The 57,671-nt window shown below is 62.8% G+C and carries 51 protein-coding genes and 1 pseudogene (1 of these 52 cut by a window edge); 24 read left to right on the top strand and 28 right to left on the bottom strand.

What is annotated here, in order from left to right; translation table 11 throughout:
* From ATN38_RS30595 to ATN38_RS30570, 6 genes are all read left to right on the top strand, one after another.
* Window positions 1-145 carry the 3' portion of a (2Fe-2S)-binding protein gene (locus ATN38_RS30595; RefSeq protein WP_003946048.1) on the top strand. The gene continues 500 nt to the left of window position 1, outside the view, so the window shows 145 of its 645 coding nt (coding positions 501-645); its start codon lies off the left edge, out of view; it ends in the stop codon at window positions 143-145.
* Complete coding sequence (cutA, locus tag ATN38_RS30590; protein ID WP_007735488.1) at window positions 142-2,664, top strand: aerobic carbon-monoxide dehydrogenase large subunit; 2,523 nt, start codon at window positions 142-144, stop codon at window positions 2,662-2,664. The genes ATN38_RS30595 and cutA overlap by 4 nt, the downstream gene beginning before the upstream one ends.
* Window positions 2,661-3,332 carry a carbon monoxide dehydrogenase subunit G gene (locus tag ATN38_RS30585; protein ID WP_197942199.1) on the top strand — a complete coding sequence of 224 codons (672 nt, stop codon included), beginning with the start codon at window positions 2,661-2,663 and terminating at the stop codon, window positions 3,330-3,332. The genes cutA and ATN38_RS30585 overlap by 4 nt, the downstream gene beginning before the upstream one ends.
* A gap of 281 nt (window positions 3,333-3,613) precedes the next feature.
* Window positions 3,614-5,713 (top strand): hydantoinase/oxoprolinase family protein, encoded by a 2,100-nt coding sequence (locus ATN38_RS30580; RefSeq protein WP_003946077.1) that lies wholly within the window; start codon window positions 3,614-3,616, stop codon window positions 5,711-5,713.
* Window positions 5,713-7,656: a hydantoinase B/oxoprolinase family protein gene (locus ATN38_RS30575; RefSeq protein ID WP_007735492.1), complete on the top strand. Its 1,944-nt coding sequence runs from the start codon at window positions 5,713-5,715 to the stop codon at window positions 7,654-7,656. The genes ATN38_RS30580 and ATN38_RS30575 overlap by 1 nt, the downstream gene beginning before the upstream one ends.
* 14 nt (window positions 7,657-7,670) lie before the next feature.
* On the top strand, window positions 7,671-8,504 hold the full coding sequence (locus tag ATN38_RS30570) for an NmrA family NAD(P)-binding protein (protein WP_030537953.1): 834 nt from the start codon (window positions 7,671-7,673) through the stop codon (window positions 8,502-8,504).
* 6 nt (window positions 8,505-8,510) lie between these two features.
* Here ATN38_RS30570 and ATN38_RS30565 read toward each other — a convergent pair whose 3' ends face one another.
* The 5 genes from ATN38_RS30565 to ATN38_RS30545 are packed head-to-tail and all read right to left on the bottom strand — an operon-like array spanning window position 8,511 to window position 12,935.
* Window positions 8,511-9,521 carry a YdcF family protein gene (locus tag ATN38_RS30565; protein WP_218749316.1) on the bottom strand — a complete coding sequence of 337 codons (1,011 nt, stop codon included), beginning with the start codon at window positions 9,519-9,521 and terminating at the stop codon, window positions 8,511-8,513.
* A gap of 22 nt (window positions 9,522-9,543) precedes the next feature.
* Window positions 9,544-10,353, bottom strand: coding sequence for an ABC transporter ATP-binding protein (locus ATN38_RS30560; protein ID WP_075834991.1), 810 nt, complete (start codon window positions 10,351-10,353; stop codon window positions 9,544-9,546).
* Entirely contained in the window at window positions 10,353-11,135 is a 783-nt protein-coding gene (locus ATN38_RS30555) for an ABC transporter permease (protein WP_218959922.1), read from the bottom strand. The genes ATN38_RS30560 and ATN38_RS30555 overlap by 1 nt, the downstream gene beginning before the upstream one ends.
* A gap of 2 nt (window positions 11,136-11,137) precedes the next feature.
* Entirely contained in the window at window positions 11,138-11,920 is a 783-nt protein-coding gene (locus tag ATN38_RS30550; protein ID WP_218749315.1) for an ABC transporter permease, read from the bottom strand.
* A gap of 10 nt (window positions 11,921-11,930) precedes the next feature.
* Complete coding sequence (locus tag ATN38_RS30545) at window positions 11,931-12,935, bottom strand: ABC transporter substrate-binding protein (RefSeq protein ID WP_218749314.1); 1,005 nt, start codon at window positions 12,933-12,935, stop codon at window positions 11,931-11,933.
* A 195-nt stretch (window positions 12,936-13,130) separates the two neighbouring features.
* Here ATN38_RS30545 and ATN38_RS30540 point away from each other — a divergent pair, with 195 nt between their 5' ends.
* The 3 genes from ATN38_RS30540 to ATN38_RS30530 are packed head-to-tail and all read left to right on the top strand — an operon-like array spanning window position 13,131 to window position 15,151.
* Complete coding sequence (locus ATN38_RS30540; protein ID WP_007735498.1) at window positions 13,131-13,907, top strand: IclR family transcriptional regulator; 777 nt, start codon at window positions 13,131-13,133, stop codon at window positions 13,905-13,907.
* A 2-nt stretch (window positions 13,908-13,909) separates the two neighbouring features.
* Complete coding sequence (locus ATN38_RS30535; protein WP_050656903.1) at window positions 13,910-14,722, top strand: alpha/beta fold hydrolase; 813 nt, start codon at window positions 13,910-13,912, stop codon at window positions 14,720-14,722.
* A gap of 42 nt (window positions 14,723-14,764) precedes the next feature.
* Window positions 14,765-15,151: a RidA family protein gene (locus tag ATN38_RS30530; RefSeq protein ID WP_050656904.1), complete on the top strand. Its 387-nt coding sequence runs from the start codon at window positions 14,765-14,767 to the stop codon at window positions 15,149-15,151.
* A 13-nt stretch (window positions 15,152-15,164) separates the two neighbouring features.
* Here the strand turns inward: ATN38_RS30530 and ATN38_RS30525 are convergent, their stop codons facing one another.
* From ATN38_RS30525 to ATN38_RS30485, 9 genes are all read right to left on the bottom strand, one after another.
* Window positions 15,165-16,415 carry a reverse transcriptase family protein gene (locus ATN38_RS30525; RefSeq protein ID WP_007735500.1) on the bottom strand — a complete coding sequence of 417 codons (1,251 nt, stop codon included), beginning with the start codon at window positions 16,413-16,415 and terminating at the stop codon, window positions 15,165-15,167.
* 240 nt (window positions 16,416-16,655) lie between these two features.
* Window positions 16,656-17,597 (bottom strand): ABC transporter substrate-binding protein, encoded by a 942-nt coding sequence (locus ATN38_RS30520; protein WP_003946000.1) that lies wholly within the window; start codon window positions 17,595-17,597, stop codon window positions 16,656-16,658.
* A 41-nt stretch (window positions 17,598-17,638) separates the two neighbouring features.
* Window positions 17,639-18,346: a class II aldolase/adducin family protein gene (locus ATN38_RS30515; protein ID WP_065456452.1), complete on the bottom strand. Its 708-nt coding sequence runs from the start codon at window positions 18,344-18,346 to the stop codon at window positions 17,639-17,641.
* Window positions 18,343-19,497: an LLM class flavin-dependent oxidoreductase gene (locus ATN38_RS30510; RefSeq protein ID WP_007735501.1), complete on the bottom strand. Its 1,155-nt coding sequence runs from the start codon at window positions 19,495-19,497 to the stop codon at window positions 18,343-18,345. The genes ATN38_RS30515 and ATN38_RS30510 overlap by 4 nt, the downstream gene beginning before the upstream one ends.
* A complete protein-coding gene (locus ATN38_RS30505; RefSeq protein WP_218749313.1) occupies window positions 19,494-20,603 on the bottom strand; it encodes an LLM class flavin-dependent oxidoreductase in 1,110 nt (369 codons plus the stop codon). The genes ATN38_RS30510 and ATN38_RS30505 overlap by 4 nt, the downstream gene beginning before the upstream one ends.
* Window positions 20,600-21,640 (bottom strand): ABC transporter substrate-binding protein, encoded by a 1,041-nt coding sequence (locus tag ATN38_RS30500; protein WP_218749312.1) that lies wholly within the window; start codon window positions 21,638-21,640, stop codon window positions 20,600-20,602. The genes ATN38_RS30505 and ATN38_RS30500 overlap by 4 nt, the downstream gene beginning before the upstream one ends.
* Complete coding sequence (locus ATN38_RS30495; protein WP_030537943.1) at window positions 21,624-22,466, bottom strand: ABC transporter ATP-binding protein; 843 nt, start codon at window positions 22,464-22,466, stop codon at window positions 21,624-21,626. The genes ATN38_RS30500 and ATN38_RS30495 overlap by 17 nt, the downstream gene beginning before the upstream one ends.
* Window positions 22,463-23,320: an ABC transporter permease gene (locus ATN38_RS30490; protein ID WP_003946011.1), complete on the bottom strand. Its 858-nt coding sequence runs from the start codon at window positions 23,318-23,320 to the stop codon at window positions 22,463-22,465. The genes ATN38_RS30495 and ATN38_RS30490 overlap by 4 nt, the downstream gene beginning before the upstream one ends.
* A 4-nt stretch (window positions 23,321-23,324) precedes the next feature.
* Window positions 23,325-24,377 carry an NrtA/SsuA/CpmA family ABC transporter substrate-binding protein gene (locus ATN38_RS30485; RefSeq protein ID WP_218749311.1) on the bottom strand — a complete coding sequence of 351 codons (1,053 nt, stop codon included), beginning with the start codon at window positions 24,375-24,377 and terminating at the stop codon, window positions 23,325-23,327.
* A gap of 247 nt (window positions 24,378-24,624) precedes the next feature.
* Between ATN38_RS30485 and ATN38_RS30480 the strand changes: the two genes are divergently transcribed.
* From ATN38_RS30480 to ATN38_RS30465, 4 genes are all read left to right on the top strand, one after another.
* Entirely contained in the window at window positions 24,625-25,374 is a 750-nt protein-coding gene (locus ATN38_RS30480; protein ID WP_030537941.1) for an IclR family transcriptional regulator, read from the top strand.
* 118 nt (window positions 25,375-25,492) lie between these two features.
* Complete coding sequence (locus tag ATN38_RS30475) at window positions 25,493-25,963, top strand: NfeD family protein (RefSeq protein ID WP_007735511.1); 471 nt, start codon at window positions 25,493-25,495, stop codon at window positions 25,961-25,963.
* Window positions 25,960-26,775, top strand: coding sequence for a slipin family protein (locus tag ATN38_RS30470; RefSeq protein ID WP_003946040.1), 816 nt, complete (start codon window positions 25,960-25,962; stop codon window positions 26,773-26,775). The genes ATN38_RS30475 and ATN38_RS30470 overlap by 4 nt, the downstream gene beginning before the upstream one ends.
* 59 nt (window positions 26,776-26,834) lie before the next feature.
* Window positions 26,835-28,073, top strand: a complete 1,239-nt coding sequence (locus tag ATN38_RS30465) for an HNH endonuclease signature motif containing protein (protein WP_218749310.1) — start codon at window positions 26,835-26,837, stop codon at window positions 28,071-28,073.
* 65 nt (window positions 28,074-28,138) lie between these two features.
* Here ATN38_RS30465 and ATN38_RS30460 read toward each other — a convergent pair whose 3' ends face one another.
* Window positions 28,139-28,846 carry a pyridoxamine 5'-phosphate oxidase family protein gene (locus tag ATN38_RS30460; protein WP_007735513.1) on the bottom strand — a complete coding sequence of 236 codons (708 nt, stop codon included), beginning with the start codon at window positions 28,844-28,846 and terminating at the stop codon, window positions 28,139-28,141.
* Window positions 28,847-28,943: 97 nt separating this feature from the next.
* On the opposite strand from ATN38_RS30460, the gene ATN38_RS30455 reads away from it, so the two are divergent.
* Window positions 28,944-30,329 (top strand): PLP-dependent aminotransferase family protein, encoded by a 1,386-nt coding sequence (locus ATN38_RS30455; RefSeq protein ID WP_218749309.1) that lies wholly within the window; start codon window positions 28,944-28,946, stop codon window positions 30,327-30,329.
* 59 nt (window positions 30,330-30,388) lie between these two features.
* A complete protein-coding gene (locus ATN38_RS30450) occupies window positions 30,389-32,506 on the top strand; it encodes an NAD(P)/FAD-dependent oxidoreductase (RefSeq protein WP_042448054.1) in 2,118 nt (705 codons plus the stop codon).
* 8 nt (window positions 32,507-32,514) lie between these two features.
* On the opposite strand, the gene ATN38_RS30445 is transcribed toward ATN38_RS30450, so the two are convergent.
* From ATN38_RS30445 to ATN38_RS30420, 6 genes are all read right to left on the bottom strand, one after another.
* On the bottom strand, window positions 32,515-33,573 hold the full coding sequence (locus tag ATN38_RS30445) for an isopenicillin N synthase family oxygenase (RefSeq protein WP_230793187.1): 1,059 nt from the start codon (window positions 33,571-33,573) through the stop codon (window positions 32,515-32,517).
* A 143-nt stretch (window positions 33,574-33,716) separates the two neighbouring features.
* Window positions 33,717-34,820, bottom strand: a complete 1,104-nt coding sequence (locus ATN38_RS30440) for an inositol-3-phosphate synthase (protein ID WP_003945979.1) — start codon at window positions 34,818-34,820, stop codon at window positions 33,717-33,719.
* Window positions 34,813-35,376 (bottom strand): PadR family transcriptional regulator, encoded by a 564-nt coding sequence (locus ATN38_RS30435; RefSeq protein ID WP_003946014.1) that lies wholly within the window; start codon window positions 35,374-35,376, stop codon window positions 34,813-34,815. Before ATN38_RS30435 ends, ATN38_RS30440 begins: the two co-directional genes overlap by 8 nt.
* Window positions 35,377-35,492: 116 nt before the next feature.
* Complete coding sequence (locus tag ATN38_RS30430; protein ID WP_218749304.1) at window positions 35,493-36,263, bottom strand: DUF1707 domain-containing protein; 771 nt, start codon at window positions 36,261-36,263, stop codon at window positions 35,493-35,495.
* Window positions 36,264-36,272: 9 nt separating this feature from the next.
* Window positions 36,273-37,094, bottom strand: coding sequence for a DUF1707 domain-containing protein (locus ATN38_RS30425; protein ID WP_050656990.1), 822 nt, complete (start codon window positions 37,092-37,094; stop codon window positions 36,273-36,275).
* 9 nt (window positions 37,095-37,103) lie between these two features.
* Window positions 37,104-37,943, bottom strand: coding sequence for a DUF1707 domain-containing protein (locus tag ATN38_RS30420; protein WP_007735521.1), 840 nt, complete (start codon window positions 37,941-37,943; stop codon window positions 37,104-37,106).
* Between the two features lie 128 nt (window positions 37,944-38,071).
* On the opposite strand from ATN38_RS30420, the gene ATN38_RS30415 reads away from it, so the two are divergent.
* From ATN38_RS30415 to ATN38_RS30405, 3 genes are all read left to right on the top strand, one after another.
* A complete protein-coding gene (locus ATN38_RS30415; RefSeq protein ID WP_042448217.1) occupies window positions 38,072-38,491 on the top strand; it encodes a DUF5318 family protein in 420 nt (139 codons plus the stop codon).
* 586 nt (window positions 38,492-39,077) lie between these two features.
* Complete coding sequence (locus tag ATN38_RS30410; protein WP_007735524.1) at window positions 39,078-41,225, top strand: transglycosylase domain-containing protein; 2,148 nt, start codon at window positions 39,078-39,080, stop codon at window positions 41,223-41,225.
* 39 nt (window positions 41,226-41,264) lie between these two features.
* Window positions 41,265-42,842, top strand: coding sequence for a glycosyltransferase family 87 protein (locus ATN38_RS30405; protein WP_064073503.1), 1,578 nt, complete (start codon window positions 41,265-41,267; stop codon window positions 42,840-42,842).
* A gap of 2 nt (window positions 42,843-42,844) precedes the next feature.
* On the opposite strand, the gene ATN38_RS30400 is transcribed toward ATN38_RS30405, so the two are convergent.
* Window positions 42,845-43,144 carry a LuxR C-terminal-related transcriptional regulator gene (locus tag ATN38_RS30400; protein WP_003941253.1) on the bottom strand — a complete coding sequence of 100 codons (300 nt, stop codon included), beginning with the start codon at window positions 43,142-43,144 and terminating at the stop codon, window positions 42,845-42,847.
* Between the two features lie 186 nt (window positions 43,145-43,330).
* Between ATN38_RS30400 and ATN38_RS30395 the strand changes: the two genes are divergently transcribed.
* Entirely contained in the window at window positions 43,331-47,173 is a 3,843-nt protein-coding gene (locus tag ATN38_RS30395) for a helix-turn-helix domain-containing protein (RefSeq protein ID WP_065351642.1), read from the top strand.
* 6 nt (window positions 47,174-47,179) lie between these two features.
* Here ATN38_RS30395 and ATN38_RS30390 read toward each other — a convergent pair whose 3' ends face one another.
* From ATN38_RS30390 to ATN38_RS30380, 3 genes are read right to left on the bottom strand one after another with little or no spacing between them, the layout of a single operon-like run.
* Window positions 47,180-47,959: a DUF4190 domain-containing protein gene (locus ATN38_RS30390; protein ID WP_030537127.1), complete on the bottom strand. Its 780-nt coding sequence runs from the start codon at window positions 47,957-47,959 to the stop codon at window positions 47,180-47,182.
* Between the two features lie 45 nt (window positions 47,960-48,004).
* Entirely contained in the window at window positions 48,005-48,589 is a 585-nt protein-coding gene (locus ATN38_RS30385; RefSeq protein ID WP_007735529.1) for a GNAT family N-acetyltransferase, read from the bottom strand.
* Window positions 48,589-49,944 (bottom strand): glycosyltransferase family 87 protein, encoded by a 1,356-nt coding sequence (locus ATN38_RS30380; RefSeq protein WP_003941247.1) that lies wholly within the window; start codon window positions 49,942-49,944, stop codon window positions 48,589-48,591. Before ATN38_RS30380 ends, ATN38_RS30385 begins: the two co-directional genes overlap by 1 nt.
* 210 nt (window positions 49,945-50,154) lie before the next feature.
* Here ATN38_RS30380 and rpsF point away from each other — a divergent pair, with 210 nt between their 5' ends.
* From rpsF to dnaB, 5 genes are all read left to right on the top strand, one after another.
* Complete coding sequence (gene rpsF, locus ATN38_RS30375) at window positions 50,155-50,442, top strand: 30S ribosomal protein S6 (protein ID WP_003941237.1); 288 nt, start codon at window positions 50,155-50,157, stop codon at window positions 50,440-50,442.
* A gap of 64 nt (window positions 50,443-50,506) precedes the next feature.
* Window positions 50,507-51,031, top strand: a complete 525-nt coding sequence (locus ATN38_RS30370; RefSeq protein ID WP_003941248.1) for a single-stranded DNA-binding protein — start codon at window positions 50,507-50,509, stop codon at window positions 51,029-51,031.
* Between the two features lie 39 nt (window positions 51,032-51,070).
* Window positions 51,071-51,313, top strand: coding sequence for a 30S ribosomal protein S18 (rpsR, locus tag ATN38_RS30365; protein WP_003941245.1), 243 nt, complete (start codon window positions 51,071-51,073; stop codon window positions 51,311-51,313).
* Between the two features lie 18 nt (window positions 51,314-51,331).
* Window positions 51,332-51,787 (top strand): 50S ribosomal protein L9, encoded by a 456-nt coding sequence (rplI, locus tag ATN38_RS30360; protein WP_007735531.1) that lies wholly within the window; start codon window positions 51,332-51,334, stop codon window positions 51,785-51,787.
* Window positions 51,788-52,295: 508 nt separating this feature from the next.
* Window positions 52,296-54,953 carry a replicative DNA helicase gene (gene dnaB, locus ATN38_RS30355; RefSeq protein ID WP_065351641.1) on the top strand — a complete coding sequence of 886 codons (2,658 nt, stop codon included), beginning with the start codon at window positions 52,296-52,298 and terminating at the stop codon, window positions 54,951-54,953.
* A 98-nt stretch (window positions 54,954-55,051) separates the two neighbouring features.
* Here dnaB and ATN38_RS30350 read toward each other — a convergent pair whose 3' ends face one another.
* The 3 genes and pseudogenes from ATN38_RS30350 to ATN38_RS30340 all read right to left on the bottom strand — a co-directional run.
* Window positions 55,052-55,402 carry a hypothetical protein gene (locus tag ATN38_RS30350; protein WP_039973505.1) on the bottom strand — a complete coding sequence of 117 codons (351 nt, stop codon included), beginning with the start codon at window positions 55,400-55,402 and terminating at the stop codon, window positions 55,052-55,054.
* Between the two features lie 164 nt (window positions 55,403-55,566).
* On the bottom strand, window positions 55,567-56,028 hold the full coding sequence (locus ATN38_RS30345) for an Hsp20/alpha crystallin family protein (RefSeq protein ID WP_218749303.1): 462 nt from the start codon (window positions 56,026-56,028) through the stop codon (window positions 55,567-55,569).
* A 1,254-nt stretch (window positions 56,029-57,282) separates the two neighbouring features.
* Window positions 57,283-57,671: pseudogene (locus tag ATN38_RS30340) on the bottom strand (DUF1931 family protein); the annotation flags it as partial.

Genomic DNA, 57,671 nt, shown 5'->3' with positions numbered 1-57,671 from the left:
GTCGGTTCTGCGCGCAGCCGAGATCAAGCGTGAACGGGCCGGGCAGTTCCCGCTCGGAATCGACGACGCGTCCACTCGGGAGGCGTTGGATCGCAAGGTGCGGGGAACAACGAATCCTGTCGGAGGACGGGCGGGTAAGGCATGAGTACTCCGGTCAAACCAGCAAAGCGCAACGGGGCGAAGCACCCCGCTTCCGATCATTCGACGGCCGATCATTCGGTTGCCGACGACGGCAAGTTCTTCGGTAAACCGATTCCGCGCGAGGAAGATACGCGTCTGCTCAGCGGTCAGGGGCGATACCTCGACGATCTGGGCCACAACGCGCTGATCGCGGCATTCGTCAGGTCGCCGCACGCTCATGCGCGAATCATCGACATCGACATCGACCAGGCGCTGGAAGTGCCTGGTGTGCATGCCATCTACACCTACGAAGATCTCCTGGCCGACACGCCGGAAATGGCGGAGAACCTGCCACTGCTCATTCCGCATCCGGGAATCATCGCTCCGCGCAACGGGTATCCCCTCGCGAAGGACGAGGTGAAGCATGTCGGCGAAGCCATCGCCATGGTGGTCGCCGACAACCGGTACATCGCCGAGGACGCTTGCGCGAAGATCGACGTCACCTACGAGGCGCTGAAGCCTGTAGTGGGGATCGACGTCGCTCGCACCGCCGCGAACGCCGTCCACGCAGACGTTCCGGACAACGTCGCCGCTCACCTGCAGCACGGGTTCGGAGATCTGGATGACGAACTGGCCGCCGCGCCGCACCGACTGACGCTGGATCTCGAAATCGAGCGTTCGGCTTCCATGCCGATGGAGGGCAAGGGCGTCTACGCACGTTGGGACGGTGACGAGAACACCCTCACGTTCTGGACCTCCACCCAGACGTCCACGTCCGCCCGCGCCGCAATCGCCGCGCGATTGGGGATGGCACTGAACAAGGTTCACTGCATCGCTCCTGACGTCGGCGGCGGATTCGGCGTCAAGATCGTTCACCCGTGGCCCGAAGAAGTCATGATCACGTGGGCCGCTCGACGCCTCGGCCAGGCCGGTATCTCCTGCGAGGTGAAGTGGGTCGAGGATCGCCGTGAGCACTTCATCTCGAGCGCACACGAGCGCGGGCAGATCCAGAAGGTCGACATCGGATTCGACGACGAGGGTCGTCTGTTGGCGTTCGACTTCACGTTCTGGCACGACAACGGTGCCTACCTGCCGTACGGGATCATCGTCATGATCAACACCGCGACGCAGGTTCTCGGGCCGTACAAGCCGAAGTCGTTCCGGGTCAACGCCTATTCGCTGTACACCAACACCGTGATCGTGACCCCGTACCGCGGCGCCGGACGTCCGCAGGCCGTGTTCGCGATGGAGCGATCCATGGACGCCATCGCCAAGTACCTGAAAAAGGACAAGATCGCGGTGCGGGAGGCGAACTTCATTCGCCCCGAGGACATGCCGTACGACTTCGGCCTGATGTTCCAGGACGGACGCCCGTTGATCTACGACACGGGCGACTACCAGGCGGGCATCGACAAGCTCAAGAAGCTCATCGACTGGGACGGATTTCCCGAGTACCAGAGGAAGGCTCGCGCCGAAGGTCGGTCGGTCGGCATCGGTATCGGCGCGTACGTCGAGGGAACCGGACCCGGACCCTACGAGGGTGCGCACGTCGTGGTCGAGACGTCCGGAAAGGTCAAGGCCGCAACAGGCTTGACGACGCAAGGCCAAGGCCATCAGACCGCGTTCGCCCAGATCGTTGCGGACGACCTCGGAGTCAAGGTCTCCGACGTCGAGATCGTCACGGGTGACACCCGCCGGTTCGGTTATGCCGTCGGCACTTTCGCCTCGCGTGGTGCGGTCATGTCGGGTTCGGCCTTCCATGTCGCGGCGCAGATGGTCGCGGAGAAGGCGAAGAAGATCGCGTCCGGAATCCTGGATCTGCCGGAAACCGAACTGGAACTCCGGGAAGGCCACGTGTGCAAGATCGGCACCGAAGCCGGAGTGGAGGGTACGTCCGTACCGCTGAGTGTTGTTGCCGTGCTGTCGAACCCGCTACGATATGCGTTCGACCGTGAGTCGAAGCTGGCCACCGGTTTCGCCAAGACCGACACGGACATGTCGAAGCCGCCGATTCCCGAGGGTGAGCAGCCCGGTCTGGAAGCAACCGGCTACTACTCGCCGCCCAGTTCCACCTTCGCTTCGGGAGTGCACGCGGCGATCGTCGAAACCGATCCCGTGACAGCCGAGATCACGGTCCGTCGTTACGTTGTCATCCACGACTGCGGAAACGTGATCAACCCCCGCATCGTCGAAGGTCAGGTCATGGGCGCCGTCGCGCAAGGTATCGGCGGCGCACTCTACGAGCGGATCGTCTACGACGAGCACGGGCAGATGCTCAACGCGTCGTACATGGACTTCTTGATGCCGTTCGTCACCGAGATGCCGGATTCGCTCGAGATGGATCACACCGTCACGCCGTCGGGACTCAACCCACTCGGAATGAAGGGTGCCGGTGAGGCGGGTGTGATCCCCACCAGCGCCGTCATCGCGGCTGCCATCGAGGACGCCGAAGGAATCTCGATCACGTCCATGCCCATTTCACCGTCCGAACTGTTCGAACTTCGACTCGCACACGCGGGTTCGTCATCAGAGGAGAATGCATGAGAATCGCCGGCACCGCGCAGCTGACGGCACCTCGCGAAGAGGTCTACGACAAGCTCCAGGACGGTCGTGTACTGGCCGCGACCATTCCCGGTGTGCAGTCGCTCGAGCAGCTCACGGACAATCACTACAAGCTCTCCATCATGGCGGGGGTCGCGTCGATCAAGGGCGTCTACGACGGCGAAGTTGTTCTGTCGCAACAGAATCGGCCAAGTTCGTTTGTCATGACGGCTTCGGGGGCGGGTGCTCCCGGCACGGTGAAGGCGGACGTCACGGTCACCTTGACGGAGAACGAGGGTGGCACGCTGCTTTCGTATGACGCCGACGCCGTGGTCGGCGGGATGGTCGGCGGCGTCGGGCAGCGCATGATCACCGGTGTAGCCAAGAAGATGGCCGGGGTGTTCTTCAAGAGCATCGACGGCGTCATTGCCAACGGCATCCCCGAGAAGGTCACTGCCGCCGTGGCGGCGGCGGTACCGGCAGTGGCGGTCGAAGGCGCGCCGGTAGTTTCCGGAGCTGTCGCGGCACCGGCGGTTCTCCCGGCCGCTGCACCGACAGCGGGCGGCACAGATGCTCGCACGGTGATGGTCAGCGCCGTCGTCGGCGCAGCCATTGCTTTGTCAGGTGTTGCTATAGGCGGATTCCTGGCGCGTTCTGGTTGTCGCGAGTAGTTCACTCAGGTGTCAACAGCTGATTTGCGATGAGGGAAACGCCCCGAACCGGCCAGGTTCGGGGCGTTTTTCACGTCCGCGTAACCCACGGGGGCGCCGGCGAAGATCCGCTCGTGATCGTGCGCCGAACCTTGGTCCCCCGATTCGGCGAATTGTGACAAAGAATCCGCTCTTCCGAACCTGTGGAATAGCTCTACACGTCAGGTACGAGCCACTTACCGGCTAGGCCGCAACCGTCGATCGGTACCAGACGAGACGAGCCAAAGATCTCAGGAGGAAGCGTGGAACCCAGGAAGATTCGGGTCGGTATCGATACCGGCGGAACGTTCACCGACATCGTGGCAGTGGACGACGAAACCGGCGCCATCGTCACCACCAAGACCCCGTCCACCCCGGCGGACCCCGCCGAGGGCTTTCTCGCCGGTATCGAGAAGGTACTCGCCAAGCTCGGTGAGAGTGGCGACTCGATCGGTGCGGTCAGCCACGGTACGACCGTAGCGACGAACAAGCTGCTCGAAGGCAAGGTCGAGAACCTCGGCTTCATCACCACTGAGGGCTACGAGCACGTTCTCGAAATCGCTCGTCAGTCGGTGCCGGACGGTTACGGCAACTCGTACTTCTGGGTCAAGCCCGAACGCATCGTCCCCGCCGATCGTGTACGCACCGTCGGTGGACGCCTTTCCTTCGACGGCAGCGAGATTCGTCCGCTCGACGAAGAGAGCGTTCGCAGCGCAGCGCAGTTCTTCAAGGACCGCGGGATCCGGACCATCGGCGTCTGCCTCATGCACTCGTACGCCGATCCGACGCACGAGGAGCGCGTACGCGACATCCTCTTCGAAGTTTTCCCCGATGCGACGGTGAGCATCTCGAGCCAGGTGCTGCGTGAGTACCGCGAATACGAGCGGTCCATCACCACACTCGTGGACGCCGCGGTAAAGCCGAACATCCGCAACTACGTGAACAACATCGCGAATCGTCTGCGTGAGTTCTCGACCACCGACGGTGAACCCCGCGACATCCCGTTCTACGTCATGAAGTCCAACGGCGGTGTCCTGTCGGCCAAAGAGGTTGTTCACCAGCCTATTACCACAGTCCTGTCGGGACCGGCCGCCGGAGCCCTCGGTGCTGCGCTGATCGCCGACGCCGCCGGCGTCGAGCAGGTGTTGACCTGTGACGGCGGCGGAACGTCGACGGATGTCACCGTCGTGGTTCGCGGCGAGCCCGCGCTGACCACCGAAGGGCGAGTGGGCAACTACCCGTCGAAGATCCCGATGATCGACGTCGTGACCGTCGGCGCCGGTGGTGGGTCGATCGCGTGGATGACGCCGGAACACACCCTCCGAGTCGGCCCTCAGTCGGCCGGCGCCGATCCCGGACCGTTGTGCTACGGCAAGGGCGGCAGCGAACCGACCATCACCGACGCGCACGTCCTGCTCGGTCGCATCCCACCCCACCTGCTCGGTGGCGAGATTCCTCTCGACACGGAATTGGCACGCAAGGGCCTCGAAGAGCTTGCAACACAGCTCAGTCTGGGCTTCGAGGAGTGCGCGGTCGGCGTCCTCGAGGTCTCGGCGTGGAACCAGGCCAACGCCCTGCGTCAGATCACCGTCAAGCGTGGCCTCGACGTTCGCGACTTCACCCTCGTGACGTTCGGCGGCTCCGGCTCGCTGCTCGCCTGCCGTCTCGTCGACATCCTGGGTCTGAAAGACGTTCTCGTCCCGCTCAATCCGGGTAACGTCTCCGCGTTCGGTCTGCTGACGGTCGATGTCCGCAACGACTACGTCCAGACGCATGTCAGTCGTCACGACCGGTTGAAGGCTGAAGACCTGCAGAGCCAGTTCGACGCGCTGGCCGGCGAAGCCGAGATTGCGCTTGCCGAAGAGGGTTTCGACGAGACGCAGCGCAAGTACTCTCGTACTGCGGATCTGCGCTACCTCGGTCAGGCATTCGAGGTGCGCGTCCCGGTGGCGGAAGGTACCGTCACGGCGCAGATCATGGACGACGCGGCCGAGGCGTTCCACCAGGCGCACCGCGAACTGTACGGCTACGACTTCCGGGGAGACCCGTCGCAGCACGTGGAATGGGTCAACCTGCGCGTGAGTGGCATCGGCCCGATCAAGCGTCCGACGCTCAAGGAGATCCCGGCCGGCACCGGCGCCGACACCGCTCGAACCGGTTCGCGTCAATCGTATTTCGACAGCTGGGTCGAAACGGCCACCTACGATCGCACACTGCTCGGTGCGGGTGACGTCATCGAAGGACCGGCCGTGATCGAGGAGTTCAGCTCGACTGTCCCGATCCATCCCGGATTCTCGGCACGTATCGACACCTTCGGGAACATTCGTATCTCGAAGTCTTCCGACTCGAACGGAGTGAAGTGATGACCGCCATTCTCGATGCTGCTGCTGCCACCGCGGCCAAGCCGTACCGACTCACCGCTACCGACGGCGCGTCACCTGACCCGATTCTGGTCGAGATCGTCGCCGGTTACCTTGCCAGCGTGGAAATGGAGGTGGAGACCTCCATTTCGCGCACCTCGCGCTCACCGATGATCCGTGACGCTCACGACTTCCGTGCCGGTATTCACGACCGGAACCTCCGCAAGCTCACGGGCCGTTCGTATTCCGCCCTGGTTCATCCGATCGCCCGGGACTTCCCACTCGAGACGATGAAGCCGGGAGACGTGTACTTCCACAACGACGTCTACCTGTCCGAAGGTGGCATCGGCCATCTCCCCGACCTGTGCGTCACGGTGCCTGTCTTCGCCCGCGTCACTCCCGATGCCGAGCCGAAGGTTGTTGCGTTCGTTCAGGCGTTCGGTCACCACGACGACATCGGCGGTTGCTGCCCCGGCTCCATGCCGTCCGGCGCCACCACGGTGTACGAAGAGGGACTGATGGTTCCGCCGATCAAACTGTGGGACCAGGGAGTTCCCAACGAGGCGGCACTGCGCATCATGACGCGTAACTCCCGCATGCCGGACGCCCTCGCAGCTGACCTCGACGCCGAGTGCTCGGCGTGCCTGATGGGTGCGCGTCGACTCACCGAACTGTTCGAGCGCTACGGCGTCGACACCGTCGAGTCGTGCTTCGACGCGATGATGGACGCGACCACCGAGACGTACCGTCGCGAGATCCTCAGCAAGATCCCGGTCGGTGAGTACACGTGGGAGGACTACGCCGAGCACGACGGCGTCGACGAACCGATGCTCCACATCCAGCGCATCACGCTCACGAAGACGCGACCGGAGGACGAGGGCGGCGAGCGACTCATCCTGGACTTCAACGGAACCGGACCGCAGGCAAAGGGCCCGATCAACCACTGTGGTGACTACGCGGACGGAAACTTCCTCATCAAGTGGTTGGCCCCGATTCTGCGTAACCTCGCGGACACCCCGGAGCGCATGGCCGAACTGGATGTCAACGAGGGCGTCGTACCGCTGATCGAGATGAAGTTCCCCGAGAAGGGAACACTGATCACCCCGATCTTCCCCGCCCCCACCAACGCGCGCACGTTTGTCATCCTCCGTCTGCTCGGAGTGCTGGCCGGCGTCGTCGCCAAGGCTGTGGACGGCAACATGCCCGCCGATCAGGAGACCATCAGGTACACCGGCGTTTACGGTGAGGACTTCGAGGGTCACTCGTACCTCATGCGTGAGGTGCTCGGCGGCGGTTCGGGCGGACGCTACTACGCCGACGGTGAGGACACGATTCACGTCGTTCCCGATTCGCGGAACCTGCCGACCGAATTCACCGAGAGCCGTTTCCCCTTCATCGTCGAAAAGCTCGGTCTGGCCATGGATTCCGGTGGAGCCGGACGCTACCGGGGCGGCCTGGGATACGAGAAGCACATCCGCATGCTCAAGGATGCTCACTTCATGTCCATCGCGGACCGTTCGATCCTCGCCTGCTGGGGAGTCAAGGGCGGCAAGGCCGGTCGGCCGTTCTCCGTCGTCCTGGATCCGGGTGGACCGAACGAGCGTGAGTTCGACGCGCTGACCGATGCCGAGCCGATCAAGGCCGGCGAGGTCGTACGGATTCGCACCACCGGTGGTGGCGGTTGGGGAGATCCACTGGAGCGCCCGACCGAAGAGGTCTTGCGAGACATTCAGTGGCGCAAGGTTTCCGTAGAGGGTGCACGCGACGACTACGGCGTTGTCGTCGTGATCGAGGGTGACGAGCCGACCGTCGACGAGGCTGCTACCACGGAGCTACGGGATCAGTTGCGCTCGGAACGCGGTGAGAACGAACCCTTCTTCGATCGGGGTCCGGGCTACGCGCAGCTTTCCGGTGGCGCCACCTCAGCGGTCTACGACTACGTCTAGGACGGAAAACTCTCATGGAGAACGGAATTGCTCGCGGCGCCGACATCGCGGTGATCGGCGCCGCGGGTAAGACCGGTGAGGCAGTCGTCGCTGCACTGCCGCCGAGCGTGACAGTTCGGCGACTGGTGCGAAAGGCGCGTGTCGACGGGGACTTCGAGGTAGAACTGGAAACCGGAAGCGGACTGCGCAAGGCGCTCGCCGGGTGCCGAGGCGTGTACTTCATTGCCCCGAACGTCCATCCCGACGAGCCCGCACTGCTTCGCAATGCGCTGACGGCAGCGGCATCGGCGGGAGTGGAGCACTTTGTCTATCACTCCGTCGCGTGGCCGTTCAGCCCGTCCATGCCGCATCACCTGGACAAAGCCAGGTGTGAGGACGAGCTGCATCGTTCACCCTTGAAATGGACTGTGCTGCAACCGTGTGCGTACGCGCAGAATTTCGAGGCGGTACTCACTGGTCGGTCTGACACCATCGTCCTGCCGTACAGCGCGGAAACGAAGTTCTCGTTCGTGAGTCTGGCGGACGTGGCGGCTGTTGCCGCGGTCGTACTGAGCGAGGGCTCGGGTGAACATCACGGAGCGACGTACGAGGTGGGCGGCCCGCAAGCTCTGAGCGTCATGGAGGTGGCACAGATGGTGGAAAAGCAGACGTCACGGACCGTCGCGATAGATCAGATCAGCGTGGATCAATGGCGCGAACAGATCGGCAGCAGCCTTGACGTCAACGCCAGCTCGCGTCTGGCGGCGATGTTCGAGTTCTACAACCACCATGATTTTCTTGCCGGCAGCGCGGCCGTCGAACTGCTTCTGGGTCGCCGACCGATGGGCGTCGAGAGCCTGATTCGCTGAATCCGGCTACGAAATGCCTCCGACCGCCCAGACCACCAGTGGGGGCAGGGCGGCCAGGATCAGGCAGACCGTTCCGTTGAGCCACTTGTGCTCCACCGTGACGGCGGCGAACTCGCGCAGAATGGCGCTCGGCAGGTAGTACCGGGCGGTGTGGGAACCGATGACTTCCGCATCCAGATCGAGGCTTCGGGCAAACGTCGCGGTTCGGAGGATGTGGAAGTTGCTGGTGACCAGCACCATTCGAGGCTTCGTGGTGTTGGCACGGAGAAGGTCCCTGGTGTACTCGAGGTTCTCGAGCGTGGTGGTCGAGCGGTCCTCGAGAATCACGCTCTCGCGCGGTATCCCGTGATCGACGAGGTAGACGCACATTGCCTCCGCCTCGCTGACCACCTCGTCCGAACCCTTCCCGCCGCTCACGACCAACAGTGGTGAACGTCCTTCGCGGACCTCGGCGCGAAAGACGTCGGCCGCCTTGTCCAGACGGCTGGCAAGCAGGGGCGTCACGTCGGCGCCCGAAAGCCCGGCGCCGTGAACCACTATCGCGTCCATCCCGGGCTGGTACTTCTGGCGTCCGTAGACGTAGGAGTAGAGCAGAAAGCTCGTGAACAGAAACCCCAGGTACGACGCGACCAGGCTGAACGAACCGAGAACGACTGCGAGCCAATATCTCTGCGTCAGCAGCGCTGATGCGAGCAACACGTAGGGAACGAGCAGGCCGAGTCCGGCGACGAGTGAGAGCAGATTCGCGACGCTGAATCCCTCGCGCCGCAGCATAGTGATTCCGTTGACGATCAGGAATCCTGCAAGCAGGAGCACCAGCAACGGCGAGAGCAGAGCGATCGTCGCGATGACGAACGACGGGACCTCGGTGCCTGGCGCACCCGACTGCAACATCCACAGACCGGTGAAGATCAGTCCGAGAAGTAGATAGACGCCGTTGCTCAGCCTCCGTCGATCCTGCCTGAACCGGTAGCCGCAGAATCCGAGCAGCGCGAGGCCGATGAGGAGAAGGATCACGGAGCCAGCCTAGGCGAGGCGCTTACGACACGGGCGCCACCACCTTCGACTGCTGGATCGCGGACAGGACCCTGGTACGGCACTCGATGAACAGTGGGTCTGCCTTGGTGGTCAGTTGATCTCGAGCTCCGGTCAACGGGACGTCGACGATGTCCTGCATCAATGCCGGAGTTCCGCCGAGGACGACCACTCGATCGGACAGGTACACCGATTCGTCGACGTCGTGGGTGACGAGGAGGACGGTGATGCCAAGATCACGCTGAAGCGTCAGCAGCAGGTCTTCGAGTTCCGCGCGGGTCTGCGCATCGACCGACGCGAAGGGTTCGTCCATGAGGAGTACCTGCGGCCGATAGGCGAGAGCGCGAGCTATCGCCACTCTCTGCTGCATTCCGCCGGACAACTGCCAGGGGTAGGAACGCGCAGCACCGCCTAGACCGACAACGGCAAGTGCATCGCTAACCCTCTCGTTCTGAACCTTCCGCGCCAGACCGTTGCCCCGTAGCGGCAGGCGAACGTTCTCGCCCACTCGAAGCCACGGCATCAGTGTGCGTCCGTAGTCCTGTGACACGAGAGCCAGCGTGGCCGGCGGTGCATCGATCGCGATCCCGGCGATGCGGACCTCACCGGTGGTCGGCTTCTGCAGACCGGCGATGCAACGAATCAGCGTGCTCTTGCCGATGCCGGAATGGCCGACGATGCAGACGATTTCTCCGGGTGCAATGGACAGATCGATGCCGCGGAGCACTTCGCGGCCGGTGGGACCGCCGTAGGTCACCCCGAGGCCGCTCAGTTCGACTGCGGGTATCGATGCCGCAGATTCTGTGGATGACATCAGTTTCCTTTCACTGCGAGAGCGTCGTGGGTCCGCGGCTGCCATCTGAGCAACCATCGTTCGATCACGCCGTATCCGAGGTTGAGCACGTATCCGATGATTCCCAGCAGGAGAATTCCGGACCACATGTCGGCGATCGCGAAGGTCTGTTGCGCGACGATCACGAAGTGACCGATTCCTGCAGTGGAGACGTACATTTCGCTTCCGACCATGATGACGACACCGATCGCGAGACTGGTGCGGATACCGACTGTTATCTGCGGCATCGCTCCGGGGAGGAGTACCTGCGTCACCAGGAGGGGTGTACGGATCCGGTAGCTGCGCGCCACCAATCGGATACTCGGGTCGATGGAGCGAATGCCGTCGAGGGTGTTGAGGAGTATCGGCCAGACCGCGCCGAAGGCGATGGCGGCAACGTTACCCGTCGAACCGGTTCCGAAAACGATGAAAAGAGCGGGTAATACGGCCAGCGCCGGAATAGCGCGGAAGAACTGGAGAAACGGATCGGCAATGTCGGCAGCCAGCGGGAACAGTGCCAGCAGGAGACCGGCTCCGACGCCGACCACCAGTGCCACGGCGAGACCGAAGGCAAGGTTGGTCAAGCTCGGTACGACATCGTGGGCGAATCCCGGACCGAACCAGTTGTCCACAAACGCTTTCCAGATACGCGACAGCGGCGGGAAGTAAGGCGACTTGCTCGACTCCGAACCGAAGTACCATACGACGACGATCAAGATCGGCAGCCACAACTCCCACGCGAGGAGTCGAAGTCCTGACATCATCTTCACGTCGTCATCCTCCTCGGGATGTAATGCCAGGCAAGTAAACGATTCTCGATCGCCATCACGGCGAAGGCGAGCAGCATTCCGAGTAGTCCGGCGACGATGATCAGTGCGAACATTCGATCGGGGACGGATTGGCTCAGCAGGATCTCCTTACCGAGTCCCGGCACGCCGGCGATCAATTCTGCACCGATGGTCAGCAGCAAGCTCAGTGTTGCCGAGATGCGAATCCCGGTGAAGATGTAGGGCATCGATGCCGGTGCGACGACGAGAGCGAGCCTGCGCCACAGTGGAAGTCGGAAGGATCGTGCGGTGGCCACCAGTTCCGGGTCGACGTTGCGCACACCGTGAATCGTCTGGAGCAGAATCGGCCACACACTTACTGCCACGATCAGTGCCACCGCCATCCGTTGCGTCGGGCCCATGATCAGCAGAAAGAGCGGAATGATTGCGAGCGGCGGAACGGTTCGGCAGAAGTCGATGACGAAGCGGGAGGAGACCGTCAGGAACGGGTGCGCGGCGAGCAGCAGCCCTGCCGGGATTCCGATCACCAGGCACAGTGCCAATCCGATCGCCGTGGTGGTCACCGTTTGTCCCAGTGATGTCCACAACGAGGACGTGCCGAGTTCGTTCACAAAGGCCACTGCCACGTCGCTGAACTTCGGAATACCTTGGACGTCCTCGTCGCCGAGCATTCCGAAGATCTGCCAGGCGGCTGCCAACGCGAAGAGCGTCAGCAGCCGACCGAGCAGAACCTGCCTGCGGCGAGTCTGCAGGGTTGTCAAGGCGGACAACTCAGTTGGCCGGGGTCAGCAGGGATTCGGCCTCGACCGAATCCGTCGGTACCCCGTACTTGACCAGCAGTTCGATCTCCGTGCCGAGAGCACCCGGTTCCACTACTGCGACGAACTGAGGATTCTTGCTGTTGGCCAGCATTTCTAGCGGAATCTTGGCTTGTGTCGAGAGTGCAGCCTTGACCGCGCCCGGATTCTGATTGGCGTAGTCAACTGATTTGGCAAGCGCGGTAAGGAATTTCGCGAGTGAGTCAGGGTTCGCATTGACAAACGATTCCGAAGCGACCAGCGAGGTCCCTGGCACACCGGGCGCGGCCAAGGGGAAGGGGTGGCCGAGGATCTTCAGCCCCGAGTCGGTTGCTTTACTCAGGAACGGATCGATGAGGAACGCCGCGTCGGCCCCGCCGGTGGAAACCAGGTCGCCGAGGTTGGGCATGGGCGCCTGAATGAACGAGACCTTGTTCGCTGCTCCGCCGGATTTCTCCACCGCGGCAGAGATGACTGCTTCGCTGACGGACTTCAAACCGCTGATCGCGACGGTCTTGCCTTCGAGGTCACGGAAGCCGCTGATGGAACTGTCCTTGGCGACCACGAGACCGGACTGGTCGACGCTGTCATTTGCGGCAAAATTCGTGAGCCCGCCGACAATGGTGACGGGCATGTTCTGGCTCCGTGCCTGAATTGCGGCAGCGGCAGTCGTGGCTGCCATATCTGCATTTCCGCTGAGCAACAACGGAATTTGAGCCGAGGAACTAGCGCCGCCCTCCACGAGTTGGATGTCGAGTCCCTCATCGGTGAAGTACCCCTGCTCCATGCCGAGCCAAATCGGTGCGAAGTCCGCGATCGGCTGAGGTGCGATTCGAATCGTGGTGGTCTGGGTGCCCCCGTCGTCGGAGGCCGTGGCGTCGCTCGAACAGCCTGTCAGTGCCAATGCCGCGGTCGCGACCGCGGCTAGGGCAACAACTCTGAACCGTGGTGTCGACCGAAGGGTAAGTCCAACCGTCATGTCCGAAAACCTCTCGCTGGGAAAGATATGACTTCCTTGCCGGTAATCCGGTGGGAAGGTGAAGAAGCTCAAAGAATTCCGTACGCCGGAATGATTGTTGTGACTATAGTAATTTCCTAGGCGAATGCCAAGGGTTTTCCAAGAACACGAGATTTCGGATCGCCGGGTACATCCACGGCACCGGGAGGGGATCGGATGACGAAGGGTTCTGCGTCCGCCGTCGACAAAGCGCTGGATCTACTCGAGGCCATCGCGCGCTCGACCACGCCGATGAAGCTCAGCGAACTGGCAGAAGAAGTCGGGATGCTCCGCCCGACTGCGCACCGAGTGCTCGGAGAACTCGCGAACCGTGGTTGGGTCTTCCGCTACGACGGTCGCTATCTCCCCGGCCCGGCTGCACTGCAGGTTTCCCACGAAGCGGCAGCGCATTCGTTGGCGGCCTTGTGCGATCCGACCATGCGGGTGCTGTCCGAGAGCACGGACATGATGGTGAATCTGCAGGTTCTCGAGAGCGGCGGGACGCGGATCATCGCGGCGCTGCGTCCCGAGAGACTCAAGATGATCACTCGGATGCTCGGGGATCTGCTTCCGCCGCACCGGTTCGCGGGTCCGCTCGCGTTGGTGGCGGCACTCGAGGACAACACCCGGGCGCCCTACCTGGCGATGGTGGAGAAAAGCGGCTATCCGCTGGAAGGACCCACCGGCTTTCTCGCCGACATCGCCGAGACGCAGAAAACCGGATTCGCCGTTGTCCACAAACGATCTCAGGACATCATCGGTTCGGTCTCGCGTGCAGTGTCTTCCCGCAAGGGGTCTCCGCTCTGTGCGTTGACGGTGATCGGTTTCGATACCGACTTCGATGCGAAGACGACGCGAATGGTCGAAGAACACCTGCTGCGGGCCACCGATGAAGTGCAGCAACTCCTCACTGACCACACTTCGGGCAAGCGCCCGTCCGACACAGGAGAATAAGGATGATTTCACGGACCGAGGGCTTCATCACCGTCGCAGACGGCGAACGGGTCTGGTACGAGACTGCCGGCGAGGGCCCGGATCTGATTCTCACGCACGGTCTCGGCGGAAATGCGGCCGTCTGGTACCAGCAGGTGCCCTATTTCGCTCAGCACTATCGGGTGATCAGCTGGGATCAGCGAGGATTCGGCCGCTCTACCAACGAGAACGGCAACCACGGCCCGGTAGCGGCAGTCTCTGATCTGATCGAAATCATGGACCTGTTGGCGGTTGATCGAGCGCACGTGGTCGGCCAGTCGATGGGCGGTTGGGCCGCATTGGGGACCGCGATCGCTGTTCCGGACCGGGTGGAGTCGGTAGTCCTGGCCTGCACGACCGGCGGCATTCCCGTCGGATTCGGTCCGGACAGCGCACCTCCCCTCACCGCAGCACCCGTCACCGCGCGGCCCCTGGGGGAGCATCCCGCTGTGGGCGGACGGTTGCCGAGCTTGGACATGGCGAGGGCATACCTGTACCAAGCTCTCGGCACCTTCGGTCATCGCCCACCTGACACCGAGTTCTTCCGAATTCTCAAGGCCCACAACTACTCGCCGAGCGATCTTGCCGCGGTGACGGCGCCGGTTCTGCTGATCGCGGGTGAGCTGGACGATTTGATGACACCCGAGCGGATTCGCAGCGCCGCCGAGTTCCTGCCCCACGCCGAAGTGGTCGAACTTGCCGACCGCGGCCACTCCCCCTATTTCGAGGACCCACACGCGTGGAACGAGTTGGTGGCGCACTTCCTGGCCGATGTTCGTGCGCGCCCAGTGCGCTGAAACGCCAACTCGTCACGCATATTCCAACTCCGAGGAGATCTAATGGATTCATCTCAGACCGTCGAGTTCATCCCACCCGCTTTCGATACGCCGTTCTCCACCGGAGTGCGCGTCGGAGACGTTCTGTATCTGTCGGGTCAGATCGGCATGCTCCCGGACGGGACTTTGGCCGACGGCTTCGAAGCGCAGGCTCGTCAGACCATGGAGAACATCGTGGCTTCGTTGATCGCTTACGGTTCCGGCGTCGAAGCAATCTTCAAATGTACTGTCATGCTTGACGACATGTCTCGTTGGCAGGAGTTCAACAAGGTCTACCTCGAGTACTTCCCGGCGTCGAGACTGCCGGCCCGCAGTGCGTTCGGAACAGACGGACTGGCACTGGGTGCGCACATGGAGGTCGAATGCATGGCCTACACCCCGCGGTTCTGACTGCTCGCGGGCACTAACCGTCCCAATCCACACGTTCAGCCAGGCGCAGCAATGTGCGTCGGCGTGTCGTGCTGGTTTCGCCGATGTGCGCGATCCGGCCGTAGATGTGGGCGCGGAAGTTCTCCACGCCATCCCGATTCTGTTCCTGCGCAGAAGTAGTGGCGGCATTGTGCAGCAGGGCGCGCAAGCGATCGTAGTCGTCGCGCGGATACGAGGGTTGGTCGTTGATCACCAGCCCGGTGAGGTGTTGGCGTCGATGAGGGCGCATCACCTTGGTCTTTCGTGGATGGATGGCAAACCCTTCGTCTCTGGCGATCTGCTCGACCGTCCAGAGGAGGGTGCCGACGTCGGCTACTTCGATTCCGGAGAACGCGAGGTCGTCGGCGTATCGGGTGTAGGTGAGCCAGTTCGCTTGTGCGAGTCCACTCAAGCGGATGTCGAGTTTGCGTGCGACGAGATTCGCCAGTGCAGGAGAAGTGGGTGCGCCTTGCGGAAGATGCGCGGTGCGTAGCTGTGATGCCTGTGCATACGGTAGGCCGCGCAGGGTATCGGCAGGCGTTGCAACAGTGCACAATCCGGTGAGAACGCCTGCCACTGCGGGTGGATAGCCGAGGGCGGCGAAGACGGCATGAACGCGGCTGCCGCTGATCGAAGGGAAGAACTGCGCGAGGTCCGCGCCGATCACGATTTCCGACTGTGCGTGCGGCGCTGCAAAAGTCAGAGGGCTTCGACCACGGACAAATCCGTGTGCCGCGTCGTGCGGGGGCACCAGGTCGAGGATGCGGCGCAGGATCTTCCGCTGAATTTCGCGCAATCGGGGTTTCGGTACCTCGAGGAGGCGAGCGCCGGCCTTCTTGCTGATCTGCATCGGCCGGTAGTGGCGTAGCGGTCGGGGTTTCGTGCGGAGCCATTCCCCTCGGTCGGCGAACCACTCGAGTTCGGAGATCGTCAGATCCAGTGAACGAGCCAGGTCCACACTGGTGTTGTAGCGGGGAACGTCGAACCGCCACACCGAGGTTTCATTGGTGTCCAGTGAGAGAGGAACAGGCCGCAGGCGAGGTAGTTCGCGAAGCAATCGATACAGAGTCTGCGGTTCGAACGGTGGAGCGGGCATGAGGTCGAGAACGCGCACGGCCAGGAGCGTCGGGGAAACGCCGAAGACGGTTCCGAATGCCTCCTCGAGGCCGCTGAGGGTCCACGGAGCGTCAGCGGCCGCAACGGCCAGACGACGCGCCAACTCGGGATCGAGCTCGAAGTCACGCATGATTCGACTCCGGGATGCGACGGGGCGGGGTGACCAAATCCTTTGTCCGGTGCGGCGGCAAGCACGCGGAGCGTGCCGAACGCCGGTGGACGCAGTATCCAATTCTTCTGGCCGACCCAGGGGTTACCCCTGAGACTGGTCGCGTGGACCAACTCTCACCCACGCGCCGCCGCATTCCTTCACAATGGCAGACCGTTCGGTATCTGTCACGTGTGAAGCGGATCTGTCAGGAGTGGGTCCTCAGATCGACGAACGATCCGAACCGACGAACTCGCTGATCCACGGCACGACTGCTTCGCGGACGGTGACCGCTTTCGGCAGTAGTCCGTTGCTCAGCAGGAGATCGGCCGCGCGCTGCTGCTCGTCCAGGAACTCGTCGGTGACAGGGTTGACGCCGAAAGGACGTCCGCGCAGTGCAGCTTCCCAGGCATCGAGGCTCGCGGACCCGCCACGCTTCTCGACGTCGTCGACGAAGACCTGGGCGGCTTCGCGGGGGTTGGCTTCGATCCAGGCGTCGGATTCCTGCAGGGCCTCGATGATCGCCTGGAGGGCCTCCGGGTTGGTATCCGCGAAATCGCGCCGGGTGAACCACAGTGAGGGGTGGCTGAAGAGTCCGTCGGTGGCGATCAGCGTGCGCAGTTCGTGGTTCGCTTCGATGTCCGTCAGCCCCGGGTACGCGCCAACCCAGGCATCGATGGTGCCGTCGACGAGGTCCGCTCCACCACCGCGTACGTCGGTGTCGACAGGGACGATGTCGGACCAGGTCAGCCCCGCCTGATCCAGGGCGAACAACAGAAGTGTGGTCTGCCACGATCCGTGCGCGATGCCGACGCGCTTGCCGCGCAGGTCCTCAACCGTGTTGATCTCGGACTCTGCCTTGACTACCAGGCGCCCGTTCTCCACACGTGGGCCGGAGATTCCGATGTAGACGAGATCGCGGCCCTGAGCCAATCCGGTGACGGGCGGCGTGAATCCGGTTCCGATCACGTCGTATCCGCCCTCCTCGAACAGCCAGTCCGAGTGCAGGGTCGGCAAGGCGTTTTCCGGGTTCACTGCAGGCTTGGCGGGAAGCTCACGCAGGTCCACCCACTCGACATCGGGGAGACGGCGTTCGAGGATTCCGGTGTGGCGCAGTACGAACAGCGAATTGTTGTGTGGGAAGTATCCGACGCGAACGGTCATGAGATCTACGGTTTCCTGTTCTGAATCAGTGATGGGGGTGGCTAGATGAGGCCGCGTCGACGCGCCTCGTCGGCGAGTCCGCTACGGCCCCACTGCACGACGAGGTTGGATGGATCGAATTCAACCGAACCGCCGAGGGATTCGGCGATCGCCTGGAACTGTGCGCCCTCCTCGAGGAGGACGACGAACTTCGCGAGGTCGAGCAACCCGCTGCGGCCGATGACGTTGACCCCGCCGTTGGCTTCGAAGATCGCCACCAGATCGGGATCGTGTTCGAGACGCTCGAGAATGAAATCGCCTGCAGAACGGGACCGATCGATGTGCGGCGGAATCTCTCGGGAGAGCGTCAGCCTCTGCGAAGCCGCATAGCGGATGGGTAGCGTCCGATGTGTCTGTGCCCAACCGCCGAGCCACGGTGTGTGGATGTGGACAACGCTGGTGATTTCCGGATGTTGACGGAAGACCGATGCGTAGCCGGTGACAAATCCGGCAGATCCGTTGCCGGACAGCACCTCTCCATCGAAGGTGGCGACAACCGGTGACACCGACGGATCGTTCGCCCACGGTCCCGGATCGTTCAGGGCGACCGCGATTTCGGTGCCGGGTACTCGTTCGACGAAGTTGACGGTCCCGTTGGCTGCAACGGTTCCGGTCTTGCGGAAGACGTCGAATGCTTTGTCTGCTGCTTTGCGAGCTTCTTCGACGAATGCTGCGGTATCGGTGTCGAGTCGAGTTTCGGTGGTGGTCATCGAGTCTCCAGTCCAGAAGGTGTGATCGGGGTGCGCTGCAGGAGGGGAAGAACTTCTTCGCCGACGCGGTATGCCTCTTCGAGATGCGGGTTACCGGCGAGGATGAAGGCGTCGACGCCCAGTTCGCGCAGCTCGTCGAGTCTTTCGGCGACCTGCTCGTAACTGCCGACCAGTCCGAACGCCGGTCCGCCGCGGATGAGGCTGAAGCCGCACCACACGTTGGGTTGCACTTCCAGATCTCGGTAGCCGGTGATGTGTTCGGGTACCCAGCCTTTGATGCGGGCGGCGCCCACCGAGTCACCCTGGGCTGCACGGTCGGCGGCCCCCTTGTCGACGAAGGCCCAGCCTTTCTCGATCTCGGCCCACGCGGCTTCTTCGGTGTGCCGGGCTACGACGTCGATGCGTACGGCGAATTTCGGCGTGCGTCCCAGTTTGGCCGAGTTCTCCCGCACCCCGTCGATCTTGGCTCTGAGATCGGCGTACGGCTCCAGCCAGGAAAGGTAGTAATCGGAGTGCAGTCCGGCGGCGGCGACGGCTGCGGCCGAAGATCCGGAGAAGTACACCTCGGGAAACGGTTGGCCGGCCAGTCCGGTTGGCAGTGCGGCGCCGTGGGTCTGGAAGAAGCGACCGTCGAAGTCGAAAGGTTCACCGTCCCACACACCCTTGAGGACATCGAGGAATTCGGATGTCCTGGTGTAGCGATCGTCGTGGTCGACCTTGTCGCCCCACCACAGCTGAGGCGCTCCACCTCCGCCGCTGATGATGTTGTAGACCAGACGTCCACCGGTTGCGCGCTGCAGACTGGCCGACATTCGCGCTGCCTGTACCGGGTGAAGGAACCCCGGTTGGAACGCGACCATGAAACGGTATGTGGTGGTCTCGGCGGCCAACGCTGCTGCGGTCGCCCACGGATCCTCGGTCATCGGGAAAGACGGCAGAAGTCCACCGAGGAACCCTGCGGACTCGGAAGCCTTTGCCACCGCTGCCATGTGGTCGATGTAGCTGTATCCGTCCAATTCGCCGCCGCGGATCGCGGGAGCAATGTTGCCCGGCCCGTATCCACCGGCATCGCCGCGGTTGTAGCGACGCGGAGTACGCAGCGACGCGTGGTCGCCTTCCATCCCGATCCGCCAATAGAAATCGATGCTCATGCGGTGGCCTTCTCTTCTGTGGTGGCCTTCTCTTCCTTGCGGATCCGACCCTCGGGATCGACCAGGTGCAGGAGATGCTCGCCCGCCCGGTGCAGCTCTTCGATGTGTGGCCGACCGGACAGGACGAAACCGTCCACGCCGAGATCGCGATACGACGACAATCGCTGCGCCACTTCCTCGTAGCTTCCGACGAGGCCGATACTGTGCTCGTAGCCGATGCGGTCGAATCCGGACCACAGGATGCCGCCCCGATCGATCTCGAGTGCCGCGGAATCGGATTCTCTCAGTTGCCGTTCGACGCGAGCCCAGGCTTCGTCCGCTGTTTCCCTCGCGATGATCGGGATGCGCAGGACCTTCTCGACGGTCCTGCCGAGTTCGGATGCTCGGTCGTTGAGGGTGGTGATCCGTGTCGACAACTCGTCGCCGGCAAGGGTGAACTGATGGACATCGGCATGGTGGGCCGAGAGTTCCAGAGCTTCCGGCGAGTCCCCGGTCAGATGTACTCGGGGAAAACGGAGTCCCGACAAGATGCCTCGGAATCCGCCGCCGAGTACGTCGTAGTATTCGCCGTCGAAGTCGTAACCCGTGCCGCCGAATCCGCCAGGGAGAATCTGCTCCTCGTTCCATACGCCACGGGCCACGGTCAGGAACTCCGCGGCGCGCGCGTAGCGGTCGGCTCCTCGAACCACGTCGCCGCGAGCAGCGGCGTCTTCGGGGTCCGTCTCTACCTTCACTCGCCATTCGAGACGACCTGCCGACAGGCGCTGAAGTGTCGCCGACATTTTGGCGGCGTAGACGGGGGTGCCGAAAGTGGGGTGAAACTCCACGACCACTCGCGAATGACGCGTCTGACGTAGGGCGGCGGCAGCAACGATCCAGGATTCTTCGCCATTCGGATCGTACGGTGCAACAACGCCGTCGACGCCCGACAGTTCGGCGGCGAGAACGATCTGTGCCAATTCGTCGAAGGGCCCGAAGTTTCCGGGACGAACATCGGTCGCGACGGTAGTCGGTCGCTGCGGCCCGAAGCCGCCGCGACTGTTCAGTGCGGCCACCGCCCGGCGTCCGTCACCGCGAGACGGTAGCTCCCAGTAGACGTCCGTCATTCTGCTGTGCCCTTCTGCGCAACGAGGTTGCGTGCCTGTTCCAGTGGTTCGTGCGCCACCCAGGACTGCAGGTCGAAGTCGGCGGCAAGGAAGCCGTGCGCATACAGGAATTGTTTCTGCACGCCGAGCAGGTCCACACGCTCGTCAGACAGGCTCAAATGCAGTCCGGTGTGGAAGTTCTCGCCGTACGCTGCCACCACACCTTCGGGCCCCGACTGTGTTTCGGTCTGCAGAACGGCTCGGACCTCGTCGATGTTGGCTGCGGCCCAGTCCGCCGCTCTCAGGCTCTCGGCGAGGAAACCCACGACGATGTCCGGGCGTTGTTCGAGTAGGTCGGCATGAACTGTGATCGGTCGTGGGGTGCCGTTGTTGACGCGATCACGTAGCGATGCAGTGGAATCGAGATCGACGGCCACGGCGAGGCCATGTTCGCGGGCAACTTCCTGGGCGCGGGCACCCTTGACGTAGATGGCGTCGACGTCGCCGCGTAGCAGGGATTCGACGCCCCACGTCGTGTTGCGGGTGGACGAGGCGGTGCGGACCTCGGGGGCTGCCGTCGTCGCAACCTCGACGAGAGTGACGTCGGCAAAACTCAACTCGCCGAGTCGAAGTGCGGAGGCGAAGCCGTGCAGGGCCATGGCACGGGGGCAGCTCCTGGCCTGATCTGCCGCCCAGGCCGGGATGCCGATCCGAGCGCCTGCCAGAAGACCGGCTTCTCGGATGTCGGAGTCTCCGCGCACCAGGATTGCCTGGGCCTCGTCGATCCAGGTGAGCCCGATGAGCCTCGTCGGAGAACCACTGGCACGCGCGGCCAGTGCGGGGACGTTGCCGCCTTCGCGAATGAGTCCGGAGAGGTGGTGATCGAAATGGCGCACTGCCAATTCCGGTCCGGCATCTTGCAGTACGCCGAAACGCACTCCGGATTCGTTTGCCGTCCGGTCGAGCCAACCGAGACTGTTGGCGAGGCCGCTGGCGGTGGGAACGGGGCAGCGGGTGTACCAGAGTGTGTCGATTGCGGAATCAGCGATCAATGTCATGACTGTCCTGTCCGTCGGGGAAGGTGCGACCGACGCCGAGTTCCTTCAGGAAACTCGCTCGGTAGCGCAGAGATTCGGGATCGTTCCGATCGCGGGGGCGTGGCAGGTCGATGTCGACGTCCACGGCAAACCCGCCCTTGTCGAGGATGAGCACACGGTCGGCAAGTCGTACGGCTTCGTCGACGTCGTGCGTGACGAGCAGTACTGCCGGACGGTGGCGGGCGACCAGATCGCCTACCAGGTCTTGCATTTGGAGCCGTGTCAGAGCGTCGAGGGCTGCGAACGGTTCGTCGAGTAGCAGCAGTTCAGGTTCACGGACGAGAGCGCGCGCCAATGCGACGCGTTGGGCCTCGCCGCCGGAGAGGGTGGCCGGCCAGGCGCGGTGCTTGTCCGCGAGGTTGACCTCGGCGAGTGCGTTGCGTGCATTGTCGGTCACCTGACGTGACCGTTTCTGTCCGACTGTGACATTGGCCAGAACTCGCTTCGACGGTATCAATCGCGGTTCCTGGTAGACGACCGTGCGGTCGCGTGGGACCAGCACATCACCGCTGTCCGGTGCTTCCAAACCGGAAAGCACTCGCAGCAGGGTCGTCTTGCCGGTACCGCTGGGGCCGAGGAGAACGACGAACTCGCCGCGCGTGATCTCGAGGTCGATACCACCTAGAACAGTCTTGTCACCGAACGACTTACGCACTCCGGTGAGCGAGACCGCTACCGGTGATCCGGCACGTCGCTCGGCCGCGGTGGTGCCGGTCCGCTCACGGGCTGCCAACGGCGGCAGAGGTGCTTCGGTGGATGGCAGCGAGCCGATGGTTGTATTCGTCATCGCGCCACCGACAATCTCCGCCACGGCATGGAGTACCGCTCGATCAGTCTGACGATTGCGTCGAAGATGAGTCCCAGTGCCGCGTACATGACGATGCACAGAACCATGTAGTCGGTGCGGTTGTACTCCTGCGCCAGGGTGACCAGATATCCGATGCCCTCACGTGTGCCGACCTGCTCGGCGGCGATCAATCCGGTGATGCTGAGCGACAGGCAGATTCGAAGCCCCATCAGAACACCGGGGAGGGCGGTCGGAAGAATTGCTCCGAACACCAGTCGCCAACCCGTCAGGCCGAAACCTTGTGCCGCTTCCACCATCTTGCGATCGACTCCGCGCACTCCCAGGTAGGTGTACGCGTACATGGGGGCGACGGTCGCGACGGCGATCAGGACTACCTTGAAGGTTTCGTCGATACCGAACCAGGCGATGAACAACGGAACGAGCGCGAGGAACGGAACCGCGCGGTTGATCTGCATGGTCGAGTCGATCAGTTCTTCGCCGAGCGAGGAGAGACCGGACAGAACCCCGAGCACCAATCCGACGATCACACCGACCGAAACACCGAGTGCGGCACGTTGAAGCGACGCGAGACCGAAGTCGACCAACTGACCCGACTGGTACAGCTCGGCGAATGCCGTCCACACCGCCGGAGGTCCGGCCAGGATCTCTTCGCGGATCAGTCCGGTAGCGGATCCGATCCACCATCCGGCAACCAGCAGCGCGGGCACGAGGAAGCGGAGTGGGATCGAGACCCACTTGGGCCTGCTGCGGTTGCGGCGGTAGCGGGGCGTTTCGAGTTGCGGATGCTCCACTGACGGCGACGCAGTTCGTGCGGGCCGGGTCAGCGTCACCATCGGGTCACTTCCCCTCAGTGGTGGGTGCTGCCGCTGCCGAACCTGCCACAGCACCCTGGAGGTCGAAGATCACGTCACTGCCTTTGATCGGCTGCTGGATCACCTTGTTGTCGGCGAACAACGTGGAGATCGATTCGAGGTCGGTAGCGTCGGCTGCAGTCGGGTAGCGGAAGTTGGTGATCTGGCCGCCCAGGGTGATCGCGTCGTCGAGTCGCTGTCCGGAGAGTGCGCGCGGACCGGTCTGTTCGAAGACGTTCTCGAATGCTGCCGGGTCGGCCTGCTGCTTCGCGGTGAGTTCCTGGGTGACCTCGAGGAACTTCTGGACCACTTCGGGATGCTCTTCGAGTACTACGGTGCGGCCGGCGATGATGGTGCTGTCCACGGAGTCGATGCTCGCCTCGGTTGCGATCTCGACCGCGCCCTTGGCCTTGGCCTCCTGATACGGAATCAGGAACGATGCCCAGGCGTCGACCTGCCCGGTGGAGAACGCCGACGCCGCGTCAGCCTGTTGCAGCGGAACACGTTCGACGGAATCGATCGGCACTCCGGCCTGCGTCAGGGCCTTGAGCGTGATGTACTCGCCCTTGCCTGCAGGGTTGACGGCAATGCGCTTGCCGGCCAGATCTGTGACGGTCTTGATGCCGGACTCCGGAGTGGCGATGATGCCGGCCTGGTCCTTGTTGTACGGGTCGGACGTGGCGAAGATGCGGACACCCACGTCCTTGGACAGTGCGCCGACGACGGGACTGTATGCGCCGGTTTGGATGTCGAGTTCACTGCTGTTGAAGAGTTTGAGGTTGGAGCTGAATCCCGGTGTGGTCTTGACCCATTCGATCTTTGCGCCCAGCGGTGCCAGAGCCTCGTCGTAGGTTCCGTCACGCTTGCCGACGGCGATGGCACCGGAGTTTCCGGGATCGAAGACTTTGAGCGTGAAGTCTGCGCTGGAATTGCCTGCGGCGCTGTCGGAATCGGAAGACCCACACGCCACCGCCAACCCGGCCAGCGGGATCATGGCGAGCGCAGCGGCAGCTCGTGGCAGTCGGCGGAAGCGGGACATGTATGTGGCTCCTTCAGGCGTTGAATCGTCAGAACTGACGACGATGACGCTATTGGGTGCCTGTCCGTTTTACCCCCGTTTGTTTTCTGGAGATTGGAAATCTTGACAACATCGGAAGTCTGTTCATCTGGGCTTTTGCAGGTCCACGTTCGGTTCCTTTCCATCTGATGGAAAGGATGGCCGGACTGCTGGGTCCGTGTTAGCGTCCGATTCTCAGGTCGATCAGGCCACAGCGAAAGGATCGTTCGTGACGGACGCACGCGGCGCGGGAGTTCAGACGGTAACCCGTGCCCTGACCATGCTCACATGTTTTCGCAGTGGCGAAGAACTGGGAGTCTCGGAAGTTGCGCGGCGACAAGAGCTTGCGGTCAGCACCACGCATCGATTGCTGCAGTCGCTCGTCGACGCGGGATTTCTCGAGAAGGACGACGCAACCAGTCGGTATCGCATCGGCGCGGCGCTGGCGGCTTACGGACAGGTCTCCTACCGGCAGCATCGGATCTATCTGTCCGAGCCCTATTTGGAGCAATTGGCCGCGACGACAGGAGCATCCGCCTCCCTGGCAGTGCGAAGCGGAAGTGAGGTGGTGTTGCTCGGATTCAGTCGGTGGCGCGAGGCCGACGGGCACGTGCTGCAGGGTGTCCGCCTTCCCTTGCATGCGAGCGCACTGGGGAAAGCCTTTCTGGCTTGGTCCGATGTCGACGATTCCGAGCTGGCTGCGCTGCCACGTGAAGCGACCACTCAGCGTGCGATCACCGATGTCGCCGGTATCCGCCGGGAACTGGAACTGACTCGTGAGCGAGGATACGGATTCAACGACGAGGAGTTGACCCCGGATTTCCGAACGATCGGAATTCCGATCATCGATGGATCTGGCACTGTGCGTTACGCTCTCGGGCTTCGTGGTCCGGTCGAGCTGATGATCGACGAACGGATTCCGTTTCTCGCCGACCTTGCCAAGGTGACTGCACGACAGATCGGTGAGGTCCTTCTCTGACGTGATGTGAAAGCGCTTGTGGCAGATCCGGCCGAACGTGATTACCGTTGAAGTCGAGGGCGCGATCGCACAATGGCTACGCGACGTGACCGCGTCCTCGCGAGCGTGGAGACGAGTGATGACGACGATCGGTGTCGTTGCCCTGTTGCTGGGCGTCCTGTTGATTGTGGTCGAGGCGCATGCCCCAACCGCGGGGGTGCTCGGTGCGCTTGGAGCACTCATGATCGGTGCCGGCGTCTGGATGCTCTTCACATCCGACGGTATCGGCCAATTGATCGCGATCCCGGTGACGGCGGGGGTCGCGGTAGTCGGCCTGGGCGTGGTGGCGGTAGCGAGTCGAAAAGCGCTTACCGCGCGCCGCGCTCCCGTGCGTACGGGGACGGAATCTCTTGTCGGCTCGGACGCGACCGTTCGCAGTTGGACCGGTGCGCAGGGTCAGGTCGAGCTCGACGGCGGATTATGGCGTGCTCGAATGGAATTCGGGTACGACGATTCTGTGCCCGCCGTGGGCGAATCCGTCGTCGTAGAGCAGGTTCGAGGCCTGACTCTGAAAGTGCGCCGTCGTGAACCGTGGGAGCTGCCGCTATGACCACCGTGCTTGTCGTGTTGTCCGTGTTTGTCGTGCTGATTGCAGTCCTTGTGGGCATGTCGGTGAGAGTTCTGCGCGAGTACGAGCGCGCGGTGGTGTTCCGCCTCGGTCGACTGATCACCTTGAAGGGTCCTGGTCTGGTGATTCTGGTGCCGGCGATCGATCGCATGGAGCGGGTCAGTCTGCGAACCGTCACGCTGAAGATACCGGTCCAAGAAGTGATCACTCGCGACAACGTCCCCGTGAAGGTCACCGCCGTCACGTACTTTCGGGTCGTCGACGCTGACCGTTCGATAGTCGAGGTCGAGGATTTTCTGGCCGCCACCTCACAGATCGCCCAGACCACACTGCGCTCCATTCTCGGTAAAGCTGAGTTGGACTCGCTGCTCTCCGAACGTGAACGCCTCAACGAGGACTTGCAGAAGGTAATCGATCAGCAGACCGAGCCGTGGGGAGTCAAGGTCACGACCGTCGAGATCAAGGACGTCGAGATTCCGGCCAACATGCAGCGCGCCATCGCCAGGCAAGCAGAGGCCGAACGAGAGCGGCGAGCCAAGATCATCAACGCCGACGCAGAGTTTCAGGCTTCGGCCAAGCTCGCCGAGGCGGCCGAGGTGATCAGCCGCAATCCGACCACCCTGCAGTTGCGTTATCTACAGACGCTTCACGAGATCGGTAGTGAGAACAACTCCACCGTTGTCTTCCCCTTGCCGCTGGATCTTGTCCGGCCCTTTATCGGTGGCGGAGTTGCGGCAACTCCCGCGACCCAAGAACCTGCCCGTTTCGCCTGGAATGCGAAAGTTGTTGATTAGCATCTAGTTTCGGTTCTCCATCCCTTGTATTCGAAACTATGTTCGATTAAACTTTGAGCATGGACAGTCGGGATGCGTGGCAACTGGATGGCGAGGACCTCAAGGGTGAGGTTCTGGATCTGGTGCGTGTCCGGCACGAGTTGCAGTCGCGGATGGTGTTGCTGATCGTGGAGATGTTTTCCCGGGAGGTTCTCGGTGGGAAGGGTTTTCGGGCGATCGCGCAGTGGTTGCATGGTTCGACGAATCTGGAGATCGGTGAGTGCAGTCTGCTGGTCGGGTTGGCGCGGTTGTTGATGCTCGAACCCGTTGTGGGCGATGCGTTTCATCGCGGTGACGTGGATGCGTTGAAAGCCCGTCAGGTGGCGTCGTTTTGTCAGCATCCGCCCAAGAACATGACCCTGGCGGATGTGGACAAGGCCCGCGGGATCTTGCTTGGCCTGGCGTCGAAGAACATCGCGGATTGTGATGCGGTGCGGGCGGCGATCCGGCGGATCGAGAAGCAGTACGGAAAACGCGAGGACGGCGTTCCGGTTGGTGAGGATTCGGAGCGTAACGAGTTTTACGCCTCGAAAGGCTTGTACGGGCGAGTGTCGGTGAAGGGTGATTTGGATGCGATCAACGGGGCCCGTCTGATCACGTTGCTGTCGAGCCTGTCGGCGCCGACGCCGGAGAAGGACGGCGTCAAGGACACCCGCACGCCGGCGCTACGGCGCGCGGACGGGTTTTGCGAACTACTGCGGCGGTACGAGCGGGCGGGGTTGGGTCCGATCGAGGGCGGGGTGAAACCGCACATCACCGTTACCGCGTCCGCGAAAGACATGACGGACCTGCAAGCGTTGAAAGACCTCCTGCCGTCCACGGAGGAGTTGGGTTTCGCGTGGACGGATTGGGTGGGCCCGATCAGTATCGATACCGCCCGGATGTTGGCCTGCGACTGCACCGTGACGCGAATTTTGTTGGATGAGAATGGTGTTCCGCTCGACTGCGGTAAGGAAGCGAGAACGGCGACGGTGCCGCAGCGGCGGGCTCTTGCGGTTCGGGATGGTGGGTGTGCGTTTCCGGGGTGCGGGACACCGTCGGGGTGGTGCGATGCCCATCATATTGTTCACTGGAACGATGGCGGCCCAACAGATCTCGATAATCTGGTCTTGTTGTGTGGTCATCATCATCGGACACTGCACCACACCGAATGGCGGGTGGAGATCGAGCCGGATCGGAAGACAGTGTTCTATCCACCGATGTCGATCGACCCGTATCAACAGCCGATCGGCGGGAACAGCCCACCCACAGCAGCCTGAACGGGCGCAACTGAATACGTACACACCGGGGCTTAGCCATGCCCCGGTGTGTACGGCGTGTGCGGTCAGAGCATCGTCGAGATATGGTCCGGCAGCGCGACACCGGAGTCGAGATCCTCGGACGGGATCGGTTCACCGAAGTGCGTAGCTGCGGGAACTACTCCAGCCCAAACGGTTTCGATACCGATGTCGGCGGCATCGTCACCGGGGCCGCCGGTGCGAGCCTTGACGGAAGCCTCGTACAACGGCAGCGCAAGAACGATGGTTGCCACCATTTCCTTGCGCGTGTGATCCCGCAAGTGTTGGGAACGTCCGGGAACCACCTGGTCGACGATCAGATTCAAAGCCTTCACGCGTTCGTCGCCGTCGGTCACGACTCGAGGTGATCCGATGATGACGCCGCTGCGGTAGTTCATCGAGTGGTGGAAGCCCGACCGAGCCAACACGAGCCCGTCGAGGATCGTGATGGTGATGCAGATTTCGCTGTCGGGAGCCAAGCTCCGTGAAGCGACTGAACCGTGAACATAAATAGATCCGCCGCGGTCGGGGCCGTCGAGGTCGAACCCGTAGGCGGTGGGAAACACCATGGGAACTCCGCCGACGGTCACACCCATGTGGCACAGCTTCGCGGACTGCAAGACGTCGACGAGTGCCGCGCGTTCTGCGACGCCGTGGTGGCGGGCGCGCTTGTGCGTCGTACGTGCTGTCGGGGACAGCGGAACAGGTGCAGTGGGGGCAGGAGCAGGGGCAGCAAAGACAACGGAATCTGTCATGCAGACAATGCTGGTGGCAAAGTGGCTTCAAGTCATGGTCCAATCAGTGGAGACTTCGATAGGCCACTTCGATTTGCCACTTCCGGGAGGGTTCTGAATGTTTCTGCCTTCGGCGGTAGCCGTGGTCCTCGATCGGACAGATCGGCGGGCGCTCCCGGTCCAGATTGCCGACCACCTGAGAGCTGATATCCGCAGTGGTAAGGCGGCAGTGGGTCTGAGGTTACCCAGTTCCCGGAAGCTGGCGGCGGAGCTCGAGGTGGCGCGGGGCGTCGTGGAACGGGCGTATGAGCAGTTGATCGCCGAGGGTTGGCTTGTCGCTGTGCACGGCTCAGGCACCTTCGTTGCCGAGGCGCCCTCTCCCGCGCCCTCTCCCACGACTACACCGAAGAAGGCCGCCGACAAGATGTCACCCAGAGTGCAGCTCCGGCCGGGCGTGCCGTGGACGCCGCCGCGTGCATCGGCAGCGTGGCGGCGGGCGTGGCGTGACGTCGGGTCCAAACCGCCACCTTTCGAGGATCCCGATCCTGCGGGTGACTACGAATTGCGTTCGGCACTATCGGAATTGCTGGCAAGAGCCCGCGGAATGTCGGTTGAACCCGAGAGAATCCTGATCACCTCAGGTGCCACGCATGGTCTCGGCCTCGCCCTGTCGGCTCTGCGTACCCGTGGTGCTGTTCTGGCGATGGAAGATCCCGGATACCGGTATGCGTCCTCGGCCGCAACAGCCTGTGGATGGTCGCTGCTCGACGTGCCCGTCGACGCTCATGGTCTCTGTGTCGACCAACTCGAAACTGCGTCGGAGAGCGTCCGTGGCGTGTATGTGACACCGTCCCATCAGTATCCGACGGGTGGGCTGCTTCCGGTAGGTCGGCGCAACCAGTTGATCGAGTTCGCCCGCGTCCGCGACGTCGTCCTGTTCGAGGACGACTACGACTCCGAATTCCGTTACGACGTAGCGCCTTTGCCTGCGCTTGCCCAGTTGGCTCCTGATCGGGTGGTGTATCTCGGAACAGTTGCCAAGACGCTCGGCGCCGGAATTCGATTGGGCTGGTTGGTAGCTCCCCTCGACCTGGTCGACCGCATAGCAGTACACCGCAAGCGAATCGGCGACTTCCCGTCGGTTCCGCTGCAGCAAGCACTCCTGTCCCTGCTCCGTGACGGCGAATGGGATCGAGCGGTGCGTACCGCCCGGCGCAGGTACCGGGAGCGTGATCGGGCGGTCGAGGAAGCGCTGTCATCGTTCGGTGAACTGCGGGGTCTCGGCGCCGGCATGCACACGACGCTCATGCTCGACGCGGATCTGGCAGCCGCCGTCGCTCGCGAGGCACTTGAACACGGCGTCGAAGTGCCCACCCTGGTCGAGTCCACCCGAACGCACGGAGACCCCGGCGGATTGGTCATCGGCTACGGACGGGTGGAATCCGCGGACCTCGAATATGCGCTCGAGGTGATAGCCGAGTGCCTCGCACGTCACAGCGCGTGAAGTCTCGTTGATCGGGAGTGCGGCAACGGATGGGCGTGGTCCAGTTCTAGCGTCTGCTCGTGACGATCCGAAGCCAGACCTTTCCGCACCTGCTCGCACCAGGCACCATCGGCCCGATGACCGTGCCCAATCGCGTGGTTCTCCCTGCGATGGACATGAACCTGTGTGAAGACGGGGAAATCGAAAAGGGCGACATCGACCACTTCGTGGCGCGTGCAGCTGGTGGAACGGGTCTGATCATCACCGGTTGCTGCGCTGTTGCGTATCCGCTGGGCTGCACCAGCCGCAAGGAACCGGGGCTTTCGGAAGACCGGTTCATCCCCGGTCTCAAGGCGTTGGCCGACGCAGTCCACGACGCAGGCAGCAAGCTCTGTGTGCAGATGACACACCACGGCAAGGTGGCGCGCATCGATACCCTCGACGGCCGACCGCAGTTGGTCCCGTCCACGCCGAAGCCGCCGGGTGACATGAGCGCGATGGCCGATTGCACGCCAGAAGAACTGGGCAAGATGGCTGCCATCAACGAGGGCAAGAGGGCTACGTACCACGAGGCAACCAAGGAAGATCTTGATTGGCTGGTTCGCATGTTCGCCGAGGCTGCCGGACGGGTGAAGGCGGCGGGCGGCGACGCCGTCGAGATTCACTGTGCCCACAACTACGTCCTCGGAGCGTTCCTGAGTCGGTACACGAATCAGCGCAGCGACGAGTACGGAGGTTCCATGGAGAACCGTGCTCGCCTCGCTTGTGAGGTCATTCGGGCGGTCAAGGAGGAGGTCGGTGGTGCGCTCGCCGTCATCGTGCGTCTGGCCGGTCAAGAGTACGGCGAAACCGACGGGCTGACGGTCGACGAGGCTGCTGCGGCCGCGAAGATGTTCGAAGAGGCCGGCGCTGACGCCATTCACGTCACCGGTACCGCGCTGAATGCTTTTGCCAACTTCACCGACGGCCCCCTGCCCGACAAGGTCGGCTACTACACCGACAATGCAACGCGAATCAAGCAGGCGATATCGATCCCCGTGATCACGGTCGGACGTATGCTCCCCGAGGTCGGCGAGAAGATGATCGCGGAAGGTCGCACGGACTTCGCCGCAATGGGCCGCCAGCTCCTGGCCGATCCACAGTTGGTGAACAAACTCAAAGACGGTTTACCCGAGCGGGTTCGGCCTTGCATCAATTGCTACGTCTGCGTGCAGGAGAACTTCTGGGACGAGACCCCGCTGTGCGCGGTGAACCCTGCCCTGGGCAACGAAGCGCTTCTCCCCTTCGTTCGGACCAGCACTCCGAAACACATTGTTGTGGTCGGAGCGGGCCCCGGTGGTCTCGAAACGGCTCGCGTGGCCGCTGAACGTGGGCACCGAGTCACGGTGTTGGACAAATCCGATCGCCTCGGCGGCACCCTGTGGTTCTCGAGCCTCACTACCCCGGACAACGGGCGTCTGCTCAGCTGGTTGAAAGTGGAAATCGAGCGTCTCGGTGTCGATGTTCGACTGAAGACCGAAGCCTCGGTTGCCTCGATCCGGGCACTGAACCCCGACGCCGTAGTCGTGGCCACCGGTGCAGTCCGTGAGCGGCCTAGCGTTCCGGGCGGTGATCTCCCGCACGTGCACACCGGTGATTCGTTGCGCGCGTTGATGACCGGAGCGGGAGACGTCTCACAGGTACCGCCGTTCCTGCGGACGATGGCCAAGTTGGGCAAGCTGTCCGGTATCACCAAGAGCCCCGCGGCGATCCGAGCTGTGACCCGCAAGTTCCTGCCCATGGGTAAGGACGTTGTCGTGATCGGTGGTTCGCTTGTCGGACTCGAGCTCGCGGAGTTCCTGGCCGAGCGAGGTCGCAATGTGACGCTGATCGAAGAAGGCCAGCAGTTGGGCATTCCGATGGCGATGCCGCGCCGCTGGACGGCGGTGCGGCACGCCAAGCATGTCGGCGTGAACATTCACCGCAATTCAACGGTGCAGGGCATCACCAAGGAGCACGTCGAATTCCGTTCCGGTGACAAGACACTGACCGCTCCGGCCGACATGGTTGTCGTCGCCTCGGGAGTGTCGGCGCAGGCGCCACTGGCCGACGCTCTGATCGGCGTCGTCTCCGACGTGCACGTGGTCGGTGACGCGGTGAACGTCGACTACATCGAGGGCGCGATGCACACGGCGTGGAAAGTCGCGATGGATCTTTGACCCATCCCCTAGGTAGCGCTTTGTGCCGCAACGATGTCCGGCCACCAGCGGGCCGCGACATCGGGGTGCGCACGTAGTCGACTCTTGAGGGCGTTCGCCCCGTAGGAATCGTGGATCGGGTTGTTCGCGTCCACGGTGACGCCGGTGGCGCGCGCCGCGAGCTCAGGCGGTAGGTCGAACTCCGGGATCTGCGCTGCGTAGTTCGGGTTGAAGAAGAACGGCACCGAGATACGTTCACCGTCGCCCTCGGGTGAAACTACCCGGTGCACAGTCGCTTTCAAGTAGCCACCGGTAGCGACCTCGAGCAGTTCGCCGATGTTGACCACCAGCGCCCCGTCGATCGGCGGCGCGTCGATCCAGTCGCCGTCGTGCTCGACCTGCAGACCGCCTTTGCCCGGTTCGACATAGAGCAGAGTCAGCACACCCGCGTCCTTGTGTCCGCCGACGCCCTGGGAGCCGGCACCTTTCGGGCGGCCCGGGTAACGCACCACCTTGATGAGGATCGACGGATCGTGAGCGAACGCGTCGTCGAAGATGTTCGCATCCTGGCCCAGGGCTACCGCCCATTCGCGTAAGAGGCTCAATGCGATCGAGGTGAGTGTGTCGTTCCACTCGGTGATGACGTCGCGAAGTTCGGGAAGGGCGTCGGGCCACTGGTTGGGGCCCTGCAGGATCGCCCAGGCCGGTGAGGTGTCGGTGCGCTCGGCCGCGGGCTGTTCGGCCCCGATGTCGATCTGCTCGCGCCAGTCCTGCTTGCCTTCGGTCAGTTCGCCGCCGAGCCGGGTGTACCCACGGAAGTGCGGGCTGCGGACGTTCTCGATCGCGAGCTTCTCGGCAGTGGGAAGCGCGAAGAACTCGCGGGCGACGTCGAGGAGGCGTCGCTGCAGTTCGTCGGGAATCCCGTGGCCGACCAGGTAGAAGAATCCGACCTCGTGGGTGGCCTCGCGGAGCTGAGTGCGGAACTGCTCGGCGGTGTCGGGGTTCTGCGCAAGCGACAGATCGAGCACTGGCAGCGACGTAATCGACATGGGGTCCTCGATCCGTGTGATGGTTCTGATGTCCATCATTCCACGCTGAGCGGCACCCGGACCCGCACGGCAATTCGGCAGCCGCAGGCGTGATTACCCGCGCGGATGCGGAAACACCCTGCGGATAACAGAATCGGGGCCTTGCGCCGTTGGCGCAAGACCCCGAATCAGTGTGAGTCGAATTAAGCTTCGTCTGCGCCGATGATGAACGCTTCGAGCTCGATGCGAGCCTTGTCGTCGGCCATCTGGACCGGCGGGGACTTCATCAGGTAAGCGGAAGCCGGGTAAACCGGTCCACCGATGCCGCGGTCCTTGGCGATCTTGGCTGCACGGACGGCGTCGATGATGATGCCGGCAGAGTTGGGCGAATCCCAGACCTCGAGCTTGTACTCCAGGTTCAGGGGAGCGTCGCCGAAGGCGCGGCCTTCGAGGCGGACGTATGCCCACTTGCGGTCGTCGAGCCACTCCACGTAGTCCGAGGGACCGATGTGGACGTTGCGGTCGTGAACCTTGCCGGCAAGTGCGCCGGTCAGGTTGGACGTCACAGCCTGGGTCTTGGAAACCTTCTTGGACTCCAGGCGATCACGCTCGAGCATGTTCTTGAAGTCCATGTTTCCACCGACGTTGAGCTGGTAGGTGCGGTCCAGCACGACGCCGCGGTCTTCGAACAGCTTCGCCATCACGCGGTGGGTGATGGTGGCGCCGACCTGGCTCTTGATGTCGTCACCGACGATCGGGACGCCGGCGTCCTTGAACTTGGCAGCCCACTCCGGGTCGGAAGCGATGAAGACGGGCAGAGCGTTGACGAATGCAACGCCTGCGTCGATCGCGCACTGTGCGTAGAACTTGTCAGCGTCGTCGGAACCGACGGGCAGGTAGGAGACGAGGACGTCGACCTGAGCGTCCTTGAGTGCCTTGACGACGTCGACGGGCTCGGCGTCGGACAGCTCGATGGTCTCGGCGTAGTACTTGCCGATGCCGTCGAGGGTCGGGCCACGCTGAACGGGAACGTCCAGGGGCGGGACGTCGGCGATCTTGATGGTGTTGTTCTCGCTCGCGAGGATCGCCTCGGAGAGGTCGAAGCCGACCTTCTTGGCGTCGACGTCGAACGCAGCGACGAACTGCACGTCGCGGACGTGGTACTTACCGAACTTGACGTGCATGAGGCCGGGGACCGTCTGGGTCTCGTCGGCATCCTTGTAGTAGTGGACGCCCTGAACCAGGGACGAGGCGCAGTTACCCACGCCCACAATGGCTACGCGCACCGCGGTGCTGTTCTCACCCATGGTCGGGTTCTCCTTCTTTCCGGGATGTTCCTGTTGTCGATTGCTCGGCTGCGATCAATTCGTTGAGCCAACGCACTTCGCGTTCACTCGATTCGAGTCCGAGCTGATGGAGCTGACGGGTATAGCGGTCCAGCGATCCGCTGGCCCGACCGACGGCCTCGCGGAGCCCCTCACGGCGCTCCTCGACCTGGCGTCGCCTGCCTTCGAGGATCCGCATCCGCGCTTCTGCGGGGGTGCGGCTGAAGAAGGCGAGGTGAACGCCGAAACCGTCGTCGGTGTAGTTCTGCGGCCCGGTGTCGGCGACCAGTTCGGTGAACCGTTGCCGACCTTCCGGAGTGAGCTGGTAGACGCGACGCGCCCGACGCTTGAGCGTGCCGGTGGCAGTGTCGACGTCTTCTGAGATCAATCCGTCGGCTTGCATGCGCCGCAGTGCCGGGTACAGCGATCCGTACGAGAACGCGCGGAATGCGCCGAGCAGACCAGTGAGCCGCTTACGCAGCTCGTATCCGTGCATCGGTGACTCGAGGAGCAGCCCGAGGATTGCGAGTTCGAGCAACTGACAAACCTCCCGAGTCGTTGAACCTAACCGCTTGATGCGATAACCAACTATATCGCGCCGATATATAAAACCACACTGCGGACCGTTACGTGTACCAGGGTGTCACGGCTAGATCAGGGGGTGAACGGGTAGATCGACATGATTTCGCCATCGAGGGCAGCGGTCAGGTACCCGCTCTCGTCGAGGTCGTTGCCGACGTGAATCTGGATGGTCGGAAAATTTTCGGTGCTGTCGACAGAGACGTACCGAGTGGTCGGATTTTGCACGGAGGTGGTGGTTCCGGCGCCGTCGAGCAGGGCGATCACGATGCGAGGATCGAGCTGTCTGACGTCGATCTGTGTCACGTCGGGTTCGCGTGATCCTCCTGAAGTCGTGTCCTCGAGGTCGCCTCGGTAGTAGCTGTCCAGGCTCTTGCGCGGCGCGGCGGGATCGGCGCGCGTTACGCGTGCATAAGTGGGATAGATGGTCATCTCGTCGACCAGTCCGCTGCCGTACTCCGTTTCGATGGCATGGAACATCGCCCCCAGGCCGTCGACGGTGTGTAACTGTGGCTCGGGGCTCGAGAAGATCGTGACGTCGGACGCGGCGTATTTGATTCCGAAACCGACAGCCGAGACCAGTGACAGCGCGATGATCACAACGGCGATCCAACGCGTGTCGAGCGAAGGTTCTTTCCGAAGAATGGGTAGGGACGCCTCGGTCTGCAGATCGGACGTCAAATCTTCGAGATCGCCGAGAGTGACTGCCACCGCGGCGAGTTCGGTCAATTCGTCGTGCTCGGTCGCCGTGAGTTGTCCGTCGGCGAAGGCGGAGTCCAGCACTGCGCAGGTAGCCTCGCGATCGGCATTGCGAGCGCGGGTGGTCCTGGTCAGATCGTTCGGCATGTCCGGGGCCTATCGAGGAGTGAAGGGAGACAAGCGGATCGGGCGGCCATCCGGGGTCAAATCCATTGAGCCGCTCGCGCCGAGGTTGTTGCTGGCGTAGATGGAGACGCGTGGATCGTCGCTCGACGAACTCATGCTGATGTGTGTGATCTCGGCGTCGGGGACGTTGAGATTTGCGGACACTCCTGCCAGATATCCGGCGAGTTTGTCGATGTCGACGGCAGCGAGGTCGAAGGTGACGGTGCTGGCTGCTCGAGTCGACGTGCTGTCGCGTGGTGTGAAACCGCCTCGAAAGTCGATGTCTTCCTCCAGGTTCGGCGAGACAGCGGCGGCGCGAGTGACGCTTGCATAGCCGTCGTAGAAGTTGGCGGAATCGATTATCGTCGTGCCGTACTTGGCGCTGTATCTGGTGATGAATTCCCCGATCCCGCTTGCGGTGACCGTGTTCAACGTCGAACTCACAATGGGGGCAAGCGGTTCGACGTTTTCGGCTGCCGCCGGTGGAGGCGGTGGGGGTGAAGGGTCGGCGGACAAGGTGAGGTACCCGATCAGGCCGGCGAAGATAGTCGATGCGGCTGCGAGGTACCAGATCTTGTCGATACGGCGAACTTTGGCGACGGCGTTGCGCAGCGTTGCTTTCTGCAGATCGCGGACCAGCAGATCGAGCTGTCCGAGCGTGGTCGCGGTCATGGCCGCAGCCGTCCGGTTCGCGTGCTCGTCGACCGTGATCTGGCCGTCGGACAGAGCCGTATCGAGAACGGCGCAGGTATCGGAACGGTCGACGTCGCGCGCACGGGTGCGCGTAGAGGTAGTAGTCGGGGACCCACTCACCGGCTCACCCTAGCTCCCGTACGGGTAGGAACGAGAGATCTCGCCCCACGGCGTGACCTCGATGCGTCCTTGGTGGCCGAGTCCGTTCTCTGCATAGATCGCGATCTCCGGGACGCCGTAGTTCGCGTCCACGATCAAGTGGGTGATCGCGGCGTCCGAAACATTGACATAGTCGCCGATGTTCACCATGTACGGCGCGAGCTTGTCGATCTGGATGGAACCGAGGTCGAAGGTCGGCTGGCCCGTTCGCCGCGGAATGGACGTCACTTCCCTCTCGAAGCCGTCGCGAAAACTGATGGACTCGGTGAGAGCGGGAGCATCGGGGACCGCCCGGCTCACTGATGAGTAGTCGCCGTGGAAGCTGGCGTCGTCTACGAACATGTCACCGAACTCTTCTCGATACCTCTCGATGAATGCGCCGATTCCTTCCGGCGTCAACGTGTCGATGTGTGCGATCAGGATCGGTTCGACGGTCGGCTCCGGCACCGGGGTGGTGGTCGGCAACGGCGGAGCGAGGGAAGTAGTGCTGGCATAACTGGCTGTGATGTCTTCCGAGGGCGTCAACGGTGACCGACTCCACGCCACTGCTGCGATCGCGCCGACGACGATCAGAGCAGCAGCACCGACGAACACGGCCTTTCGTGCCGTCGACGTCCGAGGCACCGTTTTGGTCTCGATCTTTGGCACCTGCAGATCGTTGACCAGGCGTGCGAGTGCGAGCAGGGTCTTCGCGGACTTCGCCTTCTCGGTCCGGTCGAAGTAGTCCTCCGCGCTCAACTGCCCTTCGGCGTACGCGGCGTCCAACACATTGCACGTTTCGACGCGATCAAGATCACGAGCGCGCGTCATCGGAGAACGAGAAGACTTCACAGGAAGTGATCGTAATGGCTGGTCGCCATGCCCCCAGCCCCCGAAATGTGTTCATCGTGACCCTCCCGAACCGTCCGTCGCGGCACGGACGCACGTACGCTGGTCAGGTGCGGATACAGCGGCAAGTTGTGGACTACGCGCTCGCGCGTCGGTCTGTGCTGGCCGAAGTGTCTGCGGGTCGGACCGACGTCAAGCAGGTGTGTGACGCCGATCCGTACCTACTCAGAGCCGCGAAGTTCCACGGCCGGGGCAGCGACGTCGTCTGCCCCATTTGCCGCAAGGAACAGTTGACGCTCGTGTCCTGGGTGTTCGGCGACAAGCTCGGTCAGGTTTCGGGATCGGCCCGAACCTCGGACGAGCTCGCTCGGCTTGCGGAAACAGCAGAGGAGTTCACGGTGCACGTTGTAGAGGTGTGCCGTACCTGCAGTTGGAACCACTTGGTGCAGTCCTATGTGCTCGGCGCAGTACCTGCGCCGCCGCGACCGCGGCGAGCACGCCCACCAAGCCGGCGCACCGCCAGCGAGTAACGCCACACCCGAAGAAGGGCCCGATCGAAGTCTGCACGTGATCGGTCCGTGACCACTGGAGATTTGATTCGTGAGTTCCCCCAGCAACAACAACCCGGGCGGCAACAACCCGGGTGGCCGTCCCGTCGGTCCCAACCGTCCCGCCGGACCTCCTCAGGGTCGTCCGCCGCAGGGACGTCCCATGGGCCCACCACCGCAGGGACGCCCTCCGATGGGTCCGCCCCCTCAGGGTCGTCCGCCGCAAGGTCGTCCGATGGGACCCCCGCCCCAGGGTCGTCCGCCGCAAGCCCGACCTTCGGGCCCGCCTCCTCAGGGCCGCCCCGCCGGTCCCCCTCCTCAGGGTCGTCCGCCGCAAGGCCGACCTGCCGGCCCGCCGCCTCGAGATCGCGCCGTAGGCGCTCAAGGAGATCGCGCCTCCGGCACTCAGGCGAACGAACCGACCCAGCGCGTCGCGGCAGCAGCAGCGACCACCCGTAGCAACGCGGGCACCCGCCCGCCGGTCGGACCTCCACCGACGAAGCCACCGACAGGTGGCTCCGGTGGCGGTGGCAACGACGGACAACCCCCGAAGGGAAGAAAGAGCACCGTGAAGAAGAAGTCCAAGTGGCGCACAGTTCGCCGCTCGGCCTACGTCTTGGTGGCGCTCGGTCTTGTTCTGCCCGTCCTTGCCTTCATGGCGGCGTACATCGTGCAGGACGTCCCCAAGCCCGGCGACCTCAAGACCAATCAGGTGGCGACGGTCTTTGCCGCCGACGGCACCACGGTGATCAGCACTGTCGTCCCGCCAGATGGCAACCGCGTCGAGGTCTCGCTCGATCAGGTACCGCCGCACGTTCGCAACGCTGTTCTGGCCGCAGAGGACCGCGATTTCTACTCGAACCCGGGCTTCTCGATCTCCGGTTTCGCACGCGCGGCCCGAGACAACGTCCTCGGTCGCGACAGCGCCGGTGGTGGCTCGACCATCACGCAGCAGTACGTCAAGAAGGCGCTTGTCGGCTCGGAGCGTTCGCTGACGCGAAAGATGAAGGAACTCGTCATCTCCTCGAAGATGGCCAACGAGTGGTCCAAGGACGACATCCTCGCCGCGTATCTGAACACCATTTACTTCGGTCGCGGCGCATACGGCATCGGCGCAGCATCCAAGGCTTACTTCGGTAAGCCCGTCGACCAGCTGTCCATCGAAGAAGGCGCCGTCCTGGCGTCGTCGATCCAGCTTCCGTCGCTCCTCGATCCCGAGACCAACCCGACCGGCGCGAAGTCCCGTTGGGATTACGTGCTCGACGGCATGGTGTCCGCCGGCACGCTGGATCAGGCCGCGCGCACGCCGATGCAGTACCCCGCCTACATCCCGCTCGCCCAGGTCGACAACAGCAGCCAGGGCTCGACCGGACCCGAAGGCCTGATCAAGCGTCAGGTGCTCAAGGAGATCGGCGACGCTGGAATCAGCGAGCAGTTGCTCAACACCGAGGGCTTGCAGATCACCACGACCATCGACCCGCAGGCTCAGGCCGCAGCGGTCGAGGCAGCCCGTTCCAACATGGAGGGTGAGCCGGAGAATCTGCGTACCGCAGTTGTCTCGGTCGATCCGAAGACCGGAGCCGTCAAGGCGTACTACGGCGGTGAGGACGGCGCGGGATACGACTTCGCGAATGCCGGACTTCAGACTGGTTCCTCGTTCAAGGTGTTCGGCCTCGCAGCCGCCCTGGATCAGGGAATCCCGCTCTCGCAGATGTATGACAGCTCACCGCTGACCGTCAACGGCATCTCCATCGGCAACGTCGAAGGTGAAAGCTGCGGCACCTGCACCATCGCAGAGGCGCTCAAGCGTTCGCTGAACACCAGCTTCTACCGTCAGATGCTCAGCCTCGACGGCAACGGCCCGCAGGAAATCGCGGACATCGCTCACAAGGCAGGCATCCCGAAGGACATCCCGGGCGTCGGCCCGTCGCTCACCGAGGCTGACGGTTCCGGCCCCAACAACGGCATCGTGCTCGGCCAGTACCAGGCCCGCGTGCTCGACATGGCGTCGTCGTACGCGACACTCGCCGCGTCCGGTACGTATCACGCACCGCACTTCGTGCAGAAGGTCGTCGCGGCCGACGGCACCGTGCTGCTGGACCGCGGCGCGCCCGCCGGTGAAGACCGCATCGACGCTGCCGTGGCGGACAACGTGACGGCTGCGATGCAGCCGATCGCGGCGTACTCGCGCGGCCACAACCTGGCCGGCGGACGTCTGTCGGCGTCGAAGACAGGTACTGCGCAGCTCGGTGACACCGGAGCCAACAAGGACGCGTGGATGGTCGGCTACACGCCGTCTCTCTCGACCGCGGTCTGGGTCGGAACTCCCGACGGTGAAGCGATCACCAACTCGGGCGGCGCGATGATCTACGGCTCGGGTCTGCCTTCGGACATCTGGAAGGACACGATGGACGGCGCCCTCGAGGGCACCGACAACGAGAAGTTCCCGACGCCGGGCAAGATCAACGGTCAAGCCGGTGGTGTTCCGGAGTACACGGCTCCCGCACCGCCCAAGACGTCGGCGCCGCCGACCACCGCACCGACGACGACGGAAACCACTCCGCCGCCCGTGGTGACAACGACGCAGGTCGAGGTTCTGCCGGGCATCACGATCCCGATTCCGGGCATCTCCCGGCCGACGACAACCACGCCACAGGTACCAGGGGCAGGCGAGACCACCGAGGAAGAACCGGCAGGTGTGAGCCCCGGCCAGTAGTTGGAGGGTGGTCGGTTCGAAAGACGGTAACCTCGCGGAGTGGCCGCGAATGCTGATGATGCCGAACCGACCTCCCCCGCTCCGCTGGCCGAAGATCTTCGTTCGGCGGATTGGCGGGACGTTCCCAGTCGCAACGACGCGATGGTGTCTGCGCTGTCGGGAACCGTCGGCGGTCCGGTAGGTCGTCACGCACTGATCGGGCGCACTCGCTTCTTCACACCGATGCGAGTGATCCTTCTGCTCGCCGTGGTGTTCTTGGCTTTCGGCTGGTTCGCCAAGGCGGGCTGTATTCAGCAGGCGCCGGTCGGCGAGAGCGGGCAGGTCGGCCTCGACTGGAGTGGCAGCCGTCAGTACGTGGCGATGTGTTACTCCGATACCGTTCCGCTGTACGGAGCCGAGCGCCTCGATCAGGGAGCATTCCCGTACAAGACGTCGTGGGAAGAAGTACGCGGCGACGGTTCGATCCAGATGCGGTACATGGAGTATCCGGTCATCTCGGGGCTCTACCAGTACGGCGCAATGAAAGTCGCGAAGGCGTGGGATTCGATCACCTGGCTGCCGGGCGCGATTCAGGTGGCGCTCTATTTCAACGTCGTGGCGTTCGGGTTGGCGTTGGCGTGGCTGGTCACCGTGTGGGCGAGCACCCTGCTGGCCGGACGACGAGTGTGGGACGGCGCTCTGATCGCGTGCTCCCCTTTGGTGATCGTGCACGTGTTCACGAACTTCGATCCTCTGGCGACGGCGTTCGCGGCGGGTGGGTTGTTGGCGTGGGCACGCAAGCGGCCCGTGCTCGCGGGAATCCTGCTCGGCCTGGGCGGCGCCGCAAAGCTCTACCCGCTGCTCCTACTGGGACCGCTCTTGGTCCTGTGTCTGCGCGCGGGCAAGACGAGGGACTGGCTGGTGACCGCTCTCAGCGCGGTCGCGGCATGGCTTGCGGTGAACCTGCCCATTGCCGCGCTGTACCCCCATGGTTGGTACGAGTTCTTCCGGCTCAACTCCGAACGCGGGGCCGATCCGGATTCGCTCTACAACGTGATCGCGTCGTTCACGTCGTGGAAGGGCCTCGACGGTCCTCTCGCACAGGGTGAGTCGCCGTCGAATCTCAACGCCGTCTCTCTGCTTTTGTTCGTGGCCGTCTGCATCGGTGTCGGATACGTCGCCCTGACGGCGCAGCGTCGTCCGCGAGTTGCGCAGCTGTGCTTCCTGTTGGTGGCGGGCTTCCTGCTCACGAACAAGGTGTGGAGCCCGCAGTATTCTCTGTGGCTGGTGCCGCTGGCCGTGTTGGCCTTGCCGCACCGCAGACTCCTGCTCGCGTGGATGACCATCGACGCCCTGGTCTGGGTTCCACGAATGATGTATTACCTCGGTGTGTCCAACAAGGGGCTGCCCGAGCAGTGGTTCACCGGAACCGTCGTGATCCGGGACATCGCGGTACTCGTTCTGTGCGCGCTGGTGCTCCGGCAGATCTACCGGCCGTCGGAGGATCTCGTGCGGTACGGGTTCATCGACGATCCGGCGGGCGGTGTTCTCGATCAAGCACCGGACAAACAACCCGCCTGGCTACCCGGTTGGTTGAAGCCGTCCAAGGCGAAGGAACCGGAACCCGTCGCGGTCTGAGGTCACCACTCGTCGAGGGTGGTGTACCCGTCCTGAACCGCGCGGGCGAACAACGCTGCCTTCGTGGGAGCCGGCCGCCCGACGTCGCTGTACTTCGTGCGGATCCGAGTGATGTGTGTGTTGACGGTGCAGACGCGTAGGCCGAGTGTCTCGGCGACCTCGGACTTGGAATCCGAACGTAGCCAGGCAAGAAGTACTTCGATCTCACGGACGCTCAGCTTCGGCTTGTGCTTGCCGTGCTTGGGGTTGCCGACTCGGGACACGTTTGCCTCGATCTTCGGAGAAATGCCGATTGAAGACATGCGAGTAGCGCCTTTCGACGGAGGGGATGGGCGTCGACTGCCGTATTTGCAGAAGGGCTGCTGGCTCAGGGTGCGACTGAGACGAGTATTTCGATCGAGGTGTCTCAGTGGAACGGGTGCAACTCTCTCGATACAGAGTCCATACAACGGACAAATCCCCTACCTGCTCCGATAGAGTGCGTCGCTATGAACTCGAAGGCGGAAGCCGGTACGCACAATCAAGTCGATCCCGCCCGGATCGAGTCGCGTGGGCAGTTTGCTGAGACGCTCACTGCACTGCGGAACGCAGCCGGACTGACGGTCCGCGAAGCCGTCGAGCGTTCGGGTGGTTTGCACGGAACCGTCAGCGGATGGTTTGCCGGCCAACACCTGCCGACGCCGGCGAGTACCCCGATGTTTTTCGCGCTCCTCGAGGCCTGCGGCGTCGATTCCGAGGATGAGCGGCAGCGCTGGATCAGTGCGGTGCAACGAGTGAGACAGCTGACGGCCAGACGACGCGGCGACGCCACCGTTCCGTATCGAGGTCTCGAGTCGTTCCGGCAAGAGGACGCCGAGTGGTTCTTCGGTCGAGACGAACTCACTGCCAACTTGGTCGAGCGGGTGGCGTCGGCGATACGAGGTGTCGGTCGCCGTCAGTTCATGGTGATCGGTGCCTCCGGATCGGGTAAGTCGTCGTTGCTGCGGGCCGGGCTCGCCCCCAAGATCGCCGGGGACGATCCACGGTTCGACGGTTGGCGGGTGGAAACCCTGCAGCCGGGTACGGGAGGAATTCCGTCGTCGATCTCCGACGAACCAACCGTCTTGATCCTCGACCAGTTCGAGGAACTGTGGACGCAGTGCGACGGTGATCGGCGCGAGGAAATACTGCGGACCCTCGCGGAACTCGGTGAGAACACGATCGCAATCATCGGAATGCGCGCCGACTTCTACGGGCTCGCGGCGGAGGAACCACTTTTGGTGCCGCTGCTCGACGATTCGCCGATGGTGGTCGGGCCGCTGACCGACGAACAATTGCGCGAGGTGATCGTCGAGCCGGCGGTCAAGGCCGGGATGACCGTGCAGAGCGAATTGGTTCAGGTTCTGGTCTCCGAGCTGACACCACGCGGCTCGCGCACGGCGAGCGACCCCGGAGCTTTGCCCTTGCTGTCACACGCACTGTTGGGGACCTGGCAACGGTCGACGCGTAAAACTCTGACCGTCTCGGATTACTACGCCACCGACGGGATCGCCGGAGCTGTCCAGCAAAGCGCGGAGGAAGTGTACGGCGAGCTCACAGAGAGGCAGCAGCAGTTGGCGCGCAGGATCTTCCTGCGATTGGTCAACGTCGACGAAGTGACGCAGACGCGTCGGCGGGCACCGCGCACCGAACTTTTCCTCGGTGACGACGTCGACGACGTGAATACCGTCATCGACCGGTTCGCCTTACGCCGCCTTCTCACCGTCGACGAGGAGACCGTCGAGGTTTCGCACGAGGTCTTACTGTCAGCGTGGAGTCGGCTTCGCGATTGGATCGACTCGGACCGCGCCGGCCTGGCGGTTCATCGCCGGTTCACGTACGCGGCGCAGGTGTGGGAAGACAGTGGACGCGACCCCGGCGCGCTGCTCGGACCCGCACGTCTTCACCTGACGGAAGAATGGCTGAACTCGGGTGAACTCGGTCTCCCACTGGAACCGAGTCGGACCCGCGCCGCCGACCTCAACGCCACCGAGCGGGAGTACCTCGCCGCGAGTATCGAGCATCGTGATCAGCAGGAATTTGCCGATCGCCGACGTACACGCGTGCTACGACGGCTCGTGACTGCGCTGGCAGCCGCGTCGGTGATCGCTCTGGTGTTGGCGGTGGTTGCCACCGTCGCCGGTATCGGCGCCAATCGTCAACGTGTCCAAGCAGATACTGCGCGCGACGAGGCGATGTCGCGTCAGGTGGCCACCGAGTCGATCAGGATGCGTGAGCGGGATCCGTCGCTGGCGTCGCAGCTTGCTCTGGCGGCATTTGCGGTCAACGAAACGACCGAAGCCCGCTCGGCATTGCTGGATGCGTCGGGCGTTCATTCGGCTACTCGCATCATCGGACCGCCCGGCGCGATGAAGGCCCGGATCAACCCAGCTGGAACTGTTGTGGCGGTGGGTGGTTCGGACGGGAAGGTCAGGCTTTATCCGATGGTGGACGGTGTTGCCTCAGCCGTTCCGCAGGCGGAGTTCCTCGGAGTCTCGGAGGGCACGGCCCTCTTTGCCGTCGCCTACAGCCCGGACGGACGGCTCCTTGCGACCGGTGGTGCCGGCGGCGCTGCACTCTGGGATGTGTCGGACCCGAAGAATCCGGTCCGTGGAACACTTCCCGTCGACGGTGAACGCGTAGTGCAGGACATGGAGTTCAGCCCAGACGGAACCAAGCTGGTCGCCGGTACCTCGACGCCCGACGTCCTGCGATGGAACATCGACACCTCCACGAATGCCGTTGCTTTGCCTGCTCTTCCGCATCCAGCTGACGGCATTGTCACCGCGACGTTCAGCCCCGACGGACGTTTCCTCGTGACGGGCGGGCGTCAAGCGACTCTGCGCGTGTGGGACGTCGCGAAGTGGGGTGAGGAATCGGCGCCGATCTTCGCGACCGAGCCCAACGGCACCACCGTCCACTACCTCGGCGTCGCCTTCAGTCCGGACGGACGCGAGCTCGCGGCGGGAACCACTGGCAGGGAGGTGGTTCGGTGGGACATGAGCGATCCGGCGCGCCCCACTCCCCTGCCGGCACTGACGGGATTTTCCAGCTACGTCAACGAACTCAACTACGGCAAAGACGGAACACGTCTTGCCGCAGGAAGTTCCGACAACTCCGTGCGCGTGTGGGACCCCCGAACCGGGGCATTGATCGAAACACTTCCGGACAGTGGGGCGGTGACCACCGTCGACTACAGCGATGACGGCCGCAATCTGGTCACCGGGGGACTCAACGGTGTGACTCGCGTGTGGGCTCTTCCGGGTCCGGTCTGGGCGGGAGCTCGGGACACGATCTTCACCAGTCCCTTTGCCGCGGACGGCTCGCGTCTGGTGGCCGGCGTCGGTGCCAGGGGTGGCGCGATGTTGGCGTGGAACACCGAGGATCTCGATCGCCCCGCGGTGATGCCGGAGTTGAAACCGCAAGGGGCCGACTCTTTCAGCGGTGCATCGGCGGTGTCGGCAGACGGGAACCTGGCTGTGAGCGGCACCGGCGGCGGCGGTGCCTATCTTTGGGACCTGAGTGATCCGGCGTCGCCACGGATCTACAGCGAACCCGCGGTGTACGTGAAGGGCATCGTGGCGGTCGTCGCGTTGAATCCCGCCGGAGATCTGCTGGCGGTGTCCTCGCAGGACGACAACAGCATTGCGTTGGTCGACGTTTCCGATCCATCGGAACCGAAGCTGCTGTCGTCGACCGATGTCGGCTCTTACCCGCAGATGATGGCATTTCAACCGGGCACCGACATCTTGGCGATCGCGAACGCCAAGAACGAAGTGGATCTGTGGGACGTGTCGAACGCAGCGTCGCCCCGGGTGGCGGCGACGGTGGGTGGATTCGAAAGCTACGCATTAGCAGTGTCTTTCAGCGCCGACGGAACGCTGTTGGCCGCTGGAAGTGCGGATCACGGTGTCGCCGTGTGGGACGTACGCACACCGTCGGCACCCGAGGAACTCGCTCGTCTCGTCGGCCCCGAGGGCGCAATCTATTCGATCTCGTTCAACCGCGCCGGTGATCGGCTCGCTGCCGGTGTCGGCGACGGAACCGTCTGGCTCTGGGACATCGAGACTCCCTCGCAGGCAACACGATTTGCGACGCTGTCCGCCTACCCGGGTCGCGTCAACGACGCTCAGTTCGCCGGCGAGAGTGACATGATCGCGGGTAGCGGGTCGGACAAGACCGTTCGCTTGTGGGGAATCGACCCCGACGGCGTCGTTGATCGATTGTGCCGCACAGCAGGATCTCCCATCACGGAAGCCGAATGGGAGCGGTACCTGCCCGGTGTTCCCTATCAGGATCCGTGTGCCGGCTGACGCGCTTCAGTTCATCCAGAACTCGAGCGCCGGTTCCCGACCCAGCTCGCCTCCGCTGCCGGTGATCACCAGTCCGGCGGAGGTGAGCTTGTACGTCACGTCCTTGTTGGTGACGGTGAATCCGTTGCCGGTGGGCGTCGGATCGTCGAGTTCGATGGTGGCGCCGTCGCTCAGCCGTTGACCCTTGTAGTAGTAACGCCCGACTCCGGTTTCGCAGATGACGATTCGTGATCCGGTCGTGACGGCGATGGCGACGGCAGGATTGGTGGAGTTGCAGCTGGGGCCGCCGGAGATGAAACCCTGACGGTTGGTGCCCGAGACGGTCGGCGCTGGTCCGATCGAGGTTGTGACGCGTGGGGGCGTCGTCGTTTTCGGCGCTGTGGTGGGTGCACTCGGCGCCCGAGTCGTGGTCGTGGAGTACGAGTACGGCGTCGTATAGGTGAGACTCCGCGAACTCGCTTCATTGGCGGCGTTGCCGAAAGCGGCGGCGAGCAGCCCGAAGAACGCGATCCACACGATCACGGCCAGGATGCCGAGTGCGGTGAAGATGTAGCCGATGATCAGTCCGGCAAGGGCGAGTCCGTCGCCTTCTTCGCCGGTCCGTTTGATCTGGCCGCGAGCGATGTGCCCGAAGACGATCCCCAACGGCGCGATGAGGAACGCGAAGACGAGGGCGAGTACCGCGAGTGTGTTCGTCGGCCGCCTGCCGTACGGATCGGGCTGCCCGTACGGAGCCGGTTGCCAATTCTGATTGCCCTGGTACCCGTACCCACCCTGATCGCTCATGAGGTGAATCTTGGCATGGACTTCGTCGAAGAGTGCAGGTGATGGCTAGTTTCGGGTACGTGTCTCGAGCTGAGGTGCGATGGTCGGCCAATCGTCGTCGGTCATCGCGAACAGCGCTGTTGTACGCCAACTGCCGTCGACACGGCGTCGGTGCTTGCGCAGCAGGCCCTCGAACTGGGCGCCGAGCTTTGCGATCGCGGCCCTGGACTGTTCGTTGAACTCGTCCGTGTGCCACTCGACGCGTACGGCTTCGAGCTGGTCGAAGGCGTGACGAAGCAGGAGCAGCTTCGATTCGGGATTGATCCCGGTTCCCTGAACCGATCGCGACAACCACGTGTATCCGATTGCAAGACTGCGGTTTACCGGGTCGATCTGGTACATGGACGTGGTGCCGACCACGGCGTTCGTCACGATGTTCACCTGCGCAAAGGCGATCCGATTAGGGTCGTCGGTTGCTGCAGCGATGTACTTCTGTGCCTGTTCCCGATCGGTGATGGGCGATGCGGTCCAACGAAAGATCGCCGGGTCGTCGGCAGCAGCGAGCAGAGCGTCGGTGTGCGCGACGCCCAGGGGTTCGAGTCGGACACGATCACCGGTCAGCGTCGGTGATTCGAACCATGATGCAGTCATCAGGCGTGCTCCCGTGAGTGAGTCGGAAGGTTGTTGTCGGAGTTCGCAATCTGATCGGTCCCACCGGCAAGCGGATACCGCAACGGGACTCGCAGGAACAAGAAGAAGAACACGGCGAGCAGGACGACGTGGCCCCACACACTCGCCTGGACGACGGCTTCGTACTTGCTCGGATCGAGATTCATGTCCAGTTGGTAGAAGTACCGGAAGATGCCGATACCCAACGCAGCGTCGGCGACCAGATAGGCGACGATCCAGAACCACCGGATCTTGAACAGTACGAGGAAAGGCAGGATCCACAGTGTGTACTGCGGTGAATTGACCTTGTGCAGCAACACGAATCCGCACAGCATCGCGGCACTGACTGCAATCCACGGAAAGTAGCCGTCGCGGACGTAGCGGCGCCAACCCAGATACATCGCGAGCGCGAATGACAACAGGATCATCACCGGAGACAGGATGCTCACCAGTGCGTCGTAGTCGGCGTTGAGCTCGCGAACTCCGAAACCGTAGAACGGGCGCAAACCCCAGAACCACACCGAGTTGGTGGTGATGTCCGCGCTTCGCTTCTCCTGGAAGCTGAACGACGCGCGCCAGCCTTCGTAGGAAATGAGGGCGAACGGCAGGTTGACGAGGACGACGGTGACGATCGCCGCGCCCGCCGTCATCAGCGCTCCACGAACGTCGTAGCGCTTGCCTTCGGTGCCGCGTAGAAGCACGTAGGCCATGAGCGGCAGCACGAACATTCCCGGGTACAGCTTCAAACAGAAACCGATCGCCAGGATGACGGCCGCCAGAACCGCGCGAGTTCGCAGCGGGATCCGCTCGAACGTCATCAGGAAGATCGCGCCGACGCTGGTGGCCACCACCGGGAGCTCCCAGTTGTGGAATGCGTACAGAACCAGGGGCGGAGTCGCCGACCACACGAGCGCGTACGCGCCGCTCATCTTGCCGAGCATCCACGCCGTGAGCAGTCCGAAAGGAGCCAGGATCAGGGCCGAGTGCAGAAGGAAATCGGTGTCGGTGTGTGAGCCGATACCGCCCAGCCACATCAGAATTCCGCTGAGCACCGGGTATTCGACGGTTCCGCCGGTCAGGAATCCTTCGGGCGTTATCCCTCCGGTGACGAAGGGGAACAGATGCTGATCGATACCTCGTCCGAGCCAGAGCAACTGAATGTCGGAGTAGCAGACGTCGATGTTCTTGTTGACGTCGAAGTTCAGGCTTCGTCCGTCGGGCGCGAACGGTGCACCGCCGCATCTGGCCTTGTTGAAATAGCCCAGCGCCATCGTCAGCCCGCACAATCCGACGACCAACGCCAGGATCGACGCCGGGGTCTTGCGGTCTGTTCGCATGATTCTCACCCTAGGGGGCGCAGTGGCTCGCGGGGTGATGCGTCTGCACCACGCGTCGCGCATCGACCTGGCGGTCTTCCCGGAGGGCCGGGACGATTTCCCTGGTCAAGGCCCCTCGTGTAACCTACGAGGGTTGCTGACGCAACGACCCTCCTGCCACGGATAGTCCGTGGCCGTTTTCACTTAGTCCACAGGAGGTGATGAGGTCTTATGCGTCATTACGAATTGATGGTCATCCTTGACCCCAGCCTGGACGAGCGCACTGTCGCTCCTTCACTGGATACGTTCCTCAATGTTGTGCGCCAGCACGGCGGCACGATCGACAAGGTCGATGTCTGGGGTAAGCGTCGTCTCGCCTACGAGATCCTGAAGCATGCTGAAGGTATCTACGCGGTGATCGACATCAACGCCACTCCCGCCACCGTCGCTGAGCTCGATCGTCAGCTCGGTCTGAACGAGTCGGTTCTGCGCACGAAGGTTCTGCGCCACAACAAGTAATTACTGTCGGTAGCGAGCTCTACTCTCGCGCCCAACGGTCTTACATCAATGCAGGAGGAACCACATGGCTGGCGACACCATCATCACCGTCATCGGAAACCTGACGGCTGATCCTGAACTTCGTTTCACCCCGGCGGGTGCCGCGGTTGCAAACTTCACGGTTGCTTCCACGCCCCGCACCTTCGACCGTAATTCCAATGAATGGAAAGACGGCGATGCGCTGTTCATGCGTTGCAACATCTGGCGCGAAGCAGCCGAGAACGTCGCGGAGAGCTTGACCCGTGGTTCACGAGTAATCGTGAGCGGCCGGCTCAAGCAGCGTTCGTACGAAACTCGCGAGGGCGAAAAGCGAACTGTCGTCGAGCTCGAAGTCGATGAAATCGGTCCTTCACTGAAGTACGCCACGGCAAAGGTCAACAAGGCCAACCGTGGTGGCGGCGGTGGAGGCGGCAACTTCGGCGGTTCCTCCGGCGGATCGGGTGGCGGACGTCCGAGCGCTGCACCTTCGGGTGGAGACGATCCTTGGGGCAGTGCGCCTCAGGCTTCGGGCTCCTTCGGTGGTGCGGGCAGCGACGAACCGCCCTTCTGATCCGTACCTGATCAGGAACATCCAGAAAAGAGCAAAGACATGCCGAAGCCGCCCTTGCGCGACAAGGTTATGAAGAAGAAGGTCTGCACCTTCTGCAAAGAGAAGAACACGCAGATCAACTACAAGGACACGACGTTGCTTCGTAAGTACGTCAGCGATCGCGGAAAGATCCGTGCTCGCCGTGTCACCGGCAATTGCGTCCAGCACCAGCGCGACGTTGCCATTGCCGTCAAGAACTCACGTGAGGTAGCACTGCTGCCTTACGCCACCGTGGCTCGCTAAGGAAAGGGAGGAAAGAACATGAAGCTCATCCTCACCGCTGACGTGGACAACCTCGGTGCGCCTGGCGACACCGTGGAGGTCAAGGACGGCTACGGCCGTAACTACCTGCTCCCCCGCGGACTGGCAATCGTCGCCACCCGTGGCGCCGAGAAGCAGGTCGAGGGCATCCGTCGTGCACAGGAAGCGCGCGCTGTGCGCGGCCTGGATCACGCCAAGGAGCTCAAGGCAGCTATCGAGGGCCTCGAGTCCGTAACGCTGACGGTCAAGACCGCCGGTGGCTCGGGCAAGCTCTTCGGTTCGGTTACCGTCGCTGACGTCGCTGCTGCGATCAAGGCTGCCGGTGGACCGGTTGTCGACAAGCGCTCCATCGTGTTGCCGAAGGCTCACATCAAGAACACGGGCAAGCACGCCGTGGTCGTGAACCTGCACCCCGATGTGGTTGCCAAGTTCAACCTGAACGTCGTCGGCGCATAGTCGACTGTTCGTCTCGCCGGGCCCCGCACACTTCGGTGTGCGGGGCCCGACGTTTTGTTTCGGGGTGCGGTGTGCCGCCTGACAGCGTCCCGAATCGGACCTGGGGATAACTCTCACACTGTGATGTTCGACTTGGTGATCAGTGGCGAATCGGGCGAGGCAACACGCCCGACACACCGACGCGCCGACTGTGGAAAAACTATTTTCATCAACAGGCCTGTGAAATTGTGGATAGCCATCTACCTGGTCTTATGTAGTTACTATGCAAAGTAGTCCCCAAATGCTCCACAGGCGGTGCACACCGTGGGGCGGGAGTTTCCACAAAGCATCCACAGGTTTATCCACAGTCCGGTTTGTATGCGGACCTACTAGTCCCTAACGTCATCTCGGCGTCTATCTACAGCCCGGCCGAATGCGGCTAGGGGATGTCGGTGGGGGCAGGTACAAATGATGAGGGCGCTGCGGTTTCTGGCAGTGTCGTCGAGTGTTTTACGGGAAGGTCTCGCTTGTGGCTGTTGTAGATGATCGAGGACCTTCCGACTTCTCGGGGCCGGACTACCCGGGCCCTCCCGAGGCCGAGCCCGACCAGGAGTTCGGACGCCAGCCACCTCAGGACATGACTGCCGAGCAGTCGGTGCTCGGCGGCATGCTGCTGAGCAAGGACGCCATCGCTGACGTCCTCGAGGTACTGCGCCCGGGTGACTTCTACCGGCCCGCTCACCAGTCCGTCTACGACGTGATCCTGGACCTCTACAGCCGTGGCGAGCCCGCCGACCCGGTGACGGTCTCCGCCGAGCTCGACCGTCGAGGTGAGCTCCGCCGTATCGGTGGTGCTGCCTACCTGGTGACGCTGACCCAGACAGTGCCCACAGCCGCCAACGCCGCCTTCTATGCCGAGATCGTGGCCGAGAAGTCCGTGCTGCGTCGTCTGGTCGACGCCGGTACGCGCATCGTCCAGTACGGCTACGCCGGCACCGAGGGCCAGGACGTGGCCGAGGTTGTCGACCGCGCGCAGGCCGAGATCTTCGAGGTCACCGAGCGTCGAACCACCGAGGACTTCGTACCCCTCACCGAGCTCCTCCAGCCCACGATGGACGAGATCGACTCCATCGCCAGCCGCGGCGGAATTTCCCTCGGTGTGCCCACCGGATTCAAGGATCTCGACGAGATCACCAACGGCCTTCACGCTGGTCAGATGATTATCGTCGCGGCCCGTCCTGGTGTGGGCAAGGCGCTTGCCCTCGATACTCCCCTCGCGACGCCCAGTGGCTGGACCACGATGGGTGACGTTGCTGTCGGCGATCTGTTGATCGACAACCACGGCAAGCCGACGCGGGTTGTTGCCGCTACCGACGTGATGGTTGACCGTCCTTGCTACGAGGTCGAGTTTTCCGATGGAACAGTGTTGGTGGCCGACGAGCAGCATCAGTGGTTGACGGAGACGCGTGCTTCGCGCCGTTCAGCGCAGAACGCCAAGACAGGTTACAACCGCTATAAGAATCAAAAGACATTCGCCGAGGTCCGAACCACGGCGGAGATCGCATCGACGGTGCGATGCGCAACGGCGGATGGCCGCGTTAATCACTCTGTCGTGAATGCCAAGCCGCTCGACCTACCAACGCAGGATCTCCTTGTCCCGCCCTACACACTTGGCGCTTGGCTAGGTGACGGTTCTACTGCCTGCGCACAATTCACCACTGCTGATCCTGAGATCATCATGTTGATCGAGGCCGAAGGCCTGGTTGCAGTTCCGTCCAAGTCGGCGCATTTGCGCTACAGCCTTCAATTAGCCCCGGAAGATCCCGTCGCTCCGCGCGATTGCGTTGTGTGCGGAAAGAGCTTCGTGCCGTTCACCAGTCACGTGCGAACGTGCGGTCAATCATGCGGCGGCAAAGCACGTTTCATGTCTGACCCTGTACCTGCGCCAACTTGTTCACACTGTGGTGGACCTTCGATCGGGCTGCGACTGTGCCAGAAGTGCCGCAATGAGTACGGCACGGTTCAAGGACGCCTACGTACGGTCGGTGTTCTGGGCAACAAGCACATCCCTGTCCAGTATCTCCGTGGGTCCGAGGCGCAGCGTCGTGCGGTTCTTGCGGGACTTCTCGACACTGATGGAACTGTGACTGCCGGTGGCTCCGTTCAGTTTTCGGTAACCAACGAGCGCCTCGTCCGCGACGCCCAGGAATTAGTGGTCAGTCTTGGCTATCGCTGCCAAATGAGCACAAAGCGAGTCAACGGTCGCACCGAGGCTTCGTCGACTGCATTCACCTTGACCTTCTCGACTGATGACGAAGTGTTCGGTCTTACGCGGAAAGCGATGCTGCACAAGGAGCGTCGAGCGAGTAAAAGCACTACGCGCAGCGGATCGCGCTACATTGTCGATGTTCGACCAATTGCGAGTGTTCCGGTTCGCTGCGTCGAGGTCGACAACGCCGACCACATGTACCTGGCCGGTCATTCGATGGTCCCGACGCACAATTCCACGCTCGGAATGGATTTCCTGCGTTCCTGCTCCATCACGCACGGCATGGCCAGCGTCATGTTCTCGTTGGAAATGAGCAAAACCGAGATCGTCATGCGTCTGCTGTCCGCAGAGGCAAAGATCAAGCTCGGCGACATGCGCTCCGGAAAGATGACCGACGACGACTGGACCAAGCTCGCGCGTCGTATGAGTGAGATCAGCGAGGCGCCGCTCTTCATCGACGACTCCCCCAACCTCACCATGATGGAAATTCGCGCAAAAGCGCGGCGGCTCAAGCAGAAACACGACATTCGCCTGATCGTCATCGACTACCTCCAGCTGATGAGCTCCGGTAAAAAGGTCGAGTCCCGTCAGCAGGAAGTCTCCGAATTCTCACGTAGCCTAAAGCTTTTGGCGAAGGAGCTCGAAGTTCCGGTTGTCGCGATCTGTCAGCTCAACCGTGGTCCCGAGCAGCGAACCGACAAGCGTCCGCAGGTCGCCGACCTTCGTGAGTCCGGATCGCTCGAGCAGGACGCCGACATGGTGATTCTGCTGTACCGCCCCGACGCGACCGAGCGAGACGATCCCCGTGGCGGTGAAGCCGACCTGATTCTGGGTAAGCACCGTAACGGCCCGACCGCGACAATCACTGTGGCGCACCAACTTCACCTCTCGAAATTCGTCGATATGGCGCGGGGATAGTGGCTGCCGCCATCGCCTGAAGGTGGGACGGATTTCAGATCTTGTGAGATCCTGCTACAAGCACCAATTCGATTCCACTAGTGCAAAATTCGGTTTTTCTACAGGTGGGGTAGTGCTGCAGTGAGGAAGACGGCGCCGAAGGCGATTCCGGCAATGCCGGTGAGGATCCCGACCACGCCGGCGGTGTTGTCGCCCAGATCGCGTCCGGGGGTGTCGGGTCGGCGCGCTGCCAGGGCGGTTCCGATGGCGGCGGCACCGAGGAGGATGCCGAGGCCGAACATCCAGAACGTCAGTATCGAGAGTGCACCGAGCATCAACGCCATGTCGCTGTATTCATCGCTGGTGATCGGACGGTGGTGATCCCACCAATCGGGTGGAGTGTGCGCGCGGGATTCGGTGTTGTCGGTGTTGTCGGATTGTTCGTGCGGGGGGATAGTGGATGCAGTCATGGCAGCTAAAGGGTTCTCGCGCTGATTCTTTCGTGTGGTGGATGTACCGGTGTGCGCCACGGGTGTGCAGTGGGAGATCGAAACGATGGTGGGTGAGGCCCGAGAACCCATCGCGTGTCCTCGGGAGTCACCCCACCATCAAAGCGGTGTTCGGGCCAGGCGGATCAGGCTTCGATCTGCACCTGTGTTGTCGATCCGGCGTTATCGGTTCGGGAGGGTGGTCCGGAGGAGACCTCGATCCTCCGCGGTTTCGCCTTCTCTGCGATCGGCAACGTCACCGTCAACACGCCGTTGTCGTACGAGGCCTCGATCTGTTGGGCGTCGATGTCGTCGCTGATGGACAGCTGCCGTTTGTATGTTCCAGCGAAACGCTCACTCGCCAGCCAGCTCACACCCTCTTCGGAGAGGGCGGTGCGGTGCGCGGTCAACGTCAGGGTCGAGCCGTCGATGCGGACGTCCACTGATCCTGGGTCGACGCCGGGAAGATCGGCGTGCAGGACGTACTGGTCCTCGACCTTGTAGAGGTCCATCGGCATGAGCCGTGGACTGCGTCCGTTGCCGGTTCCCGCGGCGAGTACGGACTTGGTGATCGCGTCGATGTCGGTGAAAGGATCGAAACGAAGCACAGCAACACACCTCCCATGTCGTGAAAAGAAAAGTCACCGCCACTGTGGCGGTTGACCGAACTTACTGTGCGAGAACATGATAACCACACGAATTAGCACTCTGCAACCGAGAGTGCCAGAAGCTTTGGGGAAGTGTTCCGGTCCCTGAAGATCGCTGCTTTGCCTGGTCCCGACAAAAGCGGTGGCCGCCTTCGGCCTCGATTCGAAGCGGGCGGCGCGGTACGGCACTTCGTCAGTAGCGGCGGCGCGGCAACGGATCCGCCGGAGCCCCGACTCTGCGTGTGCGAGTCGGGGCGTATGACCGACGTCGGCATTGAGCACACAACACCGATGACCCACTATCCGTGCGAAGTAGACGTTCATGTCGTCCGCACATCTTCAACCATAAACAGTGCGATCGGTATAAATCATGTTCAGTCGCCTTCGATGCCAAGAAGTGACATGGCCGTTTGCATGGCAAGGTGAACATCTTGGTCGTCACGCTAGCGGCGCAGTAGCCGCGGTGCCTGGAAAGGTGGCCCGTGCCTGGTATTTGGTTTGCAGACGTCTGTTCCGAATGCTTTTGCAAAATAGGTCTTTTCCCGATGTTTGCGGGTGGATCGGGCATCGAACATCGCGGGTGCTCGTTCGTCGGAGTCGCTGCGAACGATGTCGGTGTTCGTGCACACACCGAACCGGCTGTAAGGGAGAACACTTCGGCTACCGTCAAAGCTTGCTCATCACAATGGAACTGGGACTTTCGACCCTGTCGTCTACAAGCAGTGCGCAATAACCTTCGTCGGGTCGGGGGCACCCGTTCCGTTCGAGGGGGCAAACAATCGGGCGGGTGTTCGTCAAGGCAAGGCCATATCACCCTCACTGGTCTCCTTGCCGGGCCTTGAGCTGTGCGCGCCCAGAAGTGCTCAGGGCCCGCCCGATGCGGGGATCGAGAAAGTGAAGACGAAAGGTTCTCAGATGAGCCGAAGGAGTGATCGGCGATCGACAAGTTCTGCTCGCCGCCTGGCCACGCGGACTACCGGTGTCAGAGGTTCGGCGTGTAAGCCGAACTCGCTCACGGCAGAAGATCTGAGGGCTGTAATCGAGTCCCTCACTGGAGTTCTCGCTGCTCGAGAATCGAGCGCGGAAACCGCACCTCTCGCCGGAAATCCTCCGTTGTCGACGCCAACTGACAGGCAGTTCTGAATCGCACCGGTATTTTCGCAGCCGCACAGCATATTCGAACTCGGACGCGCTGTCAGCCGGGACGGGTGGTAATCACAGAAGGAGGTGGAAGATCTCGAAGGCGACTGTCCATTGGGCTGTGCCGGGGTTCTTGCGGTCCGGTTCGACCGTGGCGAAGGTTTGCGCCAGCGCTACGCTCAACCCTCCTGCGATCAGCGGCAGTCGTTGCTCTGTCTCCTCTGAGAGGGCCACGTCCAAGGGCGGGCGGGCCGTGAGCTGATCGAGCAGCGGTTGAAGTTCGATCTCCTCGTCGAGTTTTTCGAACCGGTGGATGCTCTCCTGTAATCCCTTGGTGATCGGCAGGTCCCACGGTTCGATCACGTCGCGCAAGTTTGCTTTCGCGGAGGCTTTCCCGATCAGGATCACGTCGTAGATCTTGTCGTCGATGAAATCGGTATAGCGCTTGAGATCGTTCCGGTCGA

The sequence above is a fragment of the Rhodococcus sp. FH8 genome, assembly GCF_019266085.1.
GTDB classification, from domain to species: Bacteria; Actinomycetota; Actinomycetes; order Mycobacteriales; family Mycobacteriaceae; genus Rhodococcus_F; species Rhodococcus_F qingshengii.
Note: the sequence above shows the minus strand (reverse complement) of the source record. Positions and strands in the feature narration are given on the sequence as shown.

Excerpts from the sequence above, each read along its gene's own strand:
- cutA (WP_007735488.1), top strand. The coding sequence starts at position 142 with ATGAGTACTCCGGTCAAACCAGCAAAGCGCAACGGGGCGAAGCACCCC.
- ATN38_RS30585 (WP_197942199.1), top strand. The coding sequence starts at position 2,661 with ATGAGAATCGCCGGCACCGCGCAGCTGACGGCACCTCGCGAAGAGGTC.
- ATN38_RS30575 (WP_007735492.1), top strand. The coding sequence starts at position 5,713 with ATGACCGCCATTCTCGATGCTGCTGCTGCCACCGCGGCCAAGCCGTAC.
- ATN38_RS30570 (WP_030537953.1), top strand. The coding sequence starts at position 7,671 with ATGGAGAACGGAATTGCTCGCGGCGCCGACATCGCGGTGATCGGCGCC.
- ATN38_RS30560 (WP_075834991.1), bottom strand. The coding sequence starts at position 10,353 with ATGTCATCCACAGAATCTGCGGCATCGATACCCGCAGTCGAACTGAGC.
- ATN38_RS30555 (WP_218959922.1), bottom strand. The coding sequence starts at position 11,135 with ATGATGTCAGGACTTCGACTCCTCGCGTGGGAGTTGTGGCTGCCGATC.
- ATN38_RS30545 (WP_218749314.1), bottom strand. The coding sequence starts at position 12,935 with ATGACGGTTGGACTTACCCTTCGGTCGACACCACGGTTCAGAGTTGTT.
- ATN38_RS30540 (WP_007735498.1), top strand. The coding sequence starts at position 13,131 with ATGACGAAGGGTTCTGCGTCCGCCGTCGACAAAGCGCTGGATCTACTC.
- ATN38_RS30535 (WP_050656903.1), top strand. The coding sequence starts at position 13,910 with ATGATTTCACGGACCGAGGGCTTCATCACCGTCGCAGACGGCGAACGG.
- ATN38_RS30530 (WP_050656904.1), top strand. The coding sequence starts at position 14,765 with ATGGATTCATCTCAGACCGTCGAGTTCATCCCACCCGCTTTCGATACG.
- ATN38_RS30525 (WP_007735500.1), bottom strand. The coding sequence starts at position 16,415 with ATGCGTGACTTCGAGCTCGATCCCGAGTTGGCGCGTCGTCTGGCCGTT.
- ATN38_RS30520 (WP_003946000.1), bottom strand. The coding sequence starts at position 17,597 with ATGACCGTTCGCGTCGGATACTTCCCACACAACAATTCGCTGTTCGTA.
- ATN38_RS30515 (WP_065456452.1), bottom strand. The coding sequence starts at position 18,346 with ATGACCACCACCGAAACTCGACTCGACACCGATACCGCAGCATTCGTC.
- ATN38_RS30510 (WP_007735501.1), bottom strand. The coding sequence starts at position 19,497 with ATGAGCATCGATTTCTATTGGCGGATCGGGATGGAAGGCGACCACGCG.
- ATN38_RS30505 (WP_218749313.1), bottom strand. The coding sequence starts at position 20,603 with ATGACGGACGTCTACTGGGAGCTACCGTCTCGCGGTGACGGACGCCGG.
- ATN38_RS30500 (WP_218749312.1), bottom strand. The coding sequence starts at position 21,640 with ATGACATTGATCGCTGATTCCGCAATCGACACACTCTGGTACACCCGC.
- ATN38_RS30495 (WP_030537943.1), bottom strand. The coding sequence starts at position 22,466 with ATGACGAATACAACCATCGGCTCGCTGCCATCCACCGAAGCACCTCTG.
- ATN38_RS30490 (WP_003946011.1), bottom strand. The coding sequence starts at position 23,320 with ATGGTGACGCTGACCCGGCCCGCACGAACTGCGTCGCCGTCAGTGGAG.
- ATN38_RS30485 (WP_218749311.1), bottom strand. The coding sequence starts at position 24,377 with ATGTCCCGCTTCCGCCGACTGCCACGAGCTGCCGCTGCGCTCGCCATG.
- ATN38_RS30475 (WP_007735511.1), top strand. The coding sequence starts at position 25,493 with ATGACGACGATCGGTGTCGTTGCCCTGTTGCTGGGCGTCCTGTTGATT.
- ATN38_RS30470 (WP_003946040.1), top strand. The coding sequence starts at position 25,960 with ATGACCACCGTGCTTGTCGTGTTGTCCGTGTTTGTCGTGCTGATTGCA.
- ATN38_RS30465 (WP_218749310.1), top strand. The coding sequence starts at position 26,835 with ATGGACAGTCGGGATGCGTGGCAACTGGATGGCGAGGACCTCAAGGGT.
- ATN38_RS30460 (WP_007735513.1), bottom strand. The coding sequence starts at position 28,846 with ATGACAGATTCCGTTGTCTTTGCTGCCCCTGCTCCTGCCCCCACTGCA.
- ATN38_RS30455 (WP_218749309.1), top strand. The coding sequence starts at position 28,944 with ATGTTTCTGCCTTCGGCGGTAGCCGTGGTCCTCGATCGGACAGATCGG.
- ATN38_RS30445 (WP_230793187.1), bottom strand. The coding sequence starts at position 33,573 with ATGATGGACATCAGAACCATCACACGGATCGAGGACCCCATGTCGATT.
- ATN38_RS30440 (WP_003945979.1), bottom strand. The coding sequence starts at position 34,820 with ATGGGTGAGAACAGCACCGCGGTGCGCGTAGCCATTGTGGGCGTGGGT.
- ATN38_RS30430 (WP_218749304.1), bottom strand. The coding sequence starts at position 36,263 with ATGCCGAACGATCTGACCAGGACCACCCGCGCTCGCAATGCCGATCGC.
- ATN38_RS30420 (WP_007735521.1), bottom strand. The coding sequence starts at position 37,943 with ATGACGCGCGCTCGTGATCTTGATCGCGTCGAAACGTGCAATGTGTTG.
- ATN38_RS30400 (WP_003941253.1), bottom strand. The coding sequence starts at position 43,144 with ATGTCTTCAATCGGCATTTCTCCGAAGATCGAGGCAAACGTGTCCCGA.
- ATN38_RS30395 (WP_065351642.1), top strand. The coding sequence starts at position 43,331 with ATGAACTCGAAGGCGGAAGCCGGTACGCACAATCAAGTCGATCCCGCC.
- ATN38_RS30390 (WP_030537127.1), bottom strand. The coding sequence starts at position 47,959 with ATGAGCGATCAGGGTGGGTACGGGTACCAGGGCAATCAGAATTGGCAA.
- ATN38_RS30385 (WP_007735529.1), bottom strand. The coding sequence starts at position 48,589 with ATGACTGCATCATGGTTCGAATCACCGACGCTGACCGGTGATCGTGTC.
- ATN38_RS30380 (WP_003941247.1), bottom strand. The coding sequence starts at position 49,944 with ATGCGAACAGACCGCAAGACCCCGGCGTCGATCCTGGCGTTGGTCGTC.
- rpsF (WP_003941237.1), top strand. The coding sequence starts at position 50,155 with ATGCGTCATTACGAATTGATGGTCATCCTTGACCCCAGCCTGGACGAG.
- ATN38_RS30370 (WP_003941248.1), top strand. The coding sequence starts at position 50,507 with ATGGCTGGCGACACCATCATCACCGTCATCGGAAACCTGACGGCTGAT.
- rpsR (WP_003941245.1), top strand. The coding sequence starts at position 51,071 with ATGCCGAAGCCGCCCTTGCGCGACAAGGTTATGAAGAAGAAGGTCTGC.
- rplI (WP_007735531.1), top strand. The coding sequence starts at position 51,332 with ATGAAGCTCATCCTCACCGCTGACGTGGACAACCTCGGTGCGCCTGGC.
- ATN38_RS30350 (WP_039973505.1), bottom strand. The coding sequence starts at position 55,402 with ATGACTGCATCCACTATCCCCCCGCACGAACAATCCGACAACACCGAC.